Origin of the sequence: Streptomyces sp. NBC_01428 (assembly GCF_036231965.1) — a bacterium.
GTDB lineage: Bacteria > Actinomycetota > Actinomycetes > Streptomycetales > Streptomycetaceae > Streptomyces.
On record NZ_CP109499.1, the window covers coordinates 3377368 to 3432632 of the forward strand.

Annotated in this window: 57 protein-coding genes and 1 riboswitch (2 of these 58 only partly in view); of the genes, 30 read left to right on the forward strand and 27 right to left on the reverse strand. The window is 71.1% G+C overall.

Translation table 11 applies throughout. The features are described from left to right. Positions 1 to 334: the 3' portion of a superoxide dismutase, Ni gene (sodN, locus tag OG406_RS14435; RefSeq protein WP_329186082.1), read on the forward strand. Its footprint begins 62 nt before the window's first position; 334 of the gene's 396 nt are visible here — the last part of the coding sequence; its start codon lies off the left edge, out of view; it ends in the stop codon at positions 332 to 334. 143 nt (positions 335 to 477) lie between these two features. Here sodN and OG406_RS14440 read toward each other — a convergent pair whose 3' ends face one another. Further along, positions 478 to 675 (reverse strand): hypothetical protein, encoded by a 198-nt coding sequence (locus OG406_RS14440; RefSeq protein WP_081219368.1) that lies wholly within the window; start codon positions 673 to 675, stop codon positions 478 to 480. A gap of 208 nt (positions 676 to 883) precedes the next feature. Here OG406_RS14440 and OG406_RS14445 point away from each other — a divergent pair, with 208 nt between their 5' ends. From OG406_RS14445 to OG406_RS14465, 5 genes are all read left to right on the forward strand, one after another. Beyond that, complete coding sequence (locus OG406_RS14445) at positions 884 to 1300, forward strand: SHOCT domain-containing protein (RefSeq protein ID WP_164371982.1); 417 nt, start codon at positions 884 to 886, stop codon at positions 1298 to 1300. 109 nt (positions 1301 to 1409) lie between these two features. Next, complete coding sequence (locus tag OG406_RS14450) at positions 1410 to 1790, forward strand: helix-turn-helix transcriptional regulator (protein WP_164372013.1); 381 nt, start codon at positions 1410 to 1412, stop codon at positions 1788 to 1790. A 10-nt stretch (positions 1791 to 1800) separates the two neighbouring features. Next, positions 1801 to 2220 carry a VOC family protein gene (locus OG406_RS14455; RefSeq protein WP_081219365.1) on the forward strand — a complete coding sequence of 140 codons (420 nt, stop codon included), beginning with the start codon at positions 1801 to 1803 and terminating at the stop codon, positions 2218 to 2220. A gap of 115 nt (positions 2221 to 2335) precedes the next feature. Beyond that, positions 2336 to 3211, forward strand: a complete 876-nt coding sequence (locus OG406_RS14460; protein ID WP_164371981.1) for a hypothetical protein — start codon at positions 2336 to 2338, stop codon at positions 3209 to 3211. Next, on the forward strand, positions 3208 to 3963 hold the full coding sequence (locus tag OG406_RS14465; RefSeq protein WP_267048507.1) for a VOC family protein: 756 nt from the start codon (positions 3208 to 3210) through the stop codon (positions 3961 to 3963). The genes OG406_RS14460 and OG406_RS14465 overlap by 4 nt, the downstream gene beginning before the upstream one ends. Positions 3964 to 3982: 19 nt before the next feature. On the opposite strand, the gene OG406_RS14470 is transcribed toward OG406_RS14465, so the two are convergent. The 4 genes from OG406_RS14470 to OG406_RS14485 form a co-directional block, all read right to left on the reverse strand. Beyond that, positions 3983 to 4330 carry a DUF952 domain-containing protein gene (locus OG406_RS14470; RefSeq protein WP_267048506.1) on the reverse strand — a complete coding sequence of 116 codons (348 nt, stop codon included), beginning with the start codon at positions 4328 to 4330 and terminating at the stop codon, positions 3983 to 3985. A 10-nt stretch (positions 4331 to 4340) separates the two neighbouring features. After that, the gene (locus OG406_RS14475) at positions 4341 to 5567 is read right to left on the reverse strand and encodes an RNA polymerase sigma factor (RefSeq protein ID WP_329186086.1); all 1227 of its coding nucleotides are present in this window, start codon (positions 5565 to 5567) and stop codon (positions 4341 to 4343) included. Between the two features lie 5 nt (positions 5568 to 5572). After that, complete coding sequence (locus OG406_RS14480; protein WP_267048504.1) at positions 5573 to 5986, reverse strand: YciI family protein; 414 nt, start codon at positions 5984 to 5986, stop codon at positions 5573 to 5575. 163 nt (positions 5987 to 6149) lie between these two features. Continuing rightward, positions 6150 to 6734: a dihydrofolate reductase family protein gene (locus tag OG406_RS14485; RefSeq protein WP_267048503.1), complete on the reverse strand. Its 585-nt coding sequence runs from the start codon at positions 6732 to 6734 to the stop codon at positions 6150 to 6152. Positions 6735 to 6902: 168 nt separating this feature from the next. Here OG406_RS14485 and OG406_RS14490 point away from each other — a divergent pair, with 168 nt between their 5' ends. Beyond that, positions 6903 to 7520 (forward strand): TetR/AcrR family transcriptional regulator, encoded by a 618-nt coding sequence (locus OG406_RS14490; protein ID WP_267048502.1) that lies wholly within the window; start codon positions 6903 to 6905, stop codon positions 7518 to 7520. Between the two features lie 17 nt (positions 7521 to 7537). Here the strand turns inward: OG406_RS14490 and OG406_RS14495 are convergent, their stop codons facing one another. The 3 genes from OG406_RS14495 to OG406_RS14505 form a co-directional block, all read right to left on the reverse strand. Beyond that, the gene (locus OG406_RS14495; RefSeq protein WP_329186091.1) at positions 7538 to 8170 is read right to left on the reverse strand and encodes a GNAT family N-acetyltransferase; all 633 of its coding nucleotides are present in this window, start codon (positions 8168 to 8170) and stop codon (positions 7538 to 7540) included. A gap of 227 nt (positions 8171 to 8397) precedes the next feature. Next, positions 8398 to 9456: a family 2 encapsulin nanocompartment cargo protein polyprenyl transferase gene (locus OG406_RS14500; RefSeq protein ID WP_164371973.1), complete on the reverse strand. Its 1059-nt coding sequence runs from the start codon at positions 9454 to 9456 to the stop codon at positions 8398 to 8400. Positions 9457 to 9676: 220 nt separating this feature from the next. Further along, positions 9677 to 11083 (reverse strand): family 2B encapsulin nanocompartment shell protein, encoded by a 1407-nt coding sequence (locus tag OG406_RS14505; RefSeq protein WP_164371972.1) that lies wholly within the window; start codon positions 11081 to 11083, stop codon positions 9677 to 9679. A 210-nt stretch (positions 11084 to 11293) separates the two neighbouring features. Between OG406_RS14505 and OG406_RS14510 the strand changes: the two genes are divergently transcribed. From OG406_RS14510 to OG406_RS14520, 3 genes are all read left to right on the forward strand, one after another. Continuing rightward, positions 11294 to 11527, forward strand: coding sequence for a hypothetical protein (locus tag OG406_RS14510; RefSeq protein WP_164371971.1), 234 nt, complete (start codon positions 11294 to 11296; stop codon positions 11525 to 11527). Between the two features lie 135 nt (positions 11528 to 11662). Further along, a complete protein-coding gene (locus tag OG406_RS14515) occupies positions 11663 to 12253 on the forward strand; it encodes an N-acetylmuramoyl-L-alanine amidase (protein ID WP_329186093.1) in 591 nt (196 codons plus the stop codon). A gap of 160 nt (positions 12254 to 12413) precedes the next feature. Then, complete coding sequence (locus tag OG406_RS14520; RefSeq protein ID WP_327411012.1) at positions 12414 to 13313, forward strand: 1-aminocyclopropane-1-carboxylate deaminase/D-cysteine desulfhydrase; 900 nt, start codon at positions 12414 to 12416, stop codon at positions 13311 to 13313. On the opposite strand, the gene OG406_RS14525 is transcribed toward OG406_RS14520, so the two are convergent. Next, the gene (locus tag OG406_RS14525) at positions 13295 to 14890 is read right to left on the reverse strand and encodes a Na+/H+ antiporter (RefSeq protein ID WP_329190802.1); all 1596 of its coding nucleotides are present in this window, start codon (positions 14888 to 14890) and stop codon (positions 13295 to 13297) included. The two genes, OG406_RS14520 and OG406_RS14525, sit on opposite strands and share 19 nt — an antisense overlap. A 61-nt stretch (positions 14891 to 14951) precedes the next feature. Between OG406_RS14525 and OG406_RS14530 the strand changes: the two genes are divergently transcribed. From OG406_RS14530 to OG406_RS14540, 3 genes are all read left to right on the forward strand, one after another. After that, complete coding sequence (locus OG406_RS14530; protein WP_164371969.1) at positions 14952 to 15212, forward strand: UBP-type zinc finger domain-containing protein; 261 nt, start codon at positions 14952 to 14954, stop codon at positions 15210 to 15212. 285 nt (positions 15213 to 15497) lie between these two features. Then, positions 15498 to 15911 (forward strand): anti-sigma regulatory factor, encoded by a 414-nt coding sequence (locus OG406_RS14535; protein WP_081221804.1) that lies wholly within the window; start codon positions 15498 to 15500, stop codon positions 15909 to 15911. Positions 15912 to 15928: 17 nt separating this feature from the next. Beyond that, on the forward strand, positions 15929 to 17029 hold the full coding sequence (locus OG406_RS14540) for an RNA polymerase sigma factor SigF (RefSeq protein ID WP_393631749.1): 1101 nt from the start codon (positions 15929 to 15931) through the stop codon (positions 17027 to 17029). A 6-nt stretch (positions 17030 to 17035) separates the two neighbouring features. On the opposite strand, the gene OG406_RS14545 is transcribed toward OG406_RS14540, so the two are convergent. Next, positions 17036 to 17488, reverse strand: a complete 453-nt coding sequence (locus OG406_RS14545; RefSeq protein ID WP_081219350.1) for a hypothetical protein — start codon at positions 17486 to 17488, stop codon at positions 17036 to 17038. Positions 17489 to 17658: 170 nt separating this feature from the next. On the opposite strand from OG406_RS14545, the gene OG406_RS14550 reads away from it, so the two are divergent. Together OG406_RS14550 and OG406_RS14555 are read left to right on the forward strand one after the other, a co-directional pair. Next, the gene (locus OG406_RS14550) at positions 17659 to 18627 is read left to right on the forward strand and encodes a diacylglycerol/lipid kinase family protein (protein ID WP_081219349.1); all 969 of its coding nucleotides are present in this window, start codon (positions 17659 to 17661) and stop codon (positions 18625 to 18627) included. 317 nt (positions 18628 to 18944) lie between these two features. After that, positions 18945 to 19202 carry a WhiB family transcriptional regulator gene (locus tag OG406_RS14555; protein ID WP_006380970.1) on the forward strand — a complete coding sequence of 86 codons (258 nt, stop codon included), beginning with the start codon at positions 18945 to 18947 and terminating at the stop codon, positions 19200 to 19202. Positions 19203 to 19454: 252 nt separating this feature from the next. On the opposite strand, the gene OG406_RS14560 is transcribed toward OG406_RS14555, so the two are convergent. Beyond that, complete coding sequence (locus tag OG406_RS14560) at positions 19455 to 20921, reverse strand: sensor histidine kinase (RefSeq protein WP_164372010.1); 1467 nt, start codon at positions 20919 to 20921, stop codon at positions 19455 to 19457. A 589-nt stretch (positions 20922 to 21510) separates the two neighbouring features. On the opposite strand from OG406_RS14560, the gene nagB reads away from it, so the two are divergent. Next, positions 21511 to 22296: a glucosamine-6-phosphate deaminase gene (gene nagB / locus OG406_RS14565; RefSeq protein WP_164371967.1), complete on the forward strand. Its 786-nt coding sequence runs from the start codon at positions 21511 to 21513 to the stop codon at positions 22294 to 22296. Positions 22297 to 22393: 97 nt separating this feature from the next. Here nagB and OG406_RS14570 read toward each other — a convergent pair whose 3' ends face one another. From OG406_RS14570 to OG406_RS14585, 4 genes are all read right to left on the reverse strand, one after another. After that, a complete protein-coding gene (locus tag OG406_RS14570; protein ID WP_329186098.1) occupies positions 22394 to 23974 on the reverse strand; it encodes a glycoside hydrolase family 3 protein in 1581 nt (526 codons plus the stop codon). Positions 23975 to 23983: 9 nt separating this feature from the next. Continuing rightward, positions 23984 to 24859 carry a carbohydrate ABC transporter permease gene (locus OG406_RS14575; RefSeq protein WP_081219345.1) on the reverse strand — a complete coding sequence of 292 codons (876 nt, stop codon included), beginning with the start codon at positions 24857 to 24859 and terminating at the stop codon, positions 23984 to 23986. After that, a complete protein-coding gene (locus OG406_RS14580; RefSeq protein WP_081219344.1) occupies positions 24856 to 25845 on the reverse strand; it encodes a carbohydrate ABC transporter permease in 990 nt (329 codons plus the stop codon). The genes OG406_RS14575 and OG406_RS14580 overlap by 4 nt, the downstream gene beginning before the upstream one ends. Positions 25846 to 25990: 145 nt before the next feature. Then, positions 25991 to 27277 (reverse strand): extracellular solute-binding protein, encoded by a 1287-nt coding sequence (locus OG406_RS14585; RefSeq protein WP_164371965.1) that lies wholly within the window; start codon positions 27275 to 27277, stop codon positions 25991 to 25993. A gap of 497 nt (positions 27278 to 27774) precedes the next feature. Here OG406_RS14585 and OG406_RS14590 point away from each other — a divergent pair, with 497 nt between their 5' ends. The 7 genes from OG406_RS14590 to OG406_RS14620 all read left to right on the forward strand — a co-directional run bounded on the left by OG406_RS14590 (position 27775) and on the right by OG406_RS14620 (position 37785). Further along, on the forward strand, positions 27775 to 28539 hold the full coding sequence (locus tag OG406_RS14590) for a GntR family transcriptional regulator (protein ID WP_081219342.1): 765 nt from the start codon (positions 27775 to 27777) through the stop codon (positions 28537 to 28539). A 204-nt stretch (positions 28540 to 28743) separates the two neighbouring features. Then, positions 28744 to 29004 (forward strand): DUF3311 domain-containing protein, encoded by a 261-nt coding sequence (locus OG406_RS14595; protein ID WP_164371964.1) that lies wholly within the window; start codon positions 28744 to 28746, stop codon positions 29002 to 29004. Beyond that, a complete protein-coding gene (gene mctP / locus OG406_RS14600; protein ID WP_329186100.1) occupies positions 29001 to 30611 on the forward strand; it encodes a monocarboxylate uptake permease MctP in 1611 nt (536 codons plus the stop codon). Before OG406_RS14595 ends, mctP begins: the two co-directional genes overlap by 4 nt. A 294-nt stretch (positions 30612 to 30905) precedes the next feature. After that, positions 30906 to 31045: riboswitch (cobalamin riboswitch) on the forward strand. A 135-nt stretch (positions 31046 to 31180) separates the two neighbouring features. Continuing rightward, entirely contained in the window at positions 31181 to 33562 is a 2382-nt protein-coding gene (locus OG406_RS14605) for a ribonucleoside-diphosphate reductase subunit alpha (protein ID WP_327408976.1), read from the forward strand. After that, positions 33562 to 34581: a ribonucleotide-diphosphate reductase subunit beta gene (locus OG406_RS14610; protein ID WP_329186102.1), complete on the forward strand. Its 1020-nt coding sequence runs from the start codon at positions 33562 to 33564 to the stop codon at positions 34579 to 34581. Before OG406_RS14605 ends, OG406_RS14610 begins: the two co-directional genes overlap by 1 nt. A 449-nt stretch (positions 34582 to 35030) precedes the next feature. Continuing rightward, positions 35031 to 37121: a putative Ig domain-containing protein gene (locus OG406_RS14615; protein ID WP_329186104.1), complete on the forward strand. Its 2091-nt coding sequence runs from the start codon at positions 35031 to 35033 to the stop codon at positions 37119 to 37121. A gap of 115 nt (positions 37122 to 37236) precedes the next feature. Beyond that, positions 37237 to 37785 (forward strand): hypothetical protein, encoded by a 549-nt coding sequence (locus tag OG406_RS14620; protein WP_329186106.1) that lies wholly within the window; start codon positions 37237 to 37239, stop codon positions 37783 to 37785. Here the strand turns inward: OG406_RS14620 and OG406_RS14625 are convergent. Beyond that, positions 37746 to 37949 (reverse strand): hypothetical protein, encoded by a 204-nt coding sequence (locus OG406_RS14625; RefSeq protein ID WP_164371888.1) that lies wholly within the window; start codon positions 37947 to 37949, stop codon positions 37746 to 37748. The genes OG406_RS14620 and OG406_RS14625 overlap by 40 nt on opposite strands. A 94-nt stretch (positions 37950 to 38043) precedes the next feature. Here OG406_RS14625 and OG406_RS14630 point away from each other — a divergent pair, with 94 nt between their 5' ends. Then, entirely contained in the window at positions 38044 to 39009 is a 966-nt protein-coding gene (locus OG406_RS14630) for a helix-turn-helix domain-containing protein (RefSeq protein ID WP_081219334.1), read from the forward strand. 61 nt (positions 39010 to 39070) lie between these two features. Here OG406_RS14630 and OG406_RS14635 read toward each other — a convergent pair whose 3' ends face one another. The 10 genes from OG406_RS14635 to OG406_RS14680 form a co-directional block, all read right to left on the reverse strand. Beyond that, positions 39071 to 40441 (reverse strand): bifunctional albaflavenone monooxygenase/terpene synthase, encoded by a 1371-nt coding sequence (locus OG406_RS14635; protein ID WP_329186110.1) that lies wholly within the window; start codon positions 40439 to 40441, stop codon positions 39071 to 39073. Beyond that, positions 40438 to 41523 carry an epi-isozizaene synthase gene (cyc1, locus tag OG406_RS14640; RefSeq protein WP_329186112.1) on the reverse strand — a complete coding sequence of 362 codons (1086 nt, stop codon included), beginning with the start codon at positions 41521 to 41523 and terminating at the stop codon, positions 40438 to 40440. The genes OG406_RS14635 and cyc1 overlap by 4 nt, the downstream gene beginning before the upstream one ends. Positions 41524 to 41873: 350 nt before the next feature. Beyond that, entirely contained in the window at positions 41874 to 42524 is a 651-nt protein-coding gene (def, locus tag OG406_RS14645; RefSeq protein ID WP_081219331.1) for a peptide deformylase, read from the reverse strand. Positions 42525 to 42582: 58 nt separating this feature from the next. Continuing rightward, the gene (locus OG406_RS14650) at positions 42583 to 43563 is read right to left on the reverse strand and encodes a tetratricopeptide repeat protein (protein WP_081219330.1); all 981 of its coding nucleotides are present in this window, start codon (positions 43561 to 43563) and stop codon (positions 42583 to 42585) included. Between the two features lie 153 nt (positions 43564 to 43716). Continuing rightward, on the reverse strand, positions 43717 to 44937 hold the full coding sequence (locus tag OG406_RS14655) for an HD-GYP domain-containing protein (RefSeq protein ID WP_329190804.1): 1221 nt from the start codon (positions 44935 to 44937) through the stop codon (positions 43717 to 43719). Positions 44938 to 45011: 74 nt separating this feature from the next. Beyond that, positions 45012 to 46376, reverse strand: coding sequence for an HD-GYP domain-containing protein (locus OG406_RS14660; RefSeq protein ID WP_266846969.1), 1365 nt, complete (start codon positions 46374 to 46376; stop codon positions 45012 to 45014). Between the two features lie 156 nt (positions 46377 to 46532). Then, the gene (gene rsrA / locus OG406_RS14665; protein WP_081219328.1) at positions 46533 to 46835 is read right to left on the reverse strand and encodes a mycothiol system anti-sigma-R factor; all 303 of its coding nucleotides are present in this window, start codon (positions 46833 to 46835) and stop codon (positions 46533 to 46535) included. Further along, positions 46832 to 47524: an RNA polymerase sigma factor SigR gene (gene sigR / locus OG406_RS14670; RefSeq protein WP_266616398.1), complete on the reverse strand. Its 693-nt coding sequence runs from the start codon at positions 47522 to 47524 to the stop codon at positions 46832 to 46834. The genes rsrA and sigR overlap by 4 nt, the downstream gene beginning before the upstream one ends. Positions 47525 to 47823: 299 nt before the next feature. After that, on the reverse strand, positions 47824 to 48450 hold the full coding sequence (locus OG406_RS14675; protein ID WP_385390354.1) for an alpha/beta hydrolase family protein: 627 nt from the start codon (positions 48448 to 48450) through the stop codon (positions 47824 to 47826). Positions 48451 to 48469: 19 nt separating this feature from the next. Then, entirely contained in the window at positions 48470 to 49285 is an 816-nt protein-coding gene (locus OG406_RS14680) for an SOS response-associated peptidase (protein ID WP_266616394.1), read from the reverse strand. Between the two features lie 50 nt (positions 49286 to 49335). Between OG406_RS14680 and OG406_RS14685 the strand changes: the two genes are divergently transcribed. The 4 genes from OG406_RS14685 (at position 49336) to OG406_RS14700 (ending at position 53053) form a co-directional block, all read left to right on the forward strand. Then, entirely contained in the window at positions 49336 to 50067 is a 732-nt protein-coding gene (locus OG406_RS14685; protein ID WP_164371952.1) for a M50 family metallopeptidase, read from the forward strand. A gap of 167 nt (positions 50068 to 50234) precedes the next feature. Next, positions 50235 to 51575, forward strand: a complete 1341-nt coding sequence (gene aroA, locus OG406_RS14690; protein ID WP_081219324.1) for a 3-phosphoshikimate 1-carboxyvinyltransferase — start codon at positions 50235 to 50237, stop codon at positions 51573 to 51575. Positions 51576 to 51591: 16 nt separating this feature from the next. Next, on the forward strand, positions 51592 to 52605 hold the full coding sequence (gene rsgA, locus OG406_RS14695) for a ribosome small subunit-dependent GTPase A (RefSeq protein WP_164371950.1): 1014 nt from the start codon (positions 51592 to 51594) through the stop codon (positions 52603 to 52605). 124 nt (positions 52606 to 52729) lie between these two features. Further along, the gene (locus OG406_RS14700) at positions 52730 to 53053 is read left to right on the forward strand and encodes a DMT family transporter (RefSeq protein ID WP_081219322.1); all 324 of its coding nucleotides are present in this window, start codon (positions 52730 to 52732) and stop codon (positions 53051 to 53053) included. Positions 53054 to 53084: 31 nt separating this feature from the next. Here the strand turns inward: OG406_RS14700 and OG406_RS14705 are convergent, their stop codons facing one another. Beyond that, positions 53085 to 53693 (reverse strand): TetR/AcrR family transcriptional regulator, encoded by a 609-nt coding sequence (locus tag OG406_RS14705; protein WP_267048492.1) that lies wholly within the window; start codon positions 53691 to 53693, stop codon positions 53085 to 53087. Positions 53694 to 53935: 242 nt separating this feature from the next. Here OG406_RS14705 and hisN point away from each other — a divergent pair, with 242 nt between their 5' ends. Both hisN and OG406_RS14715 read left to right on the forward strand, forming a co-directional pair. Continuing rightward, positions 53936 to 54736 (forward strand): histidinol-phosphatase, encoded by an 801-nt coding sequence (hisN, locus tag OG406_RS14710; protein WP_164371948.1) that lies wholly within the window; start codon positions 53936 to 53938, stop codon positions 54734 to 54736. A 321-nt stretch (positions 54737 to 55057) separates the two neighbouring features. Further along, positions 55058 to 55265 carry the 5' portion of a CBS domain-containing protein gene (locus OG406_RS14715; RefSeq protein WP_081219319.1) on the forward strand. It continues 185 nt past the right edge of the window, so 208 of the gene's 393 nt are visible here — the first part of the coding sequence; the start codon lies at positions 55058 to 55060; the stop codon falls past the right edge of the window.

Here is a 55265-nt window from a genome sequence, read left to right on the forward strand (position 1 = left end):
CGTGTACGACCCGGCCCAGGCCCGCATCGAGGCGGAGTCGGTGAAGGCCGTCCAGGAAAAGATGGCCGGAAACGACGACGCGCAGTTCCAGACGCGCGCCGTTGTCATCAAGGAGCAGCGCGCCGAGCTCGCCAAGCACCACGTGTCGGTGCTCTGGAGCGACTACTTCAAGCCCCCGCACTTCGAGAAGTACCCGGAGCTGCACCAGCTGGTCAACGACACCCTGAAGGCCCTCTCGGCCGCCAAGGCGTCCGCCGATCCGGCGACCGGCCAGAAGGCCCTCGACTACATCGCCCAGATCGACAAGATCTTCTGGGAGACCAAGCAGGCCTGACCCCGGACCTCCGGGGTGCCGGGCCTCCGGGTCCGGCCGCGCCGACCTGCGGTTCGTCCGGCCGCACGTCACGCGACACGCACCTGGTCCGCGGGCCACCGAACTCGGTGGCCCGGCGGTCCGGGTGCGTTCTGCTGTCACGGTCACGCGGGCAGCCGGCGCAGCTCGACCACGCGCAGGCCGAGCGCCTGGAACCGGCCGAGCAGACCGTGCAGATGGGCGTCGTCGATGACGGGGCCGAAGAACAGCGTCTGTTCCGCCGTGGGCACGCTGTCGAGTTCGGAGAACGCCGAGGCGAGCGTCTCCGACACGATGCCGGCGACACGGAATTCGTAGCGCATACGAGCACTTCCCTCAGGACCGGGGTTCGGGACCCGCCTTCGGGTCCGGGGTCCGCCGGAGTTCGGGGCCGGGGTCCGCCGCGATCCCCTGCCATCGTCGGCGCTTGGGCGATCCCCCAGCTCACCCGTCGGGGGTGAGGCGGTCGGGCGGGCCGTCGACGCACTGTGGTCGAGCGTGGCGATGTCGTACGACGACAGGAGTTCGACCATGAACGGCTCGACGCTCGACCTGGCAGCGGACTATCCCCTGCTGAACGTCTTCTGGACCACGATGTGGTTCTTCCTGTGGATCCTGTGGTTCATGCTGCTCTTCCGCGTCATCGGAGACATCTTCCGCGACGACGATCTGAGCGGCTGGGGCAAGTCCGGCTGGTGCGTCTTCGTCGTGATCCTGCCCTTCCTCGGCGTCTTCGTGTACCTGATCGCGCGGGGCCGTGGGATGGGCGAGCGCGAGGCGAAGCGCATCCAGAAGAATCAGGAGGACGTGCAGTCCTACATCCGCGAGACCGCCGGGACCACCGGCAAGGCCGACGAACTAGCGAAGCTCGCGGAACTCAAGAGCAGCGGCCACCTCACGTCCGCGGAGTTCGAGCAGGCCAAGGCCAAGGTTCTGGCCGACGCCTGACCGGTTGCGCGCGGCCGGGCCCGTTGTCGGTGGCCCGTGGCATTCTGGGCGGGTGGGAAATCCCCGAGTCCTGGAGGACCTGGTCCGGCTGCGCAAGGCCCGGGACCGGATGAACCGCGAGTTCGCGGAGCCGCTCGACATCGCGACGATCGCGCGTACGGCGCTGATGTCGCCGGGCCATTTCCAGCGCAGCTTCCGTGACGCCTTCGGCGAGACGCCGTACACGTATCTCATGACCCGCCGGATCGAGCGCGCGAAGGCGCTGCTGCGGCGCGGCGACATGACGGTGACGGAGGTGTGCTTCGCGGTGGGGTGCACCTCGCTCGGTTCGTTCAGCTCGCGGTTCACGGAGCTGGTCGGCGAGACGCCGAGCGCGTACCGGGCCCGTCCGCACGACCACGGCGCGCCCATCCCGTCCTGCGTGGCCCGCCGGATGACCCGCCCGGCCCGGCACCGCAACCCCGAGGCGGAACCGGGCACACGCCTCTAGGTTGTAGGGCATGGACCTGAAACTCTCCCAGTGCTTCATCTCCGTCGACGATCACGACAAGGCGCTGGCCTTCTACCGTGACGTGCTGGGCCTGGAGGTCCGGGGCGACGTCGGGTTCGAGGGGATGCGCTGGGTCACGGTCGGGTCGCCGCTCCAGCCCGACGTGGAGATCGTCCTGGAGCCGCCGGCGGCGGATCCGGACGCCTCCCCCGCGGACAAGCAGGCCATGGCGGAGCTGCTGGCCAAGGGCATGCTGCGCGGGGTGATCTTCTCGACGACCGACTGCGACGCCCTCTTCGAGCGCGTCCGCGCCTCGGGCGCCGAGGTTCTCCAGGAACCCGCCGACCAGCCGTACGGCCTGCGGGACTGCGCCTTCCGCGACCCGGCGGGCAACCTGCTGCGGTTCGCGGAGAACCGCCGGGAGGCCTGACCCGGCCGTCGGCCCGGGGTGCCGGAAGACCGGGTTCCCTCGGGAGGCACACTACGTGCGTGTGTCCGCGGCGCGTCCGCGGTCCGAGCCCCAGAGCGTCCTCCGAGGAGTCCCCGTGCCGTCCGCGCGCCCCCGTGTCCTCTACGTCAGTGACCTGGCCTATCCGGCCAGGGGACGGCGGTACTGCGACGAGGACATCGCCCTCACCGCGCGCCTGCGCGAGGACTTCGACATCGCCGTGTGCCATCCGCTGGACGCGGCCGCGCTGATGGCCGGATTCGACGCCGTGGTGGTCCGCAACAGCGGGCCCGTCCTGCACCATCAGGCCGCGTACGACGCGTTCCGGGAGCGGGCGCTGGCGGACGGTGTGCGGGTCTACAACCAGCTGTCCGGCAAGGGGGACATGGCCGGCAAGGGATACCTGCTGGAGCTGACCGCCGCCGGGTTCCCGGTCATCCCCACCGTGGACCGCGCGGCCGACCTGGACCGGCTGCCGGAGGCGGACAGCTACGCGGTGAAGCCGAAACAGGGCGCGGACTCCATCGGCCTGGAGTTCGTGACGCGCGACCGGCTCGCCGGGCTGCCGTTCGGCGACCTCCTCGTCCAGCCGCGCGTCGACTTCCGGTACGAGGTGTCGTTCTACTTCGTCGACGACACCCTCCAGTACGCCCTGTACGCACCGGACCCGGAGCGGCGCTGGGCCCTGGAGCCCTACGAACCCACCGACGAGGACCGGGAGTTCGCGCAGCGGTTCGTCGACTGGAACGACATCACGTACGGCATCCAGCGCGTCGACGCCTGCCGGGCCCCGGACGGCGGACTGCTCCTCGTCGAGCTGGAGGACCTCAACCCGTACCTGTCCCTCGACGCCCTCTCCCCCGAGGTCCGGGACGCCTTCGTCTCCCGGATGAAAACGTCGTTGCGCGCGCTGATCGGCCAGGAGACGGTACGAGCCGCAGCGTCCGTACGGCAGGAGGAGCAGCCCCGATGAGCACGCGACCGACCATCCGGTGGACCCATGTCTTCGTCGACCGGCCCGTGGCGGATCTGGGAGCCGCCGTGGCCTTCTGGACCGCGGTCACCGGCACGACCGTCTCGGAACCACGCGGTGACCGGGGCGAGTTCGTGACGTTGCTGCCCGCCGGCGCGGACGCCTGCGTGAAGGCGCAGGGCGTCGGCGACGGTCCCGGGGGCGCGCATCTCGACCTGTCCGTGGAGGACGTGCCGGCGTTGGTGGCGTGGGCCCTCGGGCTCGGTGCCGAGACCGTCGCGGAGCACGACGGCTGGGCCGTGCTGCGCTCCCCCGGCGGGCAGTTGTTCTGCGCGGTGCCCTGGCAGGGCGAGTCCGCGCGGCCGCCGGTGACCGGGGGGCCGGGCGGTGCGACGAGCCGGCTCGACCAGGTGTGTCTCGACGTGGCGCCGGACGCGTTCGCCACCGAGACCGCCTTCTGGGCCGCGCTGACCGGCTGGGAGTCCCTGGCGGGCGCGCTCCCCGAGTTCCATCTGGTCCGGCCGCCCGCCGGGCTGCCGCTGCGCATCCTGTTGCAGCGCCTGGGCACCGTCCGGCCCGCCGCCGCCCACCTCGACCTCGCCTGCTCGGACGTCGACGCGGTGCGGGCCCACCACGAGACGCTCGGGGCGACGGCGGTCGGCCGGGGCGCCCGATGGACGGTGATGCGGGACCCGGCCGGCAGCGTCTACTGCCTGACCGGCCGCGACCCGGCGACGGGCAGCCTGCCCTAGGGCGTGTCCGCGAGGGGCGTCACCGGGCGCCGTCCACGCCTGGGGTCCAGACCTCCACGTCCACGACGGCGGCGGCCGGGATCGGCCCGTAGACGTGCGGGAACTCCTCGCCGCCGGGTTCCATCGCCTCGAAGCGGACCGGCACGGTGAGGCGTTCGGGGTCGACGACGAGGACCACCAGGTCGTCGGAGCCGCTGTAGGAGCCGTACAACATCGTCGCCACCGGCTGGAGTTGGTGGCGCAGCGAGCAGTGGATGAAGCCCTCCTCCTGGAGGGTCCGGCCGCGGGTGGACATCTCGAAGGCGCCGGAGGCGCGGGCCGCGTCCCACAGGGAGCGCTCGGTCAGGTGCAGCAGAGGTTCGGACATGGGAGGAACGCTACGGCCCGAGCCGGGCCGCGCGCGCCTCCAGATAGCGGCGCTCCGGCAGGCTGAGGGTCTGGCCGGCGGCCGACGTGTAGGCCGCGCGGGCTCCCGCCGTGTCCCCGGCGCGCTCCAGCAGATGACCGCGGACGGCGTCCGGCCGGTGCCCGGCGGCCGACGCGTCCTCCAGCCGGTCGAGTTCGGCGAGGGCCGCGCGCGGGCCGTGCACCATGGCGACGGCGACCGCGCGGTTGAGCTGTTCGACGGGGCCGGGTACCTGGCGGACGAGGATGTCGTACAGGCCGAGGATCTCGGCCCAGTCCGTCGCCTCGGGCGTGGGCGCCTCGTCGTGGACGGCGGCGATGGCGGCGCGCAGTTGATACGGGCCTGCCCGTCCTCGTGCCAGCGCCTCCGTCACCAGGGCCACGCCCTCCTCGATCGCCGCCTTGTCCCAGCGGTCGCGGTCCTGTTCGTCGAGGGGGACGAGCTCTCCGTGCGGTCCGGTGCGCGCGGCGCGGCGGGCGTCGGTGAGGAGCATCAGCGCGAGCAGCCCGGCCACTTCGGCGTCCTCGGGCAGCAGTCGGCGGACCGTACGCGCCAACCGGAGCGCCTCACCGGCGAGTTCGGCCCGTTGCAGGGAGGTCCCGGAGGTGGCGGTGTAGCCCTCGTTGAAGATCAGGTAGAGGGTGTGCAGGACGGCGGGAAGCCGTTCCTCCCAGCGCTCGGGGCGGGCGAACCGTACGCCTCGCACCTTCCGCTTGGCGCGGCTGATCCGCTGCGCCATGGTCGCCTCGGGCACCAGCCAGGCCCGCGCGATCTCCGCCGTGGTGAGTCCGCCGACCGCGCGCAGGGTGAGCGCGATCTGCGCGGGCGGGCTCAGGTCGGGGTGACAGCACAGGAAGAGGAGCGTGAGCGTGTCGTCCTCCGACGGGGCGCGGTCGGCGCCGGGCGGCGGTGCGGTGAACGCGTCCCGCGGCGTGAGCGCGGCCGCCTTCTCCTCGCGCAGCCGCCGTGCCTGTTCCGCGCGCAGGGTGTCGACGAGCCGCCGCGAGGCCACCTTGATCAGCCAGCCGCGCGGGTTGTCCGGCACTCCCTGGGCGTGCCACTGGCCGGCCGCCGCCAGCAGGGCCTCCTGGACCGCGTCCTCGGCGGCGTCGAAGTGGCCGTAGCGGCGCACCAGGGCGCCGAGGACCTGCGGCGCGTGGTGGCGCAGCAGATCCTCGACCCCGGTCGTGCCGCTCATCCGGCTCAGACGTCCCCGCCGCCGTCCCCGATGGGCCGGATGACCACCGGGTACTCCGGGGCGCCCTTCGGAACGGGGCAGGCGGTGACGCGCGCGGCGATCTCGGTGACCCGGTCCAGGCTCGCGCAGTCGACCACCCAGTAGCCGGCCATCACTTCCTTGGTCTCGCCGTACGGGCCGTCGGTGATCACGACCTCACCGTCCGTGCCGCGGGACACGAGGCGGGCCTTCGCGGGTTCGAGCAGGCCGTTCATGTCGACCAGCTCGCCCGATTCGGAGAGGTCGTCGTTGATCGCGCCCATGTGCGCGAACATCGTCTGGATCTCCTCCTCCGTCCAGAGCGGCGGCTGTGCGGAGGCGTCGCCCCGCTGGCTCGCGTAGTCGGCCTGCGTTCCCTGCACCATCACCAGGTACTTCATGAGTCCGCTCCTTCTGTTTCCTCGCTCGGGCCGCCCGTGCGGGGCGGCTCTCACAGGGGACGTCGGAGCCGGTCCGCGGTTCTCGACACGACGGGGTCCACGACGTCGGATCTTTTTTCGGGGGCGCGTCCTTCGCTGCCTTCAGGGTAGGGCGGCGGCGGATTCAACGCTTCCTGCGATAGGTCCGCACGAGGACGCCGTTCCCGAAGAGCCGCATCTCGTCGAGGGTGAACGCACCGACGTCGAATCCGGAGCCGAACATCGGCATGCCGGAGCCGAGGACCACCGGGTACGTCTTCACGACCAGCTCGTCGACCTCGTCGATCAGCTCACCGGCGAGCTGCGAGCCGCCGCACAGGTAGATGCCGAACTCACCGTCCTCCGCCTTCAGTTCGCGGACGGTGCCGACGATGTCGTCCGCGACGATCCGGACGGCCGGGTCGGGCGACTCGGTGAGGGTGCGGGAGGCGACGTACTGGCGCAGATGCGCGTACGGGCTGGTCACGCCGATGTCGAGGGCCAGCTGGTAGCTGGCCCGGCCCTGGACGACCGTGTCGAAGACCCGGTTCTCCAGGTCGTCGACGCCGAGGGCGCGGCGGGCAGGGGACGCGATGGTCTCGGGGTACTCCGCCGTCAGGAAGGCGAGGAACTCCTCGTCGACGAACGGCATGAAGGGGTCGGCGTCGCCGCCGGGATCGCCGATGAAGCCGTCGATCGAGCAGGCGACGAAGTAGGTGAGCTTGCGCAAGCGGGTCTCTTCTCTCGGGCGGCGTCGTGGGGGACGGCTTTCGCCGAACCACTTCAGTTATAGTGCTTCACCTGTAGTGGTTCAAGGGGATTGAGGCGCCCGCCTCCGGGAGGCCGGGGCGTCGAGGTCACGGTGGGACCGGCGCGTCACAGGGAGAGGAACCGGCACATGGCACGGAACACCGAGCGCAGGGCAGCCCTCGTCGACGCGGCGGTGGCGGTACTGGCCCGCGAGGGCGCGCGGGGGCTGACGTTCCGCGCGGTGGACGCGGAGGCCGCGGTTCCGGTCGGTACCGCGTCGAACTACTTCACCGACCGCGACGATCTGCTGAACCAGGTCGACACCCACCTCCACCACCGGCTGGCCCCGGACCCCGCCGTCCTGGCCGGTCTGCTGACGGCGCCCCGCGACCGCGCCCTCGTCCTGGAGTTCATGCGCGACCTGCTGGGCCGGGCGACCCGCGACCGCACGGGCTACCTCGCCCTCTTCGAGATGCGCCTGGAAGCCACCCGCCGCCCGGCCCTGCGCGCCTCGTACACGGCGTCGGTGCGCGGCGACCTCGAACAGGCGATGGAGTTCCACCGGGATGCCGGGCTGCCCGGCGGCGACCGGACCGTGACCGTCCTGTACCTCGCGGTGCTCGGCCTGCTCCTGGAACACCTCACCCTGCCCGGCGTCCTGGACGACGCCCTGCCCGGCGTGGCCGTACCGGACGGGCTCCTCGAGACCATCGTGACGACGATCGTCCCGGAGGACGGCGACGGCGGCGGTGACCGGGACCGGTAGGGGGCCGAGGACCGGGCCTAGCTCGCGTCCCGCTGTCCTGTGCGCGGCTCGCGCCACATCGGCCACATGCTCGGGCCGTCGGGCAGGGCGAGCGGGCCGCCCGTGACGACGAAGCCGAGCCGCTCGTACAGGGCGCGGCTGCGGGCGTTGCTCGCCTCCAGGTAGGCGGCGAGACCCTCGCGGTCGCAGCGGTCGAGCACCGGCTCCATGAGCGCGCTGCCGAGTCCCTCACCCTGGCGCTCCGGCGACACCGCGATCATCCAGAGGTAGGTGTGCGCGCGGCCGGAGGGGTGGGCGTCCGCGGTGAGCCGGCCGATCAGCTCGACCCGTTCGTTGTCCGGGTCGACGGCGGCGCGCAGCTGCGCGGGGCCGTCCTCGTCCTCCTGGCCCGCACCGTCCGCACCGTCGTGGTCCTCGGCCGGGACGTACAGCCACAGCGCGCACGCGGAACCGTCCTCGGCCAGGTCGACCCGGCCCTCCGCGAGCACGATGTCGGTGAACGCGGCCATCAGCCTGTGGTGGGTGGCACGGCGGTACGCCGGATCGGGAAAGACCCAGCCGCTCACCGGATCGTCCTGGAACGCCTCGTCCAGCAGCCGGACGACCAGTTCCCGGTCGCCGTCGTCCGCCACCCGGATCGCCACACCCATGACCTGTCCCGCCCCTCGCCCCAACCGCCCTTGATCGTACGGAGGTTGAGCCTAGTACGCGGGTCGGGGCCGGGTCGGGCCTCCCCCGGGCGCTGGCCGGGAAGAGAGGCGCGGGCCCCGCACGCCGTGGGGATGTGCGGGACCCGCTCACCGGAGTCCGGCACCGTACGGTGGTCAGGTTCCGTACGGTGCCCGGGGCTCCGGGGTCGTGCGCCGGCCGGGGCCGGTCAGCTGCTGCGCCGGGTCACGAACTCGGCGAGCGCGAGGAGACCTCCCGCCGCCTCGGGTTCGGGGACCGCCCGGGACAGTTCGTGCATCGCCCGCGCCATCCGGTCCGCCGCCTGGGCCTGCGCCCAGTCACGCCCGCCCGCCCGCTCGACCGCGAGCACCGTGCGCTCCAGCTCTCCTTCCCGGTAGGGCGCTCCGTACAACTCCGCCAGCTCGCCGGCCGCCGGAGTGCCCGACCCCAGCGCGGCGACCACGGGCAAGGACTTCTTGCGGGCGATGAGGTCCGCCCCGGCGGGCTTGCCGGTGCGGCTCGGGTCCCCCCAGATCCCGATCACGTCGTCGATGAGCTGGAACGCGAGCCCGGCCTCCCGGCCGAACGCGTCGAGCGCGTCGACGTCCTCCGCGTCCGCCCCGGCGTACAGCCCTCCGAGGGCGCAGGCGCACCCGATGAGGGCGCCCGTCTTCGCCTCGGCCATGGCGAGGCACTCGTCGAGGGTGACCTCGTCCGGACCGAGCTTCTCCATCGCCGTGTCCGTGTGCTGTCCCGCGCACAGTTCGACGACGCAGCCCGCGAGCCGGGCGGCCGCCGCCGCGGACGCGGGGTGCGGGTCCTCGGCGAGCAGTTGCTGCGCCAGCGCCTGCAGGGCGTCCCCGGCCAGGATCGCGTCGGCGTCGCCGAACACGGTCCACGCGGTGGGGCGGTGTCTGCGGGTGGTGTCGCGGTCCATCACGTCGTCGTGGAGCAGGGTGAAGTTGTGGATCAGCTCCACCGCCGCGGCGGCCCGGACGGCCGCCGCCTGCTGTCCGCCGAGCGCGCGGACCGCCGTCAGGACGAGCGCGGGCCGGATGGCCTTGCCCGCGTTGCCCGCGGCCGGAGTGCCGTCCGCGTGCTCCCAGCCGAAGTGGTAGAGCGCGACCCTGCGCATCGACCCGGGCAGCGAGTCGATGGCCCTGCGCAGCTCGGGGTCGACCAGCGCCCGGGCACGCTCCAGGACGTCCGCGGCCTCCTGCCCGTCGGACGGACCCGGCACGGCCCGCCGCTCACCGTGTCGTCCCATGGACCTCCCGCCGGCGCTTCGCGTGTCCGGGATCCCGGCCGGAGGCCGCCTGTTCGGGATACCGGCCGGACCCTGCTTCGTCCCCGTCGTCATGCGGTCTCCCCCGCGGTCGTCTCGGAGAGCGGGCTGATCGTGGCGCCGTCACGGACGCCGGGCGGGCGTTCCCCGGGCGCGCCCGCCCCGCGGGGCGGGCGCGCGCCGGGGTCCGCCGTGCGGAACGTCACCGCCAGCGGCCGATCTCGACGTTCTCCAGGATGCCGAGGGCGTCCGGCACGAGCACCGCGGCCGAGTAGTACGCCGTCACCAGGTAGGAGATGACCGCCTGTTCGTTGATGCCCATGAAGCGCACCGACAGGCTCGGCTCGATCTCGTCCGGGATGCCCGCCTGCTGGAGCCCGACCACACCCTGCTCGGCCTCGCCCGTACGCAGGGCGATGATCGAGGTCGTCCGGGCGTCCGTGACCGGGATCTTGTTGCACGGGAAGATCGGGATGCCGCGCCAGGTCGGGATGCGGTTGCCCGCCATCTCGATGCTCTCGGGAACGAGTCCGCGCTTGTTGAACTCGCGGCCGATCGCGGAGATCGCCCGCGGGTGCGCGAGGAGCATCTTGGTGCCGCGACGGCGGCTGAGCAGCTCGTCCAGGTCGTCGGGGCTGGGCACGCCGTCGTGCGGCTGGAGCCGCTGGTCGTATTCGCAGTTGTTCAGCAGGCCGAACTCCCGGTTGTTGATCAGCTCGTGCTCCTGGCGCTCCTTCAACGCCTCGACGGTGAGCCGGAGCTGCTGCTCCGTCTGGTTCATCGGCTGGTTGTAGAGGTCGGCCACGCGCGTGTGCAGACGCAGGACGGTCTGGGCGATGCTCAGTTCGTACTCGCGCGGGCTGCCCTCGTAGTCCACGAAGGTGCCGGGGATGTCCGGCTCACCGGTGTGGCCGGCCGCGAGGTCGATCTCCTTCTCGCCGTACTTGTTCTGGCGCTGCGCCGGGATCGCGCGCAGCTCCTGGAGGTGCTCCCGCAGGGACTCGGAACGCTCCGCGACCTGTTCGAGGTCCTGGCGGGGCAGCGTGAGCACGGTGACCGAGGTGACCGCGCGGGCCGTGTACTCCCAGATGGCCTCCGGGTCGATCAGGGACTGCTCCCCGAAGTACGCGCCGTCGGCGAGGACGCCGAGCACCGCGTCGTCCCCGTAGGGGCCGGTGCCGATCTTCTCGACCTTGCCATGCGCCAGCAGGAACACCTCGTCGGCCTGGCTGCCGAACGAGGCCAGTACGTCACCCGGGACGAACTCGCGCTGTTGGCACCGGGCCGCGAGCTCGGCCAGCACCTCCTGGTCCTCGTACGACCGCAGGACGGACAGCTCGCCCAGTTCCGCGGGGATGACCTGGACCTGGTCCCCTGTCTTCACGAACGTCACGCGGCCGTCGCCCACGGAGTAGCTGAGCCGCCGGTTCACGCGGTACGTGCCACCCTGCACGTTCACCCACGGAAGCATGCGCAGCAGCCACCGCGAGCTGATCTCCTGCATCTGTGGCGCGGACTTGGTGGTGGTGGCCAGGTTCCGCGCGGCTGATGTGCCGAGACTCTGCTGCGGACGGTTCTGCTCCGCGCGGACCTCTTCGCCTACCGACATGAAAATTGCCCTCCCGGTCGTGCACTGATCTTCGGGAGCAAGCCTTCCATCACGGAGCGTGCCGGTGCTATTACACGAATGAGGGGGAATGGATCACCCGCGAGTTGGGCAGGGAGAGTGATTCTGTCGAGGATCCACCGCGCGTCGGCCGGGGAACTCCCGCCTCCGGCCGTCCGTTTGATCACTGACGGACGACGACGGGAGATCGCAGTGGCAGGCTTTCTGGACCGCGCGAAGGAACAGGCGCAGCGCGGCCTCACGCAGGGCAAGCAGAAGCTGGACGACGTGCAGGCCCAGCGGGCGGGCACCGACCTCCTGAAGAGACTCGGCGCGGCGTACTACGCGGAGCGGCACGGCACCGGCTCCCCCGAGGCGACCCAGCAGGCTCTCCAGACCCTGGAGAGCCACATCACCGTCCACGGGGACGGCTTCCTCCACTCCTGACCGGATCCCGCGCCGCTGACCGGATCGGCTCGCTCGCTGTGCGAACGGGTGGGTCCGGCGGCCGCGTCGGCGATACAAGCTGCGATACGAGACGGCCGCGCGAGGCGGCCGGCGCGCAGCGCGAAGGAGGCGGCCATGGCATCGCCCATGTCCGCGGGCACTTTCCTGGACCGGATCAGGGACGAGGACGTCCAGGTCGTCGAGGTGGGCGACTGGAGACATCACAACCGCAACCACAAGGGACCGTGGGGTCCGGTGCACGGCGTGATGATCCACCACACGGTGACCTCGGGTGCCGCGCGCACGGTCGGACTGTGCCGTGACGGACGCGAGGACCTGCCCGGTCCGCTGTGCCACGGCGTCATCACGAAGGACGGCGTCGTCCATCTCGTCGGGTACGGCCGGGCCAACCACGCGGGCCTCGGCGACGACGACGTCCTGCGCGCGGTGATCGCCGAGAAGGCCCTCCCGCACGACAACGAGGCGAACACCGACGGCAACCGCCACTTCTACGGCTTCGAGTGCGAGAACCTCGGCGACGGCAAGGACCCGTGGCCCGAGGCCCAGCTGACGGCCGTGGCCAGGGTGTGCGCCGCCATCTGCCGCCATCACGGCTGGACCGAGCGCTCGGTGATCGGCCACCTGGAGTGGCAGCCGGGCAAGGTGGACCCGAGGGGGTTCACGATGAGTTCCCTGCGCGGCCGCGTCCGCGAACTGCTCAAGTAGCCCCGCCCCGCGTCGGGCCGTCTCCGGACAGGTGTCCGACAATGAGCGGGTGACCAGCCCCGACACCCCGGAGACCGGCGCCGCCGCCGTGCCGTCCCGCTCCGGCGGCCCGCGATACGGCGGGTCCTCGACGCTCGGACCGCTCGGGACCGCGCCGCGGCTGCCGTCCCCGCTGCGGGAGGCGGCGGACGAGCGGTTCGCCCGCCACGGGGTGCGGCTGCTGCTGAAGCGGGACGACCTGATCCACCCGGACCTCGTCGGCAACAAGTGGCGCAAGCTGACGCCGAACCTCGCGGCGGCGGCCGGCCGCACCGTGGTCACGTTCGGCGGGGCGTACTCGAACCACCTGCGGGCCACCGCCGCGGCCGGCCGGCTCCTCGGTCTGCCCACCCTCGGCGTGGTCCGCGGCCAGGAGCTGGCCGACCGGCCTCTCAACCCGTCGCTCGCCCGCTGCGCCGCCGACGGCATGCGTCTGCACTTCGTCGACAGATCGACCTACCGTCGCACGTCGGAACCGGAGATCCTGGCGGAGATCCTGCGCGCCACGGGAACCGAGGACGCGTACGTGGTCCCGGAGGGCGGCAGCAACGCCCTCGCGGTGCGCGGCTGCCGGGCGCTCGGCGAGGAACTGCGCGGCCACGGCGTCGACGTGGCCGCGCTCGCCTGCGGTACCGGCGGCACCCTCGCGGGGCTGGCCGCGGGTCTCGCCCCGGACCAGCGCGCCCTCGGTGTCCCGGTCGTCAAGGGCGGCTTCCTCGGCGCGGAGACGGAGTCGCTCCAGACAGCGGCGTTCGGCGGCCGGCGCGGCACCTGGTCCCTCGACGACCGCTTCACCTTCGGCGGCTACGCCCGCACCACCCCCGAACTCGACGCCTTCGCCGAGGACTTCGGGCAGCGGCACGGCCTGCCGGTGGAACGTCTCTATGTCGCCAAGATGCTGTACGGACTTGTCGCCCTGACCGAGGAGGGCGCGTTCCCGCGCGGCACGACGATCGCGGCGGTGATCACCGGAGCGCCGTTCCCCGCCGCCGGGGCGTCGCCTCAGGCCGCCTCGCGGTAGGCGGCGGCCTCCTCCAGGTCCAGCCGGCGCAGCAGCGTCCGCAGCATCTCGTCGTCGATGTAGCGCAGGTCGCGCAGCCTGACGAACACCTCGCGCTCGGCGCCGATCATCTCGCGGGAGAGCCGGCGGTAGGTGTCGTCGGCGCTCTCCCCGGTGACCGGGTTGACCGCGCCGAGCCGCTCCCAGACGGCGTTGCGGCGCCGTTCCATCACCGAGCGCAGCCGCTCGGCGAGTGGCGGGGGCAGCGCGTTGCGCTCGTCGGTGAGGAGGTCGTCGAGGCGCTGTTCGGCAGCCTGGGAGGCCTGCGCCTGGGCGTTGGCCTCGGCGAGTGTCTCGGCCTGGGTGTCGCGGCCCGGCAGCTTCAGCAGCCGGATCAGCGGGGGCAGCGTGAGCCCTTGGACGACGAGGGTGCCGATGACGGTCGTGAAGGTCAGGAAGAGGATCAGGTTGCGGCCGGGGAAGGCCTCGCCGCCGTGCATCGTGAGCGGGATGGAGAAGGCGATGGCGAGCGAGACGACACCCCGCATGCCCGCCCAGCCGATGACGAACGGCGCCTTCCAGGTCGGGTTGTCCTCCCGCTCGCGGATGCGTGACGAGAGGATGCGGGGCAGGAAGGTGGCGGGGTACACCCACACGAACCGGGTCGCGACGACGACGACGAAGAGGGCGATCGCGTACCAGGCGGCACTGGTTCCCTCGTACGCGCCGAGGCCCTTGAGGACGACCGGCAGCTGCAGGCCGATGAGCGCGAACACCGCGGACTCCAGGACGAACGCGACCATCTTCCACACCGCCTCCTCCTGGAGCCGGGTCGCGAAGTCGACCTCCCAGGCACGGTGGCCGAGGTAGAGGGCGACGACCACGACGGCGAGCACGCCGGAGGCGTCCACCCACTCGGCGACGCCGTAGGCGGCGAAGGGGATCAGCAGGGAGAGCGTGTTCTGCAGCAGCGCCTCGTTGATGTGGGTGCGCAGCCAGTGGATGGGGATCATCAGGACGAGCCCGACCACCACGCCGCCGACGGCCGCGAGCAGGAACTCCCGGATGCCGCCCGCCCAGGTGGCGCCCTCGCCGACGGCCGCCGCGAGCGCCACCTTGAAGGCGGTGATCGCGGTCGCGTCGTTCACCAGGGACTCGCCCTGAAGGATGGTGGTGATCCGGGAGGGCAGCCCCACCCGGCGCGCCACCGCGGTCGCGGCCACCGCGTCCGGCGGCGCGACGACCGCGCCCAGCACGAGCGCCGCGGTCAGCGGGAGGCTCGGCACGAGGAGGTAGGCCGCCCAGCCGACGACGAGCGTCGCGAACAGGACGTAGCCCACCGACAGCAGGGCCACGGGCCTCAACTGGGCCCTCAGGTCAAGGTAGGAACTGTCGGTCGCCGCCGTGTACAGCAGTGGGGGCAGCAGCAGCGGAAGCACGATGTCGGGGTCGAGTTCGTACGGCGGAACACCGGGGATGTACGACACGATCAGGCCCGCCGCGACGAGGAGCAGGGGCGCCGGGACCGGCGTACGGCGGGCGGCCCCGGCGACCGCCGCGCTCCCGGCAACCAGCAACAGCAGTGGCAATACGTGCATCGTCTTCCGCCCGCCCTCGTTTTCGCGCGGCATGCCGCACACCCGACGTAACCTGGCAATCATGAAACAGTGCACGCACACCGACGCGCTGCCGCAGCAGGAACCCCGGCCCGAGAGCGACACGTGCCTGGAGTGCGTGGCCGCGGGCACGCACCCGGTACAGCTTCGGCTGTGTCTGGAGTGCGGGCACCTCTCCTGTTGCGACTCCTCACCTCTGCGGCACGCGACAGAGCACTACAAGGACACGGGACATCCGATCATGCGCACCTTCGAGCCGGGGGAGAGCTGGCGCTGGTGCTTCGTGGACCACGTGCTCGTCTGAGCCGTGCGCGAGGCGGGCGCGTGGCCGAAAGCCGGGACGGTTCGACCGTCTGACGCCTGGGTACGTCAACCCGGCGCGCGCTCTTCCGATTTGGGCCCCGCAGACCCCTAGCCACTGTCCGTGCTCGTGGGCTTACTATGAGTGACAGCAAGGGACGGGGTCCCCAGGACAGGAAAGACGGGAGCGCGGTAGCGTCACCGCTGCACGACGTAGCGCGTTACCCCGGGGGGCGACCCTCGGCCCCCGAGAGAGCTCGAATGAGCTTGTACCACCATGGAGGTGAGGGTGTCCCAGATCGCAGGCGAGCCCGCGACGAAGGACTTCGTGGAAGTCCGGCTGCCGGCCGCGGGTGCCTACCTGTCGGTACTGCGCACGGCCACGGCCGGGCTGGCGGCCCGGTTGGACTTCACCCTCGACGAGATCGAGGATCTGCGCATCGCGGTGGACGAGGCCTGCGCGATCCTGCTGCAGCAGGCCGTTCCCGGCTCCGTCCTCAGCTGTGTCTTCCGGCTCATCGAGGACTCACTGGAGGTCACGGTCTCCGCTCCGACCACCGACGGTCACGCTCCGTCACGGGACACGTTCGCGTGGACCGTACTGTCGGCCCTGGCCGGCAAGGTCGAATCCACCGTCGCCGAGGACAAGACCGTTTCGATCAGTCTCTACAAACAGCGCGGCGCGGGACCCGGGCCGGCGTGAAGGACGGGGACGGGCCGGTGCGGGACGAAGAGCGCGGCACACGGGAGCCCCCCGCGGAGCGCGCCGACGGCCCGGACGGGTCGCGGCACACGGCGGACGGCGTCGACGGCATCCCCGAGCAGGCCCGGCAGCATCCGGAGGGCGGCGCCGGCGAGGTGACCAGCGGGGCCGGCGCCGCGCAGTCCGGGGTCTCCCCCGTCCGGGGAGGTTCTCCCGGTCCGCGCGGTGCCGAGGTCATGGGGGAAGAGCCGCGGGCTCGGGGAATGGTGACGGGCGGGACTATGAGCGAGCACGAGCGAGACGCGGAGCAGAGCGTGCAGGGCACGCAGCACGGGCCGAGCGCCCAGCACATCCGGCACGACCCGCAGGACCGCAGCGCGGCCCGGGCGATGTTCGTCGAGCTGCGCAAGATGCAGGACAGCAGCGCCGAGTACGCGGAGCTGCGCAACCAGCTGGTCCGCATGCATCTGCCGCTCGTGGAGCACCTCGCGCGCCGGTTCCGCAATCGCGGTGAGCCGCTGGACGACCTGACGCAGGTCGCGACGATCGGCCTGATCAAGTCGGTCGACCGCTTCGACCCGGAGCGCGGCGTCGAGTTCTCGACGTACGCGACGCCGACGGTGGTCGGCGAGATCAAGCGTCACTTCCGCGACAAGGGGTGGGCGGTCCGCGTCCCGCGCCGCCTCCAGGAGCTGCGGCTGGCCCTGACCACGGCCACCGCGGAGCTCTCCCAGCTGCACGGCCGGTCCCCGACGGTGCACGAGCTGGCCGAGAAGCTGGCCATCTCGGAGGAGGAGGTCCTGGAGGGCCTGGAGTCCGCGAACGCGTACTCCACGCTGTCCCTGGACGTCCCGGACACGGACGACGAGTCGCCCGCGGTCGCGGACACCCTGGGCGCGGAGGACGAGGCGCTGGAAGGCGTCGAGTACCGGGAGTCGCTCAAGCCGCTGCTGGAGGACCTTCCGCCGCGGGAGAAGCGGATCCTGCTCCTTCGCTTCTTCGGCAACATGACGCAGTCGCAGATCGCGCAGGAGGTCGGCATCTCGCAGATGCACGTCTCCCGGCTGCTGGCCCGCACCTTGGCCCAGCTGCGGGAGAAGCTCCTCGTCGAGGAGTGAGAGCCGCTACTTCTCTTCCTGTACGTCGCCGCCGGGCCCTCGGATACCGAGGGCCCTCGTCGTTGCCGGGTTCACCAGCAGCACCAGGGCGGCCACCGCGACGACCGCGAGGACGATGCCCGCGGGGATCGCGACACTGTCGGCCCGCAGCAGGTTGTAGGCGACGGGCAGGGCCATGACCTGGGTGATGACGGCCGGGCCACGGCTCCAGCCGCGGCGCAGCAGCAGTCCGCGCGCGGCCAGCAGCGGCAGCAGCGCCAGCACGATCAGCGTGACGCCGCCGGTGACGGCCTGCTGCCGGTCGTCGGGGTCGCCCGTGAGGCCGAGGACGAGGATGTAGACGCCGCCCGCCACGAGGGCGAGTCCCTCCAGCGCGGCCAGTGCCGCGGCGGCGGTCAGCCGTCCGGGGCGCGGTTCGGCGAGGGGGGCGTCGGGGGTGGGGTTCTGCTCTCGGCTCACTCCTGAAGAGTAGCCGTCGGCCCCGGACCGCCGGCCGCCCCGGGGGCGGCCGTTCCCCTGCGGGGAAGGCCCGGCGGGCGGTGCGCTGTGGCCCGGCTCACGCCCGGGTCTCTTACCGGACCCCTACCTCGGTCTGGGCCGAGTACCACCCAGTAGGTACGCTGCATCGCATGCGTGCACTTCTCGTGGTCAATCCGGCAGCAACCACCACAAGTGCGCGCACGCGTGATGTCCTGATCCATGCGTTGGCCAGCGAGATGAAGCTGGAGGCCGTGACCACCGAGTACCGCGGGCACGCCCGGGACCTCGGCCGGCAGGCCGCCGACAGCGACGAGATAGACCTGGTCGTGGCCCTCGGCGGGGACGGCACGGTCAACGAGGTCGTGAACGGTCTGCTGCACCGGGGCCCCGACCCGGACGCCCTGCCCCGCCTCGCTGTCGTCCCCGGCGGCTCCACCAATGTCTTCGCCCGGGCGCTCGGTCTGCCGAACGACGCCGTGGAGGCGACCGGAGCCCTGCTGGACGCCCTGCGCGAGGAACGGGAGCGGACCGTGGGCCTCGGCCTCGCCGCAGGGACCCCCGGCACGGAGGACGAGGCCGTCCCCTCCCGCTGGTTCACCTTCTGCGCCGGGCTCGGCTTCGACGCGGGAGTGGTGGGCCGGGTCGAGCAGCAGCGCGAGCTCGGCCGGCGGTCGACGCATGCGCTGTATCTCCGCCAGGTGATGCGGCAGTTTCTGGACGAACCGCACCGCCGGCACGGAACGATCACACTGGAGCGCCCCGGCGCGGACCCGGTGACCGATCTGGTGCTCTCCATCATCTGCAACACCGCGCCGTGGACGTTTCTCGGCAATCGTCCGGTGTACGCGTCGCCTAAGGCCTCGTTCGATACGGGGCTCGACGTACTCGGCCTCAGCCGCATGTCGACGGCCTCGGTTGCCCGGTATGCCACCCAGTTGCTCACTTCGTCCCCCGACCGGGGACCCCGCGGGAAGCACGCCCTCTCCCTGCACGACCTGACGGACTTCACCTTGCATTCGAAGGCCCCGCTGCCCCTCCAGATGGACGGCGACCACCTCGGACTGCGAACCAGCGTGACGTTCACAGGCGTACGCCGTGCACTGCGTGTGATTGTGTGAGCGGAAGGGCCCAAAGTCCTTTCACTCGAACGTTTAGACCAGGGTCCACCCCATGGAAGTACGGCTGTGACCTAGTCGACACCGAGGAATCAAAAAAAACTTTCCAGAAGGGGTTGTATCCGCCGCTGAGGTTTGCGAGTCTCTACGTGGCGCTCGGGACGGCCCGCAACATCGGCCCCACAGAGCACCGGAACCCCTCCTCACATCAAGGACCACACCAGTCCGTCTGGTCGTCGGCCCTTCACTTGTTGAGGGATTCGTGAAAGCGTTCACATTCACAAGCAACGTGCATGTAATACCAAGGAGAGGTAGCAGCCATGGACTGGCGTCACAACGCCGTTTGCCGCGAGGAAGACCCCGAGCTCTTCTTCCCCATCGGCAACACCGGTCCTGCGCTGCTGCAGATCGAGGAAGCCAAGGCCGTCTGCCGCCGCTGCCCCGTCATGGAGCAGTGCCTGCAGTGGGCGCTCGAGTCCGGCCAGGACTCCGGCGTCTGGGGTGGCCTCAGCGAGGACGAGCGCCGCGCAATGAAGCGCCGTGCCGCCCGCAACCGAGCTCGTCAGGCCACCGCCTGACGTTCCACCCCGCACGAGCCTGAGCTTGGCGGCGCGTACAGCGTGTACGCATCTCCCGCCCCCGAGCCGCAGCGCGCAGTACCCCGATGCGCTTGATTGCAACGAGCTTTCAGCCCCGGACCACTTGTGGTCCGGGGCTCATTGCTGTGCGCAGATGGCCCGCATCCGCAGAGGGTCACCCTGAGTGACCGACCGAGCGGTCGTCGACTGCCGCCGTTCGGGGGCCAGTTGTGCGGATCGTGTGGCGATCGGCTACTTGGGCACGCGCACCGGAAGGTCCAGGATCACCTGGGTGCCGCGCTCCGGGGCGGCGACCATGTCGAACGTGCCGCCCAACTCGCCCTCCACCAGCGTCCGTACGATCTGGAGGCCGAGGTTGCCCGAGCGGTGCGGGTCGAAGCCCTCGGGCAGTCCGACCCCGTCGTCCTGGACGGTGACCAGCAGGCGGGCCTCCTTGGCGGTGCCGCCGCGGACCGCCGAGACCTCGACGGTGCCCCGGTCGCCCTCGCGGAAGCCGTGCTCCAGCGCGTTCTGGAGGATCTCGGTGAGGACCATGGACAGCGGGGTGGCGACCTCGGCGTCCAGGATGCCGAAGCGTCCGGTGCGCCGGCCGGTGACCTTGCCGGGGGAGATCTCGGCGACCATGGCGAGCACCCGGTCCGCGATCTCGTCGAACTCGACCCGCTCGTCCAGGTTCTGGGAGAGCGTCTCGTGCACGATCGCGATGGAACCGACCCGGCGCACGGCCTCCTCCAGCGCCTCCCGGCCGCTCTCCGAGTCGATGCGCCGGGCCTGGAGCCGCAACAGGGCGGCGACCGTCTGGAGGTTGTTCTTCACCCGGTGGTGGATCTCCCGGATGGTGGCGTCCTTGGTGATCAACTCGCGCTCGCGGCGGCGCAGTTCGGTGACGTCCCGGAGCAGCACCAGGGATCCGACGCGGGTGCCCTTGGGCTTGAGCGGGATCGCCCGCAGCTGGATCACGCCTTCGGCGCTCTCGATCTCGAACTCGCGGGGCGCCCAGCCGCTGGCGACCTTGGCCAGCGCCTCGTCCACCGGGCCGCGGGACGGGGCGAGTTCGGCGGTGGTGGAGCCGAGGTTGTGGCCGACCAGGTCGGCGGCGAGGCCGAGCCGGTGGTAGGCGGACAGCGCGTTCGGAGAGGCGTACTGGACGACGCCGTCCGCGTCGAGGCGGATCAGTCCGTCGCCGACCCGCGGCGAGGCGTCCATGTCGACCTGCTGGTCGGGGAACGGGAAGGTGCCGGCCGCGATCATCTGGGCGAGGTCGGAGGCGCTCTGCAGATACGTCAGCTCGAGGCGGCTCGGGGTGCGCACGGTGAGCAGGTTGGTGTTGCGGGCGATGACACCGAGGACGCGGCCCTCGCGCCGCACCGGAATGGACTCGACGCGGACCGGGACCTCCTCGCGCCACTCGGGGTCGCCCTCGCGCACGATCCGGCCCTCGTCGAGCGCCGCGTCCAGCAGGGGCCGGCGGCCGCGCGGGACCAGATGGCCGACCATGTCGTCCTGGTACGAGGTCGGGCCCGTGTTCGGCCGCATCTGGGCGACCGAGACATAGCGGGTGCCGTCGCGCGTGGGAACCCACAGCACGAGGTCGGCGAAGGAGAGGTCGGAGAGCAACTGCCACTCCGAGACCAGCAGATGCAGCCACTCGAGATCGGAGTCACCGAGAGCGGTGTGCTGGCGTACGAGGTCGTTCATGGAGGGCACGTGTGCGAGCGTACCCGGCGGATCCGCCCGGACCCCGGTCAGCCGCCCGCAGCGGGCTCGGGAGCAGCGCGTACGGCCCCGGAGACACCCGCGGGCCGCGGCGCCTGGGAGGGACCCTCAACCCTCCCGGCACCGCAGCCCGGAGCAACAACGGCCACGGGGTGTGCGGTCCCGATCTGGCCGAAGAGAGGAGCCGGAGCAGTCAGGGCAGAGAGCGCCGGTTCCTCGGTCCGCCTTCCTGTGCGGGGAAGACGGAGGCTTGTTCAGTTTCTCAAAGCATTGTGGACTAGACCATGGTCCTGCGTCCATGTGTTCGCTGTCCATGCGTCCGCGGATGTTTGTTGTCGTCCGCTTCTCAAACACCCGCGACCGTCCATCAGACTAGCCCGCTTCGGTTCGTGAACGGGCGGGATCGGCGGATGCCGTGGCCGGGCGGGCCTGCGCGTCCGGGGTGCCGCTGCCCCGTCCGGGACGAGCAGGGAGGACGACGGGAGGGTGCCGCTCTGCTAGATTGGTCTATACCACACGTGTCCCCCTTCGGGTTCCAGTTGAGTCCCCTCTCCAGATCGGCAGGCCCAGCGTGGAAGTTGTCATCGTCCCGGACGCCAAGGCGGGCGGCGAGCTGATCGCCGAGGCCATGGCGGAGCTGCTCAGGCGCAAGCCCGACGCCCTGCTCGGCGTGGCCACCGGCTCGACGCCGCTGCCCATCTACGAGGCGCTGGCGGCCACCGTGCGGTCCGGTGCCGTGGACGCCTCGGGCGCGCGCGTGGCGCAGCTCGACGAGTACGTGGGGCTGCCGGCCGAGCACCCCGAGTCCTACCGTTCCGTGCTGCGGCGCGAGGTGCTCGAACCGCTGGGGCTCGGCATGGACGCGTTCATGGGCCCGGACGGCACCGCGGCGGACGTCCAGGCCGCCTGCGAGGCCTACGACGCGGCGCTGGCCGCCGCGGGCGGGGTCGACCTGCAGATCCTGGGCATCGGCACGGACGGGCACATCGGGTTCAACGAACCGTGCTCGTCGCTCGCCTCGCGCACCCGCATCAAGACGCTGACCGAGCAGACCCGGGTGGACAACGCGCGGTTCTTCGAGGGCGACATCGAGCAGGTCCCGCACCACGTCATCACCCAGGGCATCGGCACGATCCTGGAGGCGCGCCACCTCGTGCTCCTCGCCACCGGTGAGGGCAAGGCGGACGCGGTGGCGGCGACGGTCGAGGGGCCGGTCGCGGCGATCTGCCCGGCCTCCGCGCTGCAACTGCACCCGCACGCGACGGTCGTCGTCGACGAGGCCGCCGCGTCCAAGCTGAAGCTCGCGGACTACTTCCGCGCCACCTTCGCCGCCAAGCCGGACTGGCAGGGCATCTAGAGCCTGTCACCCGCGGTCGGCGGACGTACCCATGCCGGTGCCCGGTCCCCCCTGGGGAGACCGGGCACCGGCATGTCCGGCCCGAGGGCCCGCGCGGCTACTCCCCCGCGATGACCTCCGCCGCCGCCTGGCCGCAGACGCGCGCGGCGCCGTGGGTGGCGATGTGGAGGGCGCCGCGGGGCACCGACTGGGGAACGCCCATCTCGACGACAACGCTGTCCGGGCGGGCCGCGAGGAGCGTGTCGAGGGCCGCCGCCATCCAAGGGTGCCGGTGTTCGTCGCGCACCACGGCGACGACCGGGCGGCTGCCGGCCGCGGCGAGGGCCGAGGAGCCGGCGTCCTCGCCGGTGAAGCTGCCGGTCTCCGTGCCGGGGAGCAGCCGGGCCAGTTCGGCGGCCACGCCCCAGGGCGTCTCGTCACCGACCGCGATGTTCGCGACCGGGGTGAGCGCGGCGACGTAGGGCGCCTCGGTCAGCGGTGAGAAGGCCCCGGAGCGGGTCACGGTGAGCGCGCGCCGGGCGGCGACCAGGCCGACGTCCGCGGTGCTGTCGGAACCGGCCGGGCCACCCGCGGAGCTCGCACCGACGGTGACGGTCCGGGCGCCCGAGCCGTTCGACGCGTTCGAACCGTTTGAGCCATTCGTGTGGGAGCGGGAGGCCGCGGCGGCCGCGGCCGTCCACTCGGCGAGCGCGCGGACCCGGTTCGCCGCGTCCGCCAGGCGTTCCTCGGCGAGGTCGCCGGCGCGGACGGCGGCGACGAGGGCGTCCCGCAGGCGGCGCACAGTGTCGTCGTCGGCGAGTCCGCCACCCACGCAGATGGCGTCGGCGCCGGCCGCGATGGCCAGCACGCTGCCGCGCTCGATGCCGTACGTGGCGGCGATGGCCTGCATCTCCATGCCGTCGGTGACGATGAGTCCCTGGTAGCCGAGCTCCTCGCGCAGCAGGCCGGTGAGGATGCGGCGGGAGAGGGTGGCCGGACGGTCCGGGTCCAGGGCCGGGACCAGGATGTGGGCGCTCATCACGGCACGGCTGCCCGCGGCGATCGCGGCACGGAACGGGGCGAGTTCGCGCGTCTGGAGGACCGAGAGGTCCGCGTCGATGCGGGGCAGTGCGTGGTGGGAGTCGACCGCGGTGTCGCCGTGCCCCGGGAAGTGCTTGGTGCAGGCGGCGACGCCGGCGGCCTGGAGGCCGGTGACGTAGGCGGCCGTGTGCCGGGCCACCAGGTCGGTGTCGGCGCCGAAGGACCGTACGCCGATGACCGGGTTGGAGGGGTTGGAGTTCACGTCGGCGGAGGGCGCCCAGTTGAGGTTCACCCCACACGCGGCCAGCCTGCGGCCGAGTTCGAGGGCGACGGCCTCGGTGAGCGCCACGTCGTCGACGGCGCCCAGCGCGTGGTTGCCGGGGAACGACGAACCGGTGCGCACCTCCAGGCGGGTGACGTCGCCGCCCTCTTCGTCGATGGCGACGAGGACGTCGTCACGCTCGGCCCGCAACTGAGCTGTCAGCGCGGCGAGTTGATCGGGTGATGCGATATTGCGGCCGAACAGGCCGACGGAGGCGAGACCTTCACCGAGGCGGCGCAGCAGCCAGTCCGGAGCCGTGGTTCCGGTGAAACCGGGCTGGAGCACGGTGAGGGCGTCGCGCGTCAGGGTGTCTGTACCGCTGGCGAATGTCGTCATCGGGTGGCGTTATCCCTTCACGGCGCCCGCGGTCAGACCCGCGGCCATCTTGCGCTGGACGAGGAGGAACAGGACGACGATCGGCACGGCCATCATGGTGGATCCGGCCATCATCGGGGCGTACTCGGTGCCGTGCTTGGTGGTGAAATTACCGAGCCAGACGGTGGCGGTCTGGTTCTTCTGGCTCATCAGCATCAGGGCGTAGAGGTATTCGTTCCAGGCCTGGATGAACGCGTAGACGGACGTGGCCACCATGCCCGGGGCCAGCAGCGGGAAGACGACGCGCATGAAGGCGCCGGTGCGGCTGCACCCGTCGACCATCGCGGCCTCCTCCAGCTCCTTCGGGATGTTGACGATGAAGCCGCGCAGCGTCCACACCGTGAAGGGGAGGATGAAGGTCAGGTAGGTGATGATCAGGCCGGAGAGCTTGTCGTACTGGTCGAGGTCGTTCAGCAGCAGGAAGACCGGGATGATCATGGCGACCAGCGGGACCATCTGGACCGCGAGGATGCCGACGATCACGACCTTGCGGCCGCGGAAGGCGAAGCGGGAGATGGCCAGCGCGGCCAGCATGCCCACGATGATGCCGACCACGACCACCGAGACGGACACGACGAGGCTGCGGCCGACCGGGCCCCAGAAGTCGGCGATGTCCAGCGCGCGGCGGAAGTTGTCGAGCGTGAGGCCGGTGGGGAACAGGCTGGGGTCGGGGTCGATGGCGTCCTTGGCCGGCTTGAAGGCCGTGTTGAACATCCAGTAGACCGGGAAGCCCGCGGTGAGGAAGACGAGCAGGCCGAGCAGGTTCCAGCCGAGCTTGGACTTGCGGGGACCCGAGGACTTCCGCCCCGCGGCGGACGCACGCCCGGGCGTGGCGACGGCGCTCATTCGACCTCTCCGATCTTCAGCATCTGACGCATGTACACGGCGACCACGCCCAGCAGGAGCAGCACGGTCAGCAGGGCGATCGCCGATCCCTGCGCGTAGTCGTTGACGACGAAGGCGCGGTCGTACGAGTACGTGGTGAGGAGTTGGAACTCGGCCTCGGGGTGGCCGCCGCGCATCACGAAGACCTGCGGGAAGACGCCCATGTCCCAGATGACGGAGAGGGTCGTGAGCATCACGATGATCGGCTTGAGGATCGGCAGCGTGACGTAGCGGAAGACGCCCCAGGAGCCGGCTCCGTCGAGCCGCGCGGCCTCTTCCAGCTCCGCGGGCACCTGGGTGAGTCCGGCGCTGAGCGTGATGACGACGAACGGCACCGCGCCCCAGACGACCAGCAGCATGATCACGGCCAGGCCCTGCGGACCGCTGGCGAACCAGTTGTGGCCGATCATGTCGACGCCGGGGAGCTTGCTGAGCAGCGCGTTGAAGATGCCGTAGTCGGAGTCGAAGAGCCACTTGAAGACCGTGGTGGCGACGATGATGGGCATGCCCCAGCTGGCCACCAGCACGATGTTGATGAGCGTCTTCACCCAGCCGGAGACCCGCTGGAGGAGCAGCGCGATCAGCATGCCGGCGACCATCGTGAAGATGACGGAGCCGCCCGCGAAGATGATCGTCCGGACGACGACCGCCCAGAACTCGCTGTCGCCGAGCACGTTGCTGAAGTTGTCGAAGCCGACGGACTCGGCCGGCTGGAAGCCCCAGAGCTGGGACTGCCCGAACTTCTGGAACGAGAGTGTGACCAGGCGGACCAGCGGGTAGCCGAGGACCAGCGCGAGGATCAGCAGGCAGGGGGCGAGCAGGGCCCAGGGTGTCGCCGGTCCGCCCGAGGTGCGCCGCTTGCGCGGTGCCAGCGGGACGGCCGGTGGCGGTGGCGCCTGCCGCGGTGGCGGCACCTTGGCAGGGGTGGTCGTGTCTGCGGCACTCATCGCGCGCTCCTCAGCGGTCCCTCAGGTCGTACGAAGGCGAAGGCCCGTACGGCCGGGCCCATGGGGCGTGCCCCCGGGCCGGGCCGTACGGCAGGCAGGGCCCCGCCCCTCCGTGACGGAGGACCGACGGGGCCCTGCTCTCAGGTCACTTGGTGTTGATGACCTTGTCGATCTTGGCGTCCGCTTCCTTCGCGGCGTCCTCGACCGACTTCTTGCCGGTGCCGATGCTCTGCAGCATGGTCTGCAGGACCTGGGCCTTCTCGACCTGGCCCCAGCCCGGCGCCATCGGGACGAACCAGTTGGACTCGGCCGCCGTCGCCGGGACGACCGTCTTCGGGTCGTTCTTCAGGGTGGCGAGGTCGGTCTTGTTGTTCGGCAGGTTGCCCTTGGCCATCAGGCCCTTCTGGCCCTTGGCGCCGGTGAACGCGTTGATCCACTCGGCGGCGACGGCCTGCGCCTTCGACTTCACCGGGACGGCGAGGTCGGAGCCGCCCAGGAAGACCGGGAGGTTCTTGCCGGACGGGCCGGGCATCACGAAGTTCTCGAGGTTGCCCTTGAGCTTGCCGGTCTTGTCGCTCTTCGGGTCCTCGGCGGTCGCGCCCTCCCAGGCGGCACCGAAGATCATGCCGGACTTGCCCTGGCCGTAGACGATGTAACGGTCGGACTCGTCCTTGGTCTTGTCGCCGTGCATGTACTTGTCGACGACGTTCTTGAACTCGGTGAGGCCCTTGACCGACTCGGGCGAGGAGAGGTTGGCCTTCCACTGGCCGCCCTCCTCCTTCGCGATGGAGCCGCCTGCGTCGTAGACGAAGGACATGGCCGCGTACCAGTCACGGGTGGGCTGGTACCAGGCGCTGAACTTGCTGCCCTCCTTCTTCTGGATCTTGTCCAGGGCGGAGGTCAGTTCCGCGTACGTCTTCGGCGGGGTCTTCACGCCGACCGAAGCCGCGATGTCCTTGCGCCAGTTGCCGACGCGGCCACCCGCGTAGTACGGCACGCCGTAGGTCTTGCCGTCGTACGTGACGGAGGCCTTGAGGCCGTCCAGCCAGGCGTCCGAGTTCTCGAGCTTCGACGTGTCCAGGGGAGCGAAGGCGCCCTTGACCATGTAGCCGAGCATCTCGGTGTTGCCCATCTCGACCACGTCGGGCACCTTGTCGGTGGCGAGGACGGCGTCGAGCTTGGTGTTCTTGTCCGGCCAGCCGTAGTACTCGTGGTTGATCTTGATGCCGGGGTGCTTCGCCTTGATGGCCGCGTCGGCCGCCTTGACCAGCTCGGGCCAGTTGTTCTGCGCGTCGACCGTGAGCCAGACCGTCAGGGCCTTCGTGTCCCCGGCCTTGTCCGACCCCCCGGACTTGTCGTCACTGTCCCCGCACGCCGCGATGGAGAACATCATGCCCGCGATACCGATCGCGGCTATCAGCTTGCGCTTCACGCCACCCTCCTCAGGGATGCCACAAACCCCCCTGCTCCCCCGCGGTGACATACGACGTGTGACCGCCCGTGGGGCCGGGACTGGACCAATGGTGTAGACCAGTACGGGGAGCTTGGCCTAGACCTAGAGGGGTGTCAAGGGTGTGTAAGCCCGTCCAGTCGGCCGTTATGGGACCTACATATGCAAGGACCTTTAAGTAGGTAAGCGGCATAAATGGCGGGGGCGTTCGGGAACCACCGGGAGACGGCGGCCGAACCGCCGGCACACCCCGGGTGACCCGCCCGTACGTCCGCGGAGACCGCGTCACGGGGCCCGTCCGTACCGCCGCGCGCACGATCACGCCCGCGCGATGGACTAGACCAACAGGAACACCGACGGTATATAGAGGGGATCACGGAGCGTGCGGGGGGACACTCGCACGAGAAGCCGTGCCACGATGTGAGCCGTGACCGACGGAACGTCGGTCGCTTCGGCATCCGGAGCCGGGAAGGCGGAGCATGAGCACCGACGTCAGCAGTGCGGAGAACGAGGGTGGGGCGCCCATCCGTACCGCGCGCGTGCCCAAGTACTACCGTCTCAAGAAACACCTGCTCGACATGACGGAGACCCTTCCGCCCGGGACACCCGTGCCGCCCGAGCGCACGCTCGCCGCGGAGTTCGACACCTCGCGCACCACCGTGCGGCAGGCGCTCCAGGAGCTGGTCGTCGAGGGCCGCCTCGAACGGATCCAGGGCAAGGGCACCTTCGTCGCCAAGCCCAAGGTGTCGCAGGCGCTCCAACTCACCTCGTACACCGAGGACATGCGCGCCCAGGGTCTCGAACCCACCTCTCAGCTCCTGGACATCGGCTACATCACCGCGGACGACGCGCTCGCCGGCCTGCTCGACATCTCGGCCGGCGGCCGGGTGCTGCGCATCGAGCGGCTGCGCCTCGCGAGCGGCGAACCGATGGCGATCGAGACGACCCACCTGTCCGCCAAGCGCTTCCCCGCCCTGCGCCGTTCGCTCGTCAAGTACACCTCTCTCTACACCGCGCTCGCCGAGGTCTACGACGTCCATCTCGCCGAGGCCGAGGAGACCATCGAGACCTCGCTGGCCACACCGCGCGAGGCCGGACTGCTCGGCACCGACGTGGGCCTGCCCATGCTGATGCTCTCCCGCCACTCGCTCGACAAGCTGGGCGAGCCGGTGGAATGGGTGCGGTCGGTGTACCGCGGCGACCGGTACAAGTTCGTCGCGCGCCTCAAGCGGCCTACGGACTGAGCGAGTTCGGGCGGCGCGCCGCCGCCCGCACGGGCCACCGGGGGCGGGACCGCGCCCGGCGGTCCCGCCGTCCCCCGAGGGCGCCGTCCGGCACGCACACCAAGCCTCCACACCGGCGCTCCGAGCAGGGGTTCCCTAAAGCTGAACCGTCGCCTAGATTGCCTGCGCGTTACACAGGTGATCGCGAGGGGACGGAGCCGCCGTATGTCAGACCTGCCCGAAGTGAAACCACCGGTGGTGACACCGGTCCGCGTGGTGATCGCGCTCTGCCTCGTCGCGCCCTTCGTCGCGATGCTGTGGGTCGGTTCCTACGCCAAGACCGACCCGACCTTCATCGGCATCCCGTTCTTCTACTGGTACCAGATGCTGTGGGTGCTCCTCTCTACGGTGCTGACGGTGACCGCGCACCAGCTCTGGCGGCGTGACCAGCGGGCCCGCGCGGCCAAGGGAGGGACCGGAGCATGAACGACGGTGTGAACGGCGTCGCTCTGGGCGTCTTCATCTTCTTCTTCCTGGCCGTCACGGTCATGGGCTTCCTGGCCGCGCGCTGGCGCAAGGCCGACAACGAACACAGCCTCGACGAATGGGGCCTGGGCGGGCGGTCGTTCGGCACCTGGGTCACCTGGTTCCTGCTCGGCGGCGACCTCTACACGGCGTACACCTTCGTCGCCGTCCCCGCGGCGATCTACGCGGCGGGCGCGGCCGGCTTCTTCGCCGTGCCCTACACGATCCTCGTGTACCCGTTGATCTTCACGTTCCTGCCCCGCCTGTGGTCGGTCTCCCACAAGCACGGCTATGTGACGACCTCGGACTTCGTGCGCGGCCGGTTCGGCTCCAAGAGCCTGTCGCTGGCCGTGGCCGTCACCGGCATCCTCGCGACCATGCCGTACATCGCGCTCCAACTGGTCGGCATCCAGGCCGTCCTCGACGTGATGGGCGTGGGCGGCGGCGAGAACACCAACTGGTTCGTCAAGGACCTGCCGCTCCTCATCGCCTTCGGCGTGCTGGCCGCGTACACCTACTCCTCGGGTCTGCGGGCCCCCGCGCTGATCGCGTTCGTGAAGGACACCCTGATCTACATCGTGATCGCGGTGGCCATCATCTACATCCCGATCAAGCTCGGCGGCTTCGACGAGATCTTCAAGGCGGCCGGCGACAAGTACACGGCGGCCGGCGCCGGCGGGGTCGTCCCGCCCGCGGCGGGCCAGTGGACCTACGCCACGCTCGCGCTGGGCTCGGCGCTGGCGCTGTTCATGTATCCGCACTCCATCACCGCGACGCTGTCCAGCCGCAGCCGCGAGGTGATCCGCCGCAACACGACCATCCTGCCCCTGTACTCGCTGATGCTGGGGCTGCTCGCCCTGCTCGGGTTCATGGCCATCGCGGCCGGCGTGAAGGTGCAGAACGGCCAGCTCGCCATCCCGCAGCTCTTCGAGACCATGTTCCCGGACTGGTTCGCGGGCGTGGCCTTCGCCGCCATCGGCATCGGGGCCCTCGTCCCGGCGGCCATCATGTCGATCGCGGCCGCGAACCTCTTCACCCGCAACATCTACAAGGACTTCATCAAGCCGGACGCGACGCCGAAGGAGGAGACCCGGGTCTCCAAGATCGTCTCGCTGCTGGTGAAGGTGGGCGCGCTGGTCTTCGTCCTGACGATGGACAAGACCGTCGCGATCAACTTCCAGCTGCTGGGCGGCATCTGGATCCTGCAGACCTTCCCCGCGCTGGTCGGCGGCCTGTTCACGCGCTGGTTCCACCGCTGGGCGCTGCTGGGCGGCTGGGCGGTCGGCATGGTCTACGGGACGCTCGCCGCCTACGGGGTGGCCTCGCCGACCCAGAAGCACTTCGGCGGCAGCTCCAAGGAGATCCCCGGCATCGGGGAGATCGGCTACATCGGCCTCACGGCGTTCGTCATGAACGTGGTCGTCTCCGTCGTCCTCACCTTCGTCCTGCGGGCGCTGAAGGCGCCGGACGGCATCGACGAGACCTCGCCCGAGGACTACACGGCCGACGCGGGCGACGCCGGGGTCGCGACCGAACTCCCGCCGGCCACGGCGGACGCGAGCCACTGACCCGACGCGCCCGCCCTGGAAACAGGGCGGGCGCGACGCGCACGGACACGGGCCGCCGGAGAGGGCATCCGGCGGCCCGTCGCCGTGTCCGTCCGACGGCCCCGCCCGCGCGCCCGCACCGGGGAGCCGGGCGGCGTCACGGGGCCGTGCGGCGACGGCGTGGGCGGCGCGTCCGGAGCCCGGCGACCTCCGGCCGCTCACCTACGAGTTGACCCTCCGGCACGCTCCGTAGCGCTCTCCGGCACCGACACGACACAACATGTGGGGGTGCTCCCTGAGCCCGGCACAAGATGTATGCTCGTGCTCGCTGTCGTCGCAGGGGAATCCGGTGCGAATCCGGAACTGTCCCGCAACGGTGTACTTGTGCGTGTTCGTGTATTGGACGTGCTCGCACACGTCTCAGTCCGAGGACCTGCCGACAGCGCACCCCGGCCACCCGGCCCGGGTGCCGACGACGTCCGGGCCTCGCGGAATGGGCCGGTGGACGCGGTGCGCTGGCTGCCCAGAAGCGCTTCCGTGTGCCCCCGTGCTCCCCGACAGGCCCCGTGCCGAGCGAGGGAGAGCCCCACGTGACCATCGCGCCAGCAGATCCGGCTTCAGTGACCGAGCACCAGGCCCCGGTGGAGACCGACGGCCCCGGAGCCGCGCTGCTGCGGACCCTGACCGACCTCACCGCCGACCTCGCCGACGCCGACCCCGGCCGGGTCGCCGCCGCGGCGCTGCGTGGCCGGTCCGCCCGCGCCGACGAGGCCGAACTGCGCGAACTGGCCACGGAGGCGGCCGCCGGACTCATCTCCGAGGACCCGGTCTACTCCCGGCTCGCCGCCCGGCTGCTCACCATCAGCATCGCCGCCGAGGCCAGGTCCCAGGGCGTCACGACCTTCTCCGAGTCGGTCGCCGTCGGCCACCGCGAGGGACTGGTCGCCGACCGCACCGCCGACTTCGTCCGGCTGCACACCGCCCGGCTCGACGCGATGATCGACACGGCCGGCGACGACCGCTTCGGCTACTTCGGTCTCCGTACGCTGCACAGCCGTTACCTGCTCCGCCACCCCATCACCCGCAAGGTCGTCGAGACGCCCCAGCACTTCATGCTGCGGGTCGCCTCCGGCCTCGCCGAGGACGACACGGCACGCGCCGTCGACGAAGTCTCCGCGCTCTACGGGCTCATGAGCCGGCTCGACTACCTCCCGTCCTCCCCCACGCTCTTCAACTCCGGTACGCGGCACCCGCAGATGTCGTCCTGCTACCTCCTCGACTCCCCGCAGGACGAGCTGGACTCCATCTACGACCGCTACCACCAGGTCGCCCGGCTGTCGAAGCACGCCGGCGGCATCGGTCTGTCGTACTCCCGCATCCGGTCGCGCGGTTCGCTGATCCGCGGCACCAACGGGCACTCCAACGGCATCGTCCCGTTCCTCAAGACCCTCGACGCCTCGGTCGCCGCGGTGAACCAGGGCGGTCGCCGCAAGGGCGCTGCCGCCGTGTACCTGGAGACCTGGCACTCCGACATCGAGGAGTTCCTGGAGCTGCGCGACAACACCGGTGAGGACGCCCGGCGTACGCACAACCTGAACCTCGCCCACTGGATCCCGGACGAGTTCATGCGCCGGGTGAACGAGGACGGCGTCTGGTCGCTCTTCTCCCCCTCGGACGTGCCCGAGCTGGTCGACCTGTGGGGCGACGCGTTCGATGCCGCCTACCGCAAGGCCGAGGAGGCGGGTCTCGCCAAGAAGACCATCCCGGCCCGCGACCTGTACGGCCGCATGATGCGCACCCTCGCGCAGACCGGCAACGGCTGGATGACCTTCAAGGACGCCGCCAACCGCACCGCCAACCAGACGGCGGAGCCCGGCCACACCGTCCACTCCTCGAACCTGTGCACCGAGATCCTGGAGGTCACGGACGACGGGGAGACCGCGGTCTGCAACCTGGGCTCGGTCAACCTCGGCGCGTTCGTCGTCGGTGACGACATCGACTGGGAGCGGCTCGACGAGACCGTGCGCACCGCGGTCACCTTCCTCGACCGGGTCGTGGACATCAACTTCTACCCGACCGAGCAGGCGGGGCGCTCCAACTCCCGCTGGCGTCCGGTCGGTCTGGGCGCGATGGGCCTCCAGGACGTCTTCTTCAAGCTGCGGCTGCCCTTCGACTCGCCGCAGGCGCGCGCCCTGTCCACCCGGATCGCCGAGCGCATCATGCTCGCCGCCTACGAGGCCTCCGCGGACCTCGCCGAGCGCAACGGGCCGCTCCCCGCCTGGGAGAAGACCCGTACCGCTCGCGGTGTGCTGCACCCCGACCACTTCGACGTCGAGCTGAACTGGCCGGAGCGCTGGGCGGCGCTGCGGCAGCGGATCGCCGAGGTCGGCATGCGCAACTCGCTGCTCCTCGCCATCGCGCCGACCGCCACCATCGCGTCCATCGCGGGCGTCTACGAGTGCATCGAGCCGCAGGTGTCGAACCTGTTCAAGCGCGAGACACTCTCCGGCGAGTTCCTCCAGGTCAACTCCTACCTGGTGGCCGAGCTGAAGAAGCTCGGCGTGTGGGACGCGCAGACCCGTGAGGCGCTGCGCGAGTCCAGCGGCTCGGTGCAGGGCTTCACCTGGGTGCCGCAGGACGTCCGCGACCTGTACCGCACGGCGTGGGAGATCCCGCAGCGCGGCCTGATCGACATGGCCGCCGCGCGGACCCCGTTCCTGGACCAGGCGCAGTCCCTGAACCTGTTCCTGGAGACGCCGACCATCGGCAAGCTCTCCTCGATGTACTCCTACGCCTGGAAGTCGGGTCTGAAGACCACGTACTACCTGCGGTCCCGTCCCGCGACGCGCATCGCCCGCGCCGCCCAGGCCCAGGCGCAGCCCGAGAAGACCATCCCCGTCCAGCAGGTCGCCGACCCCGACGCCGTCGCCTGCTCCCTGGAAAACCCCGAGTCTTGCGAGGCCTGCCAGTAATGACCGACACCCAGCACGAGAAGAACCTGCTCGACCCGGGCTTCGAACTGACTCTCCGTCCCATGCGCTACCCGGACTTCTACGAGCGCTACCGGGACGCGATCAAGAACACCTGGACCGTCGAGGAGGTCGACCTCCACTCGGACGTCGCCGACCTCGCGAAGCTGACGCCGGGTGAGCAGCACATGATCGGCCGGCTGGTCGCGTTCTTCGCGACGGGCGACTCGATCGTGTCGAACAACCTCGTGCTGACCCTGTACAAGCACATCAACTCCCCCGAGGCGCGGCTCTACCTGAGCCGTCAGCTGTTCGAGGAGGCCGTGCACGTCCAGTTCTATCTGACGCTGCTCGACACGTACCTGCCCGACCCCGCGGACCGCGCGGCGGCCTTCGACGCGGTCGAGAACATCCCGTCCATCCGCGAGAAGGCGCAGTTCTGCTTCAAGTGGATGGACTCGGTCGAGAAGATGGACCGGCTGGAGACGCAGGCCGACCGCCGCCGCTTCCTGCTGAACCTGATCTGCTTCGCCGCGTGCATCGAGGGCCTCTTCTTCTACGGTGCCTTCGCGTACGTCTACTGGTTCCGCAGCCGGGGTCTGCTGCACGGCCTGGCGACCGGCACCAACTGGGTGTTCCGCGACGAGACGATGCACATGAGCTTCGCCTTCGAGGTCGTGGACACCGTCCGCAAGGAGGAGCCGGAGCTCTTCGACGACCGGCTCCAGGAGCAGGTGACCGACATGCTGCGCGAGGCCGTCGAGGCCGAGCTGCAGTTCGGGCGCGACCTGTGCGGTGAGGGCCTGCCGGGGATGAACACCGACTCGATGCGGCAGTACCTGGAGTGCGTCGCCGACCAGCGCCTGCAGCGGCTGGGCTTCGCGCCGGTGTACGGCTCGGAGAACCCGTTCTCCTTCATGGAGCTCCAGGGTGTCCAGGAGCTGACGAACTTCTTCGAGCGCCGCCCGTCGGCGTACCAGGTCGCGGTGGAGGGTTCGGTCGACCTCGACGAGGACTTCTGACCGTTCGTCACCGAACCGGTCGCCCGACCGGACGTCAGCGTTGAGAGCCGGGGCGCGCACGCGTGACCGGTGAGAGCCGGGCCGCCTGTGCGGCCCGGCTTTCGTCACGTGCTGCCCCCGGGCCGCCAATCCCCGTTCCAATCCCCGTCCATGGAGCGGCAAAGTTCTGCGGGCACGGCTGTTCGCAGGTCGCCGGGCCCGGCTACGTTCTGGCCGTCCCGCCGTATCGCCCGACAGCGGCACGGCAGGACAACTGGATTGGCATGCCCATGACGTATTGCACGACAGGGCGCGGGTCGCCTCGGAGCACCTCTCCGTGAACCGCGCTACGCGCGTCATGAGCCGGTCCTTCAGAGCGCCGAGAACCCCCACTTCCGGCTGTGGCACCGCGCAGGGCCCCACCAGGGCCCACGCGGCACCGGCCTCGAACCGATGGAGGCGACACCCCCATGCGTTCCCAGCGCCCGATACCCTCCGGCAGACCCGCCCGGAGCCTGCGAAGACTCCTCACCTCGGCCCTTCCGGCCCTCGCTCTCGGCCTCGCCGGGTTCGCGGCGGCCCCGCCGGCGGACGCCCAGCCCGCGCCGGCCCCCACGATCTCGCACACCACCCAGAACTCCAGGGCTCTCACCGACCCCGCCCGGCAGGCCGTCCACGCCACCGGGAAGGCCGGCCAGAAGGTCGCGACGAAGCACCTGTGCGCCGAGGCCGCCCGGCCCGGCACGATGTCGTGCTTCGCGCAGCGCCGGACCGACATCGCCCAGAAGCTCGCCGCCGCCGTCTCCCCGGACGCGGCCGCCGCGGTGTCCGGCCTGAGCCCGGCCAACCTGCACAGCGCCTACAACCTGCCCTCGACCGGCGGCTCCGGCCTGACCGTCGCCGTCGTCGACGCGTACAACGACCCCAACGCCGCCGCCGACCTCGCCACGTACCGCACCCAGTTCGGCCTGTCGGCCTGCACGAAGGCCAACGGCTGCTTCAAGCAGGTGAGTCAGACCGGTTCGACCACCTCGCTGCCGACCAACGACAGCGGCTGGGCGGGTGAGGAGGCGCTCGACATCGACATGGTCAGCGCCGTCTGCCCGAACTGCAACATCGTCCTCGTGGAGGCCGATTCGGCGAACGACACCGACCTCGGCGCGGCGGAGAACGAGGCGGTCTCGCTCGGCGCGAAGTTCGTCTCCAACAGCTGGGGCGGCAGCGAGTCCTCCTCGCAGACCGGCGAGGACACCTCGTACTTCAAGCACCCCGGCGTCGCGATCACGGTCTCGTCGGGCGACGAGGCCTACGGCGCCGAGTACCCGGCCACGTCCCAGTACGTGACCGCGGTCGGCGGAACCGCGCTGACCACCTCGTCGAGCTCCCGCGGCTGGAGCGAGTCGGTCTGGAAGACCAACAGCACCGAGGGCACCGGCTCCGGCTGCTCCGCGTACGACACCAAGCCGAGCTGGCAGACCGACACCGGCTGCTCGAAGCGCATGGAGTCCGACGTCTCCGCGGTCGCCGACCCCGCGACCGGCGTGGCCGTCTACGACACCTACGGCGGCTCCGGCTGGGCGGTCTACGGCGGCACCAGCGCCTCGGCCCCGATCATCGCCGGTGTCTACGCGCTGGCGGGCACCCCGGGCTCCGCCGACTACCCGGCGAAGTACCCCTACTCCCACACGTCGAGCCTCTACGACGTGACCAGCGGCAACAACGGCTCCTGCTCGCCGTCCTACTTCTGCACCGCGGGCACCGGCTACGACGGACCGACCGGCTGGGGCACCCCGAACGGTACGGCCGCCTTCACCTCGGGCGGCAGCACCGGCAACACGGTGACCGTCACCAACCCGGGCAACCGGTCGACGGCGACGGGCAGTTCGGTGAGCCTGCAGATCGCGGCCACCGACAGCGCGGGCGCGGCCCTCACGTACAGCGCGACCGGGCTGCCGACCGGGCTGTCGATCAGCTCCTCGACCGGTCTGGTCTCCGGCACGGCGAGCACCGCGGGCACCTACGCGGTCACCGTCACCGCGAAGGACGGCACCGGCGCCTCCGGGTCGGCCTCCTTCACCTGGACCGTGAGCACCTCGGGCGGCGGCACCTGCTCCGCGGCGCAGTTGCTCGGCAACCCGGGATTCGAGTCGGGCAGCACCTCGTGGACCGCGTCGAGCGGCGTCATCACGACCGACACCGGTGAGGCCGCGCACGGCGGTTCCTCCAAGGCCTGGCTGGACGGCTACGGCTCGACCCACACCGACACGCTGTCCCAGTCGGTGACCGTCCCGGCCGGCTGCAAGGCGACGCTCACCTTCTACCTGCACATCGACACGGCCGAGACCAGCACCAGCACGGCCTACGACAAGCTCACCGTCACCGCCGGCTCCACCACGCTGGCGACCTACTCCAACCTCAACAAGGCCACCGGCTACGCCCAGAAGACCTTCGACCTGTCCTCCTTCGCCGGCTCCACCGTCACGCTGAAGTTCAGCGGCGCCGAGGACTCCTCCCAGCAGACGAGCTTCGTCGTGGACGACACCGCCCTGACGACCGGCTGACCGAACGCGCGCAGGGCCCCGGCCGCCGTGGCGGCCGGGGCCCTGTCGCACGTCACGCGGGCCGGATGGATCCTGATCCGCCGGTGGCACGTCCAACCCGCAAGGAGGCCACCCCATGCGTCGAACGACCCACACCAGGACCATCGCCCTCACGGCACTGACCCTGCTCCTCGCGGCGGGCTGCGGAACACAGGGAGGAAGCGAGGCGGGCGGCGGCAGGACCGTGTCGCCGTCGGACGCCCCGTCGTCCCCGCACTCACCCGGGTCCGCGTCGCCGACCCCGCCCGCGTCGCCCACCTCGTCGGCCTCACCCGCGTCACCGCCCCCGTCCTCGGACCAGGACTGCACGACGGTGAAGGGGATGCTCGACGCGGCCGACACCGGCCACACGTACTGCCTGGCGGCCGGGGACACGCTCCGCGTCACGCTGGACGGCACCACTCCCCGCCCCTGGAAGCCCGTGAAGAGCGACGGCGGCGGCCTGGAGCCGACCAACGGCGGCATCGTCCTCCAGCCCGGCGACGCGGCCGCGGCCTACCGGGCGGTGTCGGCCGGGACGGTCCGGCTGACCTCGTCCCGGCCGATGTGCCCGAGCGATCCGGGCCGGATCTCCTGCAAGGGGCTTCAGGAGTGGACGGTCACGGTGGTCGTGACGAAGGCCTGAGGCCGCGGTGGCCGCCAGGCGTCCTGCCGGGCGCCGGCGGCCGCCCTGAGCTGACGATCCACCCGCCTCTCCCGGGCGAGCCCGATCAAGGACGGGAGCGCCACGAGCGCGAAGATCGCGAGGACGACGAGGATTCCGACGAGGTTGTCCATCAGTGCGTTCATGAACATCAGTGTCCCGCCGGTGACTCCTTACCGTCAGTGGCAGAACTGCCGCACCCCCTCGAATTACTGCCACTTCCGGTGCACACTGAGGACCATGCTGAACAACGTGGCGGCCGTCCTGCTCGACGGCGTGCATCCCTTCGAACTCGGCGTCGTGTGCGAGGTGTTCGGCCTCGACCGCAGCGACGAGGGCCTGCCCGTCTACGAGTTCGCGGTCGTCTCCGCCGAAGGTCCGACGCTCCGCACCCATGTCCCCGGCTTCACGGTCTCCACGCCGTACGGCCTGGACCGGCTCGAAGAGGCGGACCTCGTCGTCGTCCCCGCCGGGAACACCTTCGCCGTCCGCGGCTACCCGCCCGAACTGCTCGCGTCGCTGCGCCGGGCGGTGGACCGCGGGTCCCGGGTGCTCAGCGTGTGTTCGGGCGTCTTCGCGCTCGGCGCGGCCGGGCTGCTCGACGGCCGCCGCTGCGCCGTGCACTGGCAGCACGCCGACGAGCTGGCCCGGCAGTATCCGCGGGCGGTCGTGGAACCGGACGTGCTGTACGTCGACGCGGACCCGGTGATCACCTCGGCCGGCACCGCCGCCGGGATCGACGCCTGCCTGCACATCGTCCGCAAGGAGCAGGGCACCGAGGTGGCCAACACCATCGCCCGCCGCATGGTGGTCCCGCCGCACCGGGACGGCGGCCAGGCCCAGTACATCGAGCGGCCCCTGCCCCGCTCGCGGTGCGACACGGTCGGTGACGTGCTGGTGTGGATGCAGCGGCACCTCGACCTGGAGACCACCGTCGAACAGCTCGCGGCCCGGGCCCACATGGCGCCCCGCACCTTCGCGCGCCGCTTCCAGCAGGAGACCGGGACCACGCCCTACCGCTGGATCCTGAGCCAACGGGTGCTGCTGGCACAGCGGTTGCTGGAGGCGTCGGACGAGACGATGGACGCGATAGCGAGCCGCACGGGATTCGGCACGGCCGCCGCCCTGCGCCACCAGTTCGTCCGGAGCCTCGGCACGACCCCGAACGCGTACCGGCGCACGTTCAGGGGCCCGGAGGCGGCCTGAACGTGCGCCAGGTGGACGTGCGGGCGGGTACGGTCCGGCCGGGGCCGGACGGTGGACCCGGCTAGCGCGGGTCGGCCTTCAGCCGCAGCCCGTGCGGCCGCAGGGTGATGCCGACGCGGGTCGCGTCGTTGGAGCCGGACACCTGCCCGAAGCGCCAGCGGGAGGCCACGGTCGCGGTGACGAGCGTGAGCTGCGCCATCGAGAAGTGGTCACTGGGGCACTTGCGGTTGCCGACGCTGAAGGGCCGCATCGCGTACTTCGGGATGTCCTTGGAGCGTTCCGGAAGCCAGCGGTCGGGGTCGAAATCCAGATGCTCCTGGTACGAGCGGGGATCGCGCTGGATCGCGTACGGGCTGTAGACGATGTCGGCACCGGCCGGAATGCGATAGCCGCCCAGTTCGGTTTCGGTCACCGCCCGCCGCGTCAATATCCATACGGCGGGGCGCAAACGCATGGCCTCGACGACGACATTGTTCGTGTGCGACAGCTTCCGGACGTCGTCGAATCCGACGGGCCGGTCCCCGACGACGGATTGCACCTCGGCGGCCACCTTGTCCGCCTCTTCCGGGTGTTCGGTGAGGACTTGGAGCAGCCACATGATCGTGGACGCGATGGTTTCGCTTCCGGGCGTCAGTATCGCGACGACCTGGTCGTGGATCTCCTGTTCGTCGATGGGGTCGCCGTCGTCGTTCTTCGCCTCCAGCAATGCCGTCAGCAAATCGTCCGGCTTTTGACCAGATGCGCGGCGCTCGGCGATGATCTCGTCGACGAGAGCGTGCAAATCGGCCAATGCCCGGTCGAATTTGCGCATGGACGGAAGCGGGAGCCGATAGAGCGGCCCCGCGGGTATGACCATGCGCTGGTACATACCGCGGAACACGGTTGCGAGGGCGAGGCTGAGCCGCTCGGCGCGCTCGTCCATGAAGCGGCCGCGCAACAGGCAGCGGGCGGCCATGCGGACGGCGACGCGGAAGGACTCGGAGGTGCAGTCGACGGTCGCCCCGCCCTCCCAGCGGTCGGCGAACGCGCGGGACTCCTCCTCCATGATCGGCCCGTACTCGGGGATGATGTCGGCGCGGAACGCGGGCTGGATGGTCCGCCGCTGGCGCCGGTGCATCGGTCCGTTGGCCGTCGCGACGCCCTTGTTGCCCAGCAGCCCTTCCAGCGACTCCCACAGGGGGCCGCCGATCTCGTAGTCCGGGTTGAGCGCCAGCGCGCCGGTGAGCGCGGGGGTGGTGACGGCGTACACCGTCTTGGGGCCGAGCTTCAGGCGCACGATGTCGCCGTGGTCGCGCAGCTGGGTGAAGAAGGCGAGCGGGTCGCGGGCCAGTTTCCAGCCGTGCCCGAGTACGGGCACCCCGCCTCCGGCGAGGGGCGGAACGGACAGCTCCAGCACCTCGGGCACCTCGGGTCGTACGGACTCGACGGTCATTTCTCACCTGCCGCTTCATTGTTGACGTACGGGGGTGTCGAGCGGTCGTCCCAGCTGTCGACCATGTACCGGCCCGACTCGTGGTGGAACCAGTACACGGAGCTGAACCAGTTCCGCATGTTTCCGACGCACGCCCTCACCGCGGCACTCGTCGCCTTTCCCTCCACGGTGCCGTCCGTGAGGGTTTCGGCGAGCCTTAAGACGTCCTTCTCGGCGGCGAGGAATTCGCTGATGCATTCCTCGACCCGGCGCCGGACTTCGGTGACGGCTTCTTCGAGCGTCAGCCCCTGATGGTGAATGAGGCTGATGCCGAGATTGTGGACCTCGTCGCCCGCTATTTCCTTCGGCAGCGAACAGAGGTCGTTGTACCAGGCGGCGAATTCCTGACTGAGCAGAGCCGCCCGGTGAAATGCAGGGTGCAGTCGTACCGTGTCGGGGAGTTCCTGTCCCGTGCTCGGTTCCAGGAGGTCGGTCCAGATCCAGTGCGCGAAGGTGAGCCGCCGCAGTTCGAGGTATTCCTCGACGGTGGGCACGGCGCCGGACGTACGGTTCCGGAATTCCCGGTCGTACGCCTCGATCACCGCGTGGAAGTGGAGCGCGAACCGCTCGTTCCAGTTCTCCCCGAGGAACGAGTACAGCCGGCCCACGCTGTCGGCGAACCCCGCGACCAGGGGATCCTGGTGGTGCAGGTGGTCCCCGGGTGCGTCGAGGGCCGCGTGGAGCTGGAACCTGAGCGTCCGCCAGGCGTCCGCGCGGCCGTGGATGACGTCCCGGTCGTGGCGGTCGTCCCAGACGAAGAACCACGCGCTGTAGTCGGCTATCGCCTGCATGACCTCGTCGGGAGCGCCTATGTAGTAGCCCGCCATCAAGTCCGTGTAGCACAGACCGTCGGCATATTCCTCGACCTTGTCCGCGGGCATGAGCCGCTTTTCGAGGAGCCAGGTCCGGGTCTTCTCCTGGAGCCTGGGCCAATACGGGTGCAGTTGACGGGGAAACTCGGACTCGATCACCGGGAGAGAGAGCGCCGGTGGGACCGCGATCGCTGTCGGTGTCGATGAAGAGCCGTGTGAGAAAGCATGCACGAACAAACCCCTCTCAGCCGCCTGTTGGCGCCACGCCCCTCCCGCTGTGCCGGGCGTGCGCCGTTGCGTATCCCCGCACTTCCCATTCAGCACCACAACTGACCGTTCTGGGAACGGATTTGCTCCATTCACTACCTCAAGGTGCCGAGAATCTCCCCTTGTGTGACTGAATCTGGATCACCGGGAGAGCACAAGGGAGCGAACGTGCGACGCACATACGAACGGTGCCTGGTCAGGAGGTTCCCCTGACCAGGCACCGTTCGAGCCGGCCCACGAGGAGCCGTGCGTCCCGCCTGTCAATTTCTGTCACAGCCGTACGGGACGGCCGGAGACGTGCTACGTCGGCGTTGTCAGTCGTTCGCGACGATCTCGTAGCGCGGTTCGTTCTCGGCCATCTGCCGCAGGGCGTCCTTGCGTTCACGCTTGGAGAGCCGGTCGATGTACAGGTACCCGTACAGGTGGTCCGTCTCGTGCTGAAGGCAGCGCGCGAAGTAGCCCGTACCGCGTACCCGGACCGGGTTGCCCTTCTCGTCCTGACCGGTGACCTCGGCGTAGTCGGGGCGGGCCAGCGGCGCGTACGCCGTGGGCACGGACAGGCAGCCCTCGTTGCTCTCGTCGAGCTGACGCTGCTCGGCCGGCAGGTCGACGAGCTTCGGGTTGCAGACCACACCGACGTGCCGGGTGCCCTGGTCGTCCTGGCAGTCGTAGACGAAGACCTTCAGGTCGACGCCGATCTGGTTGGCGGCCAGGCCCACGCCCTCGGCGGTGCGCTGGCTCGCGAACATGTCGGCGATCAGCCGGTCCAGCTCGTCGCCGAAGTCGGTGACGTCCTTGCACTCCTTGTGCAGCACCGGGTTGCCGACCACCGTGATCGGCCGCGAGGTACCCCGCTCGCGGTAGGCCGACTCACGCTCCTCGGCCTCCTCGGTGTCGATGACGTAGCCGTCGTCGTCCACGGGAAGCACGCCCACGTGCTGCTGATCGGTGTCCTGCTGGGCCATGACGACGTACGCCTTCCTCAAACCTTCGGGAAATCTGCGGGTACAGCCTAAGGGGACCTCAGCAGACCTCTTCCAGGTCCCGCCAGTCCCGGGAGTCCGGGCTGTCCGCCACCCAGCCGTCCAGCAGCCCGCGCACCAGCGAGGCGGGTGCCGCGAGCCCGCACTCCCGCTCGGGAACCCACAGCTGCCCGTCGGTGCGGTGTCCCAGCGGGCCCGGGTGTCCCGGCTCGCTGTGGTCGTGCGGGTCCAGGTGCTCCCCGTCGCCCTCGTCGGACGGCATCCGTGACTCGGAGCACATCCGGCACAGCAGCCGCACGGACGAGGACCAGTCCTCGGCGGCGAACCCCGCGTCGGCCGCGAGCTGCTCCAGCGCGTCCCGGTCGTCCTCGGTCGCCGCCTCCAGCAGGACGACCCAGGTCGGCACCGGTGAGGGGGCCCACAGCTCGATCTCGTCGAAGACCGGATACGAGTGGCCCGCCGCGGTGGTCCGCTCGCCGTGCGGGACGCCGTCGTGCAGCACGACCTCGCCCCAGCGGCGCCCGGAGGACGGCAGCGGGATCGACAGCACCTCGATACGGGCGGGGTCCAGCCGCCGCCCCCACACGACCTCGGCCTCACCCTCGGGCGACAGCCGGACGGCCGCGCTGCCGAGGTCCATGCCCACCGGCTCGCCGGAGACGGCGGCACCGCCGGGCACCCGCAGCCCGTACGCCTGCCACGCGCGGCGGGCCAGCGGCCAGTCCTGGAGGGCGGTGGCCGCGATCCCGACGTTCCACCAGTCGGGTGCGCCGGTCTCCCGGTCGAGCAGCGCGACGGCCCGCAGGCCCGCCGCCCGTGCCTGCTCCCAGTCGTGCCGGAACTTGTGGAGCAGCGCCAGGTTGAACCAGGACTCGGACAGCCAGGGCTCCAGGTCCGCGGCCCGCGTCAGCAGCGCTCCCGCGTCCTCGTACCGGCCGTCGCCGATGAGCGTGAACGCACGATCGGTGGCCTGCCGCCATGAGGCGGAGGGCCGGTGTCGTCCCTTGCCGAAGATCCTCACGATTCCCGCCTGCCAGTTCCTTGCGTTTCCCGCCTGCCGGTTCTTTGAAGAGTCCCCTGAAGGCAGTGCGGGCCCGGGCAGGCCCGTACCCCCGAACACCCTCTTCCTCGCATCCAACCACGTACCGTCGGACGGCCGCTCATTACCCATGGGTTACCCAGCCCAGGGCAAGGTCAGACCGGGTCGTGACAGGACCCGGGCCAGCGACTCCACGACCTCGGGCTGGTAGTCGCGGGCGGTCGCGAGCCGCAGCTTCTCCAGGGCCGTCAGCGGCCCTCCGGGCCCTGCTTCCCGGGCCATCTCCTCGTATGCGTTCACGGCGCGGACGATGCGCGCGGTGACGGGCTGCTCCCGGTACGGATCCGCCTGGCGCTCCACCACCACGGCGACCTCGGCGTCCACGCCGGTCTGCCGGACGACGGCACCGCCGAGCAGCGCGATCCGCCGCTGCTCGTCCGGCGGGAGGCCGGCGGTCGCTCCGGCCGGCACGGGGTCGACCAGGCTGAGCTGTCCGATGTCGTGCATCAGTGCCGCGTACTCCAGGACGGTGAGGCCGGGTTCGGACAGGCCCAGCTCACGGCCGACGGCCCGGCTGAGGGCGGCCACCCGGCGGGCGTGCCCGGCCGGGGTGTACCCGGCGATCTCGGTCGCCCGGGCGAGCGAGGCGATCGTCTGGCGGTAGGTGACCCGCACCGCCGCGTACCGCCGGAAGGACAGCTGGGTGAGCAGCAGCGGCAGCGAGAACACGGGCAGGGCCCACAGTCCGACCACCGCGACGGCGAGCGCCATGACGGCCCCGGTCGCGCACACGGCCGTGCCGATCCCGAGCGTGGCCCGCAGTTCGTCGCGCAGCAGCGGCCCGAACGGCCACCGGGTCCGCGCGTGCGCCGTCGCCGCCGCGAGCACGGCGTCCCAGAGCGTGGTGACCACGAGCAGCGCGACGAGCAGCAGCGCGACCGCGGGACCTCCCCACGCCGGCAACCTGCCCTGGTTGTAGAGGGGTTGGAAGCAGACGGCGGCGAAGGCCACGGTGAGGACGCGGCGGGCGAGGTGGTCGAGGGTGGGACCGCGGCCGCGGGCGACGTGCGGGACGCAGCCGACCAGGGCCGCCGCGACGACCACGGCGACGACCTGGAGGACACCGTGTCCGGTGCGCTGCCCCGCGTTCTCGCCGAGCAGCGCGTACGCGAGGGCTCCGGCTGCTCCGAGGGGGGCCGACTCCCGTTCCTCGGCTCCGCTCCAGCGGGCCAGCTCTCCGACGGCGATGAGCACGCCGAAGGCCAGCACCGTACCGCGGTCGTCGAGCCCGTCCCAGAGGGTGACGCCGAGGGCGAGGACGGTGAGGAGGAGGGCGAGGGCGCGTACGGCGGTGATCGTGGCGGGCGGGGCCACCGCCGACGGGAAGCGTGCGGGACGTGCGGTCAGCCCGTGCCGGGGTGCGGCGGTGCTCACGGCGCCCCCCGGCCGAGGGCGCCGGAGGCGTGCGGGGAGACCGGTCCTGCGCCGGGGACGGCGGGCGGGCCGATGTCCGCGGTCACCGCGGGGTGCCAGCCGTGCCGGCCGAGCGCCCGCACCAGCGCCTCGACCATGCCGGGGTCGAACTGCGCCCCGGCGCAGCGCTCCAGCTCCTCCAGGGCGGCCGGTACCGGCCGGGCCCTGCGGTAGGACCGGGTGGAGGTCATCGCGTCGAAGGCGTCGGCGACGGCGACCACCCGGGCGAACTCGGGGATCTGCGCACCGGCCAGCCCGTACGGATATCCGCTGCCGTCCAGCCGTTCGTGGTGGTGCAGGATCGCCGAGCGGGCCTCGCCGAGGAAGGCGATCCCGCGGACCATCTCGTGCCCGTACTCGGGGTGCAGCTCGATGATCCGGCGTTCCTCGGGGGTCAGCGGGCCGTCCTTGCGCAGCAGCCGGGTGGGCACGCCGAGCTTGCCGACGTCGTGCAGGATCCCGGCGAAGCGCAGTCCCTCGACGCGGTCGTCGTCCATGCCGAGTTCGCGGGCGATCATCATGGACGCCTGGCCGACCCGCTCGCTGTGTCCGCGGGTGTAGCCGTCCTTGATGTCGACGGCCTGGACGAGGGCGCGGATGGTGGCCTGGTGGGCGGCGCGCTCCCGGTGGTACTGGGCGAAGACCCAGCAGGACACGTACATGGGAAGCAGCACGAGCAGGGCGGCGACGGGGCCGTACGGGCTGCGCCAGAGCACCGCCATCATCAGTCCGGCCAGTCCGTGCGCGGCGACGGGGGCCAGCGAGCGCGCGAAGAGGCCGCGCCAGGCGGTGCGCAGCGGCGCCCGTTCGGCGAGCGCGAGGATGCCGCCGTCGAGAACGGCGAGCACGGCGCAGAAGGTGAGGACGGCGGCGCCCGCGGGGACCAGCGCGTAGGGGAAACGGGGGGTGGCCACGGCGTCCGGGCCACCGAGCGCGTCGTACGCCCGGGAGGCCGCCCAGACGGCGACGGCCAGCTGGGCGGCGCGCCAGACGCGGCGCGGGGTGCGCGGTCGCTGGTCGACCCGGGCGAGCAGGGCGCCGGGCAGCGCGACGAGGGCGGCGGCGGACGGGGGCAGCAGGAAGGCGCCGGCCAGCAGGACGGGGAGGAAGGTGCCCATGCCCTGCGGGGTCTCGCCGCCCGGTGATCCGGCGGCGCGCGGTCCGCGGGGCGGTGGGATGTGGTCGCAGCCGGCGTAGAGCACGGCGAGCAGGGCGACGATCCACCAGGGGACACGGAGGTCCGGCACGGGGGCGAGGCAGGCGAGTGCCGCGAGAACGACACAGGCCACGTACACCCGGGCTCCCGCCGGAACCGAACCCATCTTCCTCGTCCCTCCCCCGGTCTCAGGCTCCGGAGCCTAGGACGGGGAAAGCGGCACGTGGACGGGTATGCACGAATCCGCGGGCCGGAAGCCCGCGGATTAGCACGTTCGGGTGACGGACGGACGGTCTTTCGGTCCGTGACGGTCGCGCCGGGGTCAGGACTCCCGGGCCGTCGCGGTCACGTCGTGGTCGGGAACGGCCTGCCCCGAGCGGATGAGGTCGATGCGTCCCATGACCTTGGCCCGCAGATCGGTGGGCACGTCGTCATGACCGCAGCACCGCTTCACCAGCTTCTTGACAGCTTGTTCGAGGCCGTACTTCTCGAGGCACGGGGAGCACTCCTCGAAGTGGACCTCGAACTTGGTGCAGTCCGCGTCCGGCATCTCATGATCGAGGAACTCGTAGAGGTGATCGAGTACCTCACTGCAATCCGTCTCGTGCGGCTCTCCGCAGCTCATGAGCCCGAGCCTTTCGCTTCGTTCGACTCTCCGGCGCCCGCGGGGACCAGCCCGCGGTCACGGGCGTAGTCCTCCAGCATGCCGCGCAGTTGGCGACGGCCTCGGTGCAGCCGGGACATCACCGTTCCGATGGGTGTCCCCATGATGTCCGCGATCTCCTTGTACGCAAAGCCCTCTACGTCCGCGAGATACACGGCGATGCGGAATTCCTCGGGAATCGCCTGCAGCGCCTGCTTGACGTCCGAGTCGGGCAGGTGGTCGAGCGCCTGCGACTCCGCGGAGCGCAGTCCGGTCGACATGTGCGACTCGGCGCGCGCGAGCTGCCAGTCCTCGATCTCCTCGGCCGCACTGCGCTGGGGTTCGCGCTGCTTCTTGCGGTACGAGTTGATGAAGGTGTTGGTGAGAATGCGGTACAGCCACGCCTTGAGGTTGGTGCCCTCACGGAACTGGTGGAAGGACGCGTACGCCTTGGCGTACGTCTCCTGCACCAGGTCCTCGGCGTCGGCCGGGTTGCGCGTCATGCGCAGGGCGGCCGAGTACATCTGGTCGAGGAATTCGAGCGCGTCCCGCTCGAAGCGCGCGGTGCGCTCGGCGGACGATTCCGCCGTCGCGTCGCTCGTGCCCTGGCCCTCGGGCTGCTCCGCCTGGCCGTTATCGGTCCCTGCGTCGGTCCCAGTGACCGGACCCACCTCCTCCAGCGATGTAGCGGGACCGAGACCGGTCCCACTGGAATCGGAGAATAGACGACCTTCGGTCGGGGCGGCTTGCCCAGCGGCCGGGGAGGGACGTACATCCTGGCCGCCCGGTGTCCGAACCGGAGTGTTCTTACCCGCGCGCAGCACCGTCCAGTCCAGGTCAGCGCGGCTGCTGCGGCTCGGGCAGAAGGTCGAACCCATGCGGCGGACTTCCTCTCGTACGAACGGTCCAGCACGCGCTCCGTGCTGTCTGATCCGCACAACAGTGGTCCGTCACGCAACATTCCCGGGCATCACCCGAGTGACGCGGACCACCGCACGACACCGTCCGTGACGATCTCCAGGGCCTCCTCCTGTCCGAGGGGCGCCTTCTTCGGTACGGCGAAGCCGTGGTCCGCGTACGCCACCTCGACCAGCTCGTACGGGCCGTCCGGGAACTCCCGCGGTCGGCCGAACGGGTCGTTGCCGCCCTGGACGACGAGGGTGGGCACCCCGGCACCGAGCAGTTCGTCGGCGCGGGACTTCTCCGGTCTGCCCGGCGGGTGCAGCGGGAAGCTGAGCGCGAGGACGGCGGCGGCCCCGAGCTCGGACGCGGTACGGCAGGCGACGCGGGCGCCCGCGCTGCGGCCGCCGGAGATCACCGGCAGTCCGGTCTTCGCCAGGGCCGGCCACACCCCGCGCCAGCCGACGTCCAGTGTCTTCGGCGCGGGCGCCATCTTCTTGCCGGCCACCCGCCAGGGCTGTTCGACGAGGGCGACGCTCACCCCGTGCCCGGGGAGCACCCCGGCGAGCGCCCGGAGGTCCCGGGCCTCGATGCCGCCGCCCGCGCCGTGGCTCACGGCGAGGACGAGCCGCGGTCGCGCCGCGCGGTGCCAGGTGACGCGGGCCGGGCCGGCGTCCGTCTCGATCGTCTCGCTCACGCTGTTGATCTCGGTCACGTCAGAAGAGTGTGCCCTCCTCGGGCCCCTCCAGCTCCTTCAGCAGCTCCGGTCCGTTGTTGCGGACGTTGCTGACCGCCGTGGAGACGGGGAACGCGCGCATCAGTCCGGTGGGCGGCGGGGCGAGCAGGTCACGCAGGGCGTCCGGGTCGGTGTCGGCCGGGTCGAGCCAGCTGTCCCAGCGGTCCGGGGTGAGCATCAGGGGCATCCGGGGGTGGATGTCGGCCAGCGCCCGCGGGCCCTCGTCGGGCGCCACCGCGAGCGGCGTGGTCTCCGCCTCGGTCGTGATCACCGAGCAGGTCACCCACCAGGCCAGCGGGTGCTCGTCCGGCAGGGTCCGGTCCCGCCAGAACTCGTAGAGCCCGGCCATCGCGAAGACCGAGCCGTCCGCGGGGGTCACGAAGTAGGGCTGCTTGCGCGGCCGCTTCTTCTTGCCCTCGACCTCCAGGTCGCGCTCGGCGGTGCCGGTGACCCACTCGTAGTAGCCGTCGGCCGGGATGATGCAGCGCCGCGAGGTGAAGGCCCGGCGGTACGAGGGCTTCTCGTGCACCGTCTCGGCCCGCGCGTTGATCATCCGGGCGCCGCCCTCGGGCGTCTTGGCCCACGACGGGACGAGCCCCCACTTCAGCTTCCGCAGCTGGCGAACCGGTCTCGGGCTGTCCGCGTCCTTAACAGGACGGTCGAGGACGGCGTAGACCTCCTTCGTCGGGGCCACGTTGTAATCGGGAGCCAGAGTCTCCTCGACGTCCCACTTCTCGATCTCAAAGATTCCTGCGAGATCCTCGGGTCGACGACTCGCCGCATACCGTCCGCACATACGTGCCAGACTGCCAGACTCCGCGTCACGAGAGGGAGCCCCCGCCGACCATGGACAGCACCGCATCCACCTCGCTGGCCTCCCTGAGCACGCTGTGGGACGAGGTCTTCGGCAGCCAGCCGGACCCCGATCTGTGGGTGGTGATCGCCACTCTGGTCGCGGCCCTCGCGGCGGTCGTCCCGCACGGGGTGTGGCGCCTCTCCCGCAACGCCGTCACCATCGCCCACGAGGGCGGGCACGGGCTGGTCGCGCTGCTCACCGGACGCAGCCTGAGCGGCATCCGGCTGCACTCGGACACCAGCGGCCTGACGGTGAGCCGCGGCAAGCCGACCGGCCTCGGCATGATCCTGACCGCCGCGGCCGGCTACACCGCTCCCCCGCTGCTCGGCCTCGGCGGGGCGGCCCTCCTCGCCGCGGGCCACATCACCCTGCTGCTGTGGCTGGCCACGGCCCTGCTGATAGCCATGCTGGTGATGATCCGCAACGCGTACGGCGCGCTGACCGTGATCCTCGCCGGCGGAACGTTCGTGTTGGTGTCCTGGCTCACCGGACCCCAGGTGCAGGCGGCGTTCGCGTACGCCGTGGTGTGGTTCCTGCTGCTCGGCGGTGTCCGGCCGGCGTTCGAGCTCCAGGCGAAGCGGATGCGCGGCAACGCGGGCGACTCGGACGCCGACCAGTTGTCGCGGCTCACCCACGTACCGGCGGGACTGTGGCTGTTCCTGTTCCACGCCGTGTCGCTGTGCTCGCTGATGGGCGGCGCGCGGTGGCTGCTGGAGGTGTGAGCCGGCTGCCCGGCCGCTCGGCCCCCCACGGGCGCTGAGGGGTCCCGAGCTGCGGCGCGGCCGTCCGCGGTACCCGGGGCACGGGAGGGTCCCCGCGCCCGTCCGACGGTGTCTTCGGCCGTGACGGACCAACGGCGGCCCGGCCTCCAGCCGATAAAGTGGAGCGCATGACCGCGAACCCCGCCCACACCGCCCTCTGGCCCGCCCCGTACGCAAGCGGGGCCGTCGACGCGACGGTCCACGTGCCGGGGTCCAAGTCGGTCACGAACCGCGCTCTCGTGCTGGCCGCGCTGGCCTCCGAGCCGGGCTGGCTGCGCCGCCCGCTGCGTTCCCGCGACACCCTGCTGATGGCGGGCGCGCTGCGTGCCATGGGCGTGGGCATCGAGGAGACGGTCGCCTCCAGCTCGACGGTCGCGGCGGGCCCGGACGCCTCCGGCGAGGCCTGGCGGATCATCCCCTCGGGCCTGCGCGGCCCGGCCACGGTCGACGTCGGCAACGCCGGCACGGTGATGCGCTTCCTGCCCCCGGTCGCCGCGCTCGCGGACGGCCCGATCCGCTTCGACGGCGACCCGCGGTCGTACGAGCGTCCGCTGCACGGAGTGATCGACGCGCTGCGGCTGCTCGGCGCCCGGATCGACGACAACGACCGCGGCGCGCTGCCGCTGACCGTGCACGGCCAGGGTTCGCTGGACGGCGGCCCGGTGGAGATCGACGCCTCGTCGTCCTCCCAGTTCGTGTCCGCCCTGCTGCTCTCCGCGCCGCGCTTCAACCAGGGCGTCGAGGTCCGGCACACCGGCTCGACGCTCCCCTCCATGCCGCACATCCGGATGACCGTGGACATGCTGCGCGCCGTCGGTGCCCAGGTGGACACCCCGGAGTCGGGCGGCGAGCCGAACGTGTGGCGGGTGACGCCGGGCGCGCTGCTCGGCCGCGACCTGATCGTCGAGCCCGATCTGTCGAACGCCCAGCCGTTCCTCGCGGCCGCCCTCGTGACCGGTGGCACGGTCGTCGTGCCCGACTGGCCCGCCCACACCACCCAGCCCGGTGACCGGCTGCGGGAGATCTTCACCGAGATGGGCGGTTCCTGCGAACTGACCGAGACCGGCCTGGAGTTCACCGGTTCGGGTGCGATCCACGGCATCGACGTGGACCTCGGCGAGGTCGGGGAGCTGACCCCGGGCATCGCGGCGGTCGCGGCGCTCGCCGACTCCCCCTCCACCCTGCGGGGCGTGGCCCACCTGCGGCTGCACGAGACGGACCGGCTGGCCGCGCTCACCAAGGAGATCAACGAACTCGGCGGCGACGTCACCGAGACCGCCGACGGTCTGCACATCCGGCCGCGCCGGCTGCACGGCGGCGTCTTCCACACGTACGACGACCACCGCATGGCGACGGCCGGCGCGATCCTCGGGCTGGCGGTGGAGGGCGTCCAGATCGAGAACGTGGCGACGACCGCGAAGACGCTGCCGGACTTCCCCGACCTGTGGACCGCAATGCTCGGGAACTGACGGGCGGACCTGGATCATGCGCCGTTACAACAAGAACACCGACGAGGACGACATCCGCCAGCGGCCGAACCGCAAGGGCAACCGTCCGCGCACGAACATCCGCCCCAAGCACGAGGAAGCCGTCGGGGGCATGGTCCTCACGGTCGACCGCGGCCGGCTGACCTGCCTGGTCGACGACCGGGTCGTGATGGCGATGAAGGCGCGCGAACTGGGCCGCAAGGCCGCCGTCGTCGGTGACCGGGTGGCCATCGTCGGCGACCTGTCCGGCGAGAAGGACACCCTCGCCCGCATCGTCCGCATCGAGCCGCGCACGTCCGTGCTGCGCCGCACGGCCGACGACGACGACCCGTTCGAGCGCGTCGTCGTCGCCAACGCCGACCAGCTCGCCATCGTCACCGCCCTCGCCGACCCCGAGCCGCGCCCCCGGCTGATCGACCGCTGTCTGGTGGCGGCCTTCGACGGCGGCCTCACCCCGCTCCTCGTCCTGACGAAGTCGGACCTCGCGCCGCCGGACAAGTTCCTGGAGCTGTACGGCGCGCTGGACATCCCGTACGTGGTGACCAGCCGCGAGGAGCTGGAGAGCGAGGCCGCGGCCGACCTCGTACGGGAACAACTCGTCGGCAGGATCACGGCGTTCGTCGGTCACTCGGGTGTCGGCAAGACGACCCTGGTGAACGCGCTGGTGCCGCCGGAGCAGCGCCGGACGACCGGTCACGTCAACGCGGTCACCGGCCGCGGCCGGCACACCACGACCTCCGCGCTGGCCCTGCCGCTGGCGGGCAAGGCGGGCGGCTGGCTGGTCGACACCCCCGGCGTCCGCTCCTTCGGCCTGAACCACGTCGACCCGTCCCGAGTCATCCACGCCTTCCCCGATCTCGAACCCGGCACCGAGGGCTGTCCGCGCGCGTGCAGTCACGACGAGCCGGAGTGCGCGCTCGACCAGTGGGTGGCGGACGGTCACGCGGATCCGCAGCGCCTCTACTCGCTGCGCCGGCTGCTCGCCACGCGGGAGCGCCACGAGGGCGACTGACGTCGGCGTGTTTGCGTGGGTCCATGGTCGGTAAGGGCTTCTCCCGGCCGTTGAATGCATAATCGCACCGAGCCGGATCCGGGCCAGCCGAAGCAGTCGACGTGCGGACAAGGGAGGACACGACATGGCGTGGCTGCTGGTCGTTGTTGCGGGACTGCTCGAAACCGGCTTCGCCGTCTGTCTGAAGCTGTCGCACGGCTTCACCAGACTCTGGCCCACCGTGGCCTTCTGCGTCTTCGCCCTCGGCAGCTTCGGTCTGCTGACGCTGTCCCTGAAGAAGCTCGACGTGGGGCCGGCGTACGCGGTGTGGACGGGGATCGGCGCGGCGGGCACCGCCATCTACGGAATGATCTTCCTCGACGACCTGGTCTCGGTCCTCAAGATCGTCTCCATCAGCTTCGTCATCATGGGCGTCATCGGCCTCCAGCTGTCGGGCTCGGCCCACTGAGGCGTCGGGCGTCCGGCGCCCCGGGGCGGCTTCAGACCCCGTTCCGGTGCGACGACGCCAGCGCGGCCTTCACCAGGTCCGTGGCCCCGCTCTCCGCGGGCGGCGCGACCACGTACGACAGCCCGAGCCGGACGACGAGTTCGCAGGACCGCGTGACCTCGGCGGCCTCCGCCCGCGAGACGCCGAGCGTGGCGACGGCCCGGTCCCTGACCAGCGTCACGAAGTCCGCGGGCGAGGGCAGCGGACCGTCCGCCCGCCGCTGCGCGGGCACCACGGACGCCGACGGCACGGCGGCAAGGCCGGGCGCGGGCAGCCGTTCGCCCCAGCACCCGGTGAGCATCGCCCGCACCAGTGCGTTGCTGCGGGCCGCCGAGGCCGTCCACTCGACGGCCGCGACCAGCCGGTCCCGGGCGTCCGTGTGGGTGGCGAGCGCCCGGTCGACCCCGGCGAGATAGGCGTCGGCCTCCCGGCGTACGAGGGCGCGCGCGAGGCCGTCCTTGCTGCCGAACTCGTTGTAGAGCGTCTGGCGTGACACCCCCGCCACCGCGGCCACGTCGACCATCCGCACGGCCGACCACGCTCTGCGCGCCAGCGCCGTGTAGGCGGCGTCCAAGAGGGATTCTCGCGCTGCGGGCATCATCGCCTCCCTGGGGCGAGCGGCTCTGCAGTCAGATTTGACGGGCACGGAAGCACTGTCAAGGGTCCGCGGCGTCTCCGGCGGGTTCACCGCGTGTACGGAGGGCGCACGCGGCCGGACCGCACGCATCCCCGCCCGGTCGCACGCCCCCGACCCACAGGCCGACGAACTCTGCCGGCGCGGGCAGCGGATCATCCTTCGGTCCCCTGTAGCCCCGTCCCGACGCGGACAGATACGGTTCGGTCATGCCCGACTATCTCGATGACCTGCGGCTCGCCCATGTCCTCGCGGACGCCGCCGACGCCGCGACGATGGACCGGTTCAAGGCGCTCGACCTGAAGGTCGAGACCAAGCCGGACATGACGCCGGTGAGCGAGGCGGACAAGGCCGCCGAGGAGATCATCCGCGGTCATCTCCAGCGGGCCAGGCCGCGCGACGCGATCCTCGGCGAGGAGTACGGCGTCGAGGGAACGGGCCCGCGCCGCTGGGTCGTGGACCCGATCGACGGCACCAAGAACTACGTCCGCGGTGTCCCCGTCTGGGCGACGCTGATCTCCCTGATGGAGGCGGCCGAGGGCGGCTACCGGCCGGTCGTCGGCGTGGTCTCCGCGCCCGCGCTCGGTCGCCGCTGGTGGGCGGCGAAGGGCCACGGCGCCTTCACCGGCCGCAGCCTGTCCTCGGCGAGCCGGCTGCGGGTCTCCAGCGTGTCCCGGATGTCCGACGCCTCGTTCGCGTACTCCTCGCTGTCCGGCTGGGAGGACCAGGGCCGGCTCGACGGTTTCCTCGACCTCACGAAGGCCGTGTGGCGCACCCGCGGTTACGGCGACTTCTGGCCGTACATGATGGTGGCCGAGGGCTCCGTGGACATCTGCGCCGAACCCGAGCTGTCGCTCTGGGACATGGCGGCGAACGCGATCGTGGTGACCGAGGCGGGCGGCTCCTTCACCGGACTCGACGGCCGTCCCGGCCCGCACAGCGGCAACGCGGCCGCGTCGAACGGCATCCTGCACGACGAGATGCTCGGTTACCTGAACCAGCGCTACTGACCCCGGGCGGGCGGCGGTCGGCGAGGTGCGTGAGCGCCGGCCGACACCGCGCCGCCGGCGACCGGAACCCGTCACCGGCCTTGCCCTCACCCGTCGGTTCTTTACCCCGGCAAGAGATGCCGGGCGCGACTCCTGAGCAGCCCCGGTCGGTCCGGGACTGCTGAGTACTCCTCGGGCGCCCCCGAACTCGCCGCACGCGCCCTCTTGTTGACCCTCCCTTTAACTGCGACTCTGAGAGCTCCCCCACTTGTGAACTTGTGAACCGTTTCTCCAGTGCCACACCCGGAGACCGGCGGTTCACCAAGGAGGTGGCTCCAGCCCATGCTCGTCCGCGACGCCATGAGCACGGTGGTCCTCACCATCGGCCCGACCCACACGCTCCGCCAGGCGGCCAGACTGATGTCGGCACGCCGTGTCGGGGCGGCGGTGGTCCTCGACGAGGACTCCTCCGGCCTCGGCATTCTCACCGAGCGCGACATCCTCAACTCACTCGCCCTGGGCCAGAATCCCGACACCGAGACCGCCTGCA

Excerpts from the sequence above, each read along its gene's own strand:
- OG406_RS14610 (WP_329186102.1), top strand. The coding sequence starts at position 33,562 with ATGACCGACACCCAGCACGAGAAGAACCTGCTCGACCCGGGCTTCGAA.
- OG406_RS14455 (WP_081219365.1), top strand. The coding sequence starts at position 1,801 with ATGGACCTGAAACTCTCCCAGTGCTTCATCTCCGTCGACGATCACGAC.
- OG406_RS14685 (WP_164371952.1), top strand. The coding sequence starts at position 49,336 with ATGGACAGCACCGCATCCACCTCGCTGGCCTCCCTGAGCACGCTGTGG.
- OG406_RS14630 (WP_081219334.1), top strand. The coding sequence starts at position 38,044 with ATGCTGAACAACGTGGCGGCCGTCCTGCTCGACGGCGTGCATCCCTTC.
- OG406_RS14560 (WP_164372010.1), bottom strand. The coding sequence starts at position 20,921 with ATGAACGACCTCGTACGCCAGCACACCGCTCTCGGTGACTCCGATCTC.
- OG406_RS14595 (WP_164371964.1), top strand. The coding sequence starts at position 28,744 with ATGTCAGACCTGCCCGAAGTGAAACCACCGGTGGTGACACCGGTCCGC.
- OG406_RS14475 (WP_329186086.1), bottom strand. The coding sequence starts at position 5,567 with ATGAGCGGCACGACCGGGGTCGAGGATCTGCTGCGCCACCACGCGCCG.
- OG406_RS14700 (WP_081219322.1), top strand. The coding sequence starts at position 52,730 with ATGGCGTGGCTGCTGGTCGTTGTTGCGGGACTGCTCGAAACCGGCTTC.
- OG406_RS14635 (WP_329186110.1), bottom strand. The coding sequence starts at position 40,441 with ATGACCGTCGAGTCCGTACGACCCGAGGTGCCCGAGGTGCTGGAGCTG.
- OG406_RS14580 (WP_081219344.1), bottom strand. The coding sequence starts at position 25,845 with ATGAGTGCCGCAGACACGACCACCCCTGCCAAGGTGCCGCCACCGCGG.
- rsgA (WP_164371950.1), top strand. The coding sequence starts at position 51,592 with ATGCGCCGTTACAACAAGAACACCGACGAGGACGACATCCGCCAGCGG.
- OG406_RS14495 (WP_329186091.1), bottom strand. The coding sequence starts at position 8,170 with ATGGGTGTGGCGATCCGGGTGGCGGACGACGGCGACCGGGAACTGGTC.
- OG406_RS14555 (WP_006380970.1), top strand. The coding sequence starts at position 18,945 with ATGGACTGGCGTCACAACGCCGTTTGCCGCGAGGAAGACCCCGAGCTC.
- OG406_RS14445 (WP_164371982.1), top strand. The coding sequence starts at position 884 with ATGAACGGCTCGACGCTCGACCTGGCAGCGGACTATCCCCTGCTGAAC.
- OG406_RS14480 (WP_267048504.1), bottom strand. The coding sequence starts at position 5,986 with ATGAAGTACCTGGTGATGGTGCAGGGAACGCAGGCCGACTACGCGAGC.
- OG406_RS14620 (WP_329186106.1), top strand. The coding sequence starts at position 37,237 with ATGCGTCGAACGACCCACACCAGGACCATCGCCCTCACGGCACTGACC.
- OG406_RS14705 (WP_267048492.1), bottom strand. The coding sequence starts at position 53,693 with ATGATGCCCGCAGCGCGAGAATCCCTCTTGGACGCCGCCTACACGGCG.
- OG406_RS14490 (WP_267048502.1), top strand. The coding sequence starts at position 6,903 with ATGGCACGGAACACCGAGCGCAGGGCAGCCCTCGTCGACGCGGCGGTG.
- OG406_RS14625 (WP_164371888.1), bottom strand. The coding sequence starts at position 37,949 with ATGAACGCACTGATGGACAACCTCGTCGGAATCCTCGTCGTCCTCGCG.
- mctP (WP_329186100.1), top strand. The coding sequence starts at position 29,001 with ATGAACGACGGTGTGAACGGCGTCGCTCTGGGCGTCTTCATCTTCTTC.
- OG406_RS14465 (WP_267048507.1), top strand. The coding sequence starts at position 3,208 with ATGAGCACGCGACCGACCATCCGGTGGACCCATGTCTTCGTCGACCGG.
- OG406_RS14530 (WP_164371969.1), top strand. The coding sequence starts at position 14,952 with ATGAAACAGTGCACGCACACCGACGCGCTGCCGCAGCAGGAACCCCGG.
- rsrA (WP_081219328.1), bottom strand. The coding sequence starts at position 46,835 with ATGAGCTGCGGAGAGCCGCACGAGACGGATTGCAGTGAGGTACTCGAT.
- OG406_RS14440 (WP_081219368.1), bottom strand. The coding sequence starts at position 675 with ATGCGCTACGAATTCCGTGTCGCCGGCATCGTGTCGGAGACGCTCGCC.
- OG406_RS14575 (WP_081219345.1), bottom strand. The coding sequence starts at position 24,859 with ATGAGCGCCGTCGCCACGCCCGGGCGTGCGTCCGCCGCGGGGCGGAAG.
- hisN (WP_164371948.1), top strand. The coding sequence starts at position 53,936 with ATGCCCGACTATCTCGATGACCTGCGGCTCGCCCATGTCCTCGCGGAC.
- OG406_RS14550 (WP_081219349.1), top strand. The coding sequence starts at position 17,659 with ATGCGTGCACTTCTCGTGGTCAATCCGGCAGCAACCACCACAAGTGCG.
- OG406_RS14570 (WP_329186098.1), bottom strand. The coding sequence starts at position 23,974 with ATGACGACATTCGCCAGCGGTACAGACACCCTGACGCGCGACGCCCTC.
- OG406_RS14500 (WP_164371973.1), bottom strand. The coding sequence starts at position 9,456 with ATGGGACGACACGGTGAGCGGCGGGCCGTGCCGGGTCCGTCCGACGGG.
- def (WP_081219331.1), bottom strand. The coding sequence starts at position 42,524 with ATGGCCCAGCAGGACACCGATCAGCAGCACGTGGGCGTGCTTCCCGTG.
- OG406_RS14525 (WP_329190802.1), bottom strand. The coding sequence starts at position 14,890 with ATGCACGTATTGCCACTGCTGTTGCTGGTTGCCGGGAGCGCGGCGGTC.
- OG406_RS14590 (WP_081219342.1), top strand. The coding sequence starts at position 27,775 with ATGAGCACCGACGTCAGCAGTGCGGAGAACGAGGGTGGGGCGCCCATC.
- OG406_RS14505 (WP_164371972.1), bottom strand. The coding sequence starts at position 11,083 with ATGTCGGTAGGCGAAGAGGTCCGCGCGGAGCAGAACCGTCCGCAGCAG.
- OG406_RS14470 (WP_267048506.1), bottom strand. The coding sequence starts at position 4,330 with ATGTCCGAACCTCTGCTGCACCTGACCGAGCGCTCCCTGTGGGACGCG.
- OG406_RS14660 (WP_266846969.1), bottom strand. The coding sequence starts at position 46,376 with ATGGGTTCGGTTCCGGCGGGAGCCCGGGTGTACGTGGCCTGTGTCGTT.
- OG406_RS14515 (WP_329186093.1), top strand. The coding sequence starts at position 11,663 with ATGGCATCGCCCATGTCCGCGGGCACTTTCCTGGACCGGATCAGGGAC.
- aroA (WP_081219324.1), top strand. The coding sequence starts at position 50,235 with ATGACCGCGAACCCCGCCCACACCGCCCTCTGGCCCGCCCCGTACGCA.
- OG406_RS14680 (WP_266616394.1), bottom strand. The coding sequence starts at position 49,285 with ATGTGCGGACGGTATGCGGCGAGTCGTCGACCCGAGGATCTCGCAGGA.
- OG406_RS14615 (WP_329186104.1), top strand. The coding sequence starts at position 35,031 with ATGCGTTCCCAGCGCCCGATACCCTCCGGCAGACCCGCCCGGAGCCTG.
- OG406_RS14450 (WP_164372013.1), top strand. The coding sequence starts at position 1,410 with ATGAACCGCGAGTTCGCGGAGCCGCTCGACATCGCGACGATCGCGCGT.